Source organism: Candidatus Nitrospira bockiana, from assembly GCF_965152565.1.
Window position 1 is genome coordinate 661,165 of sequence record NZ_OZ224215.1, and the last position, 57,671, is coordinate 718,835.

Consider the following 57,671-nt stretch of genomic DNA (forward strand, 5'->3'; position numbering starts at 1 on the left):
CCGACGTCACGGCACGCCGGGTCGACGCGACGCGTTTCACGTTCGATCCGCTGGGCGGCAGTCACCCGCTCTTCAACGTGCCGGAGACCGAGACGGGCCTCACGCATTTGGCCGAGCCCGTCAACGTGCCGATGCCGATGTCGCGCCTCACGCTCCATCACGACCTCGCGCGCTACTACGGCTCTGGTGACGAAGTGAACAGCCTGCTGGTGAAGGTCGGGACAGTCCCGCAGGGCGCGGACCGCATCGTCGTGTGCGATCTTGGCGATGCGGGCGGCGGGAACTGGGCGCACGGTGCACCGGCGGGCATGATCGCGGTCGATCCCCAACTCGGCCGCATCGCCTTCGCCGATGCGCCAACGGGGGAGGTCTCGGTGAGCTTTGCTCATGGGGTCGGCGGGGATCTCGGCGGCGGGCCGTACGACCGGCGGGCGTCACTGACCGAGGTCCTCAAGGCCGGCACGACGTGGCAGGTGGGCGTCATGAGAAACCCGCCCCCGGCTCAGACGCCGATCAAGGCGACGTTGACCGACGCGGTGAAGGAGTGGAACCAGCAGGCGCCCGGATCGCGCGGCGTCATCGTGCTGATGGACAGCCGGACGTATGAGGAGGATCTCATTACGGCTCAGACCCGCATCACGATTCCCGCCGGCAGCCAACTGCTGATCGTGGCCGCGCAGTGGCCGGAGGAAGAGACGGATGATCCGTTGATTCCCAAGGCCCGGCTCACCGGCCGGTTGACGCCGAAAGGCGTGCGCCCGCATCTCAAAGGCGCGATCGAAGTCGTCGGGACGGCCCCTTCGACGAGCCCGACCCCCGGCCGGCTCATCCTGAACGGATTGCTCATCGAAGGCGAGCTGCGCGTGCTGGCCGGCCACCTCGGTGAGTTGCAGATCGCGCATTGTACGCTCCCGCCGCCCGCGGCCGGCTTCACGTGTCAGAGCAACCCCGATCTCGCGGTGACGTTCGCGCGCACGATCGTTGGGCATCTGAAGCCAGGCCAGGCGGCGCGTTCCGTCACGATCCGGGACAGCCTCGTGGACGGCGAGATCGAGGGGCGTGCCCTGACGGTCGACAGCAGCACGATCTTTGGCGAGACGCAGGCTCAGACCTTGGATGGCAGCAATGCGATGTTCGTCGGCCGCGTCCAGGTCGAACGCCGCCAGGTCGGGTGCGTGCGCTTCAGTTATCTCCCGTTGGAATCCGAGGCGCCGCGCCGCTTCCACTGCCAGCCGGTTGACGACCCAGGCGTGGCGATCGTCGCGCCGCAGTTCAGCTCGACGGCGTTCGGCGACCCGGGCTACGGCATGCTGGCCACGACCTGCCCGCCGGAGATCGCCATGGGTGCCGATGACGAAGGGGAGATGGGGGCCTGGCACTTTCTTCAAGCGCCGCAGCGCGTCCGCAACCTTCGCCTGGCGCTGAACGAATATCTGCGCTTCGGCCTCGAGGCCGGCATCTTCTTCGCGCCCCAGCGGCCACGATAGACGATCTTGGACAGGAGGAGACAGGAGCCACGATGAAAGCTGATCTCAGTCGTTCGACCTATCGGTCCTCGAACCATTACAGCAGCGTCCGTCTGCAGCAGGGGCGCGTTCTGCTCGACGCCGAGTGGAATGAACAGGTCGACATCGGCCTGCACGTGGATCGGACGGCGACCGGGGACGTCGTCGGCCCGTGTGGCGCGCCCAAGCACGCGCCGAACGAGTTCAAGCACTTCAAGGTCGCCGTCGAGCAGAACGGACAGGATTTGCGTATCGCCCCCGGGCGGATCTACGTGGACGGCCTCCTCTGCGAGAACGAGGTTCCCGATGGACTGCTTTTCACCCAGCAGAAGGATTGGCCCGGTGCTGCGCGGCCGACCGCGAGCGGCTCGTATGCCGTCTATCTGGACGTCTGGGAACGGCATCTCGGGCCCGTCGATCAGCATGGCGATGCCTTCCCGTCCCTGCGCGAGCCCGCGTTGAACGGTCCCGATACGGCGACGCGTACGCGGGTGGTCTGGCAGGTGAAGCTCGCGCCGGTCGATACCAAGAGCTGCGGAGCCTTCACCAAGCCGGCCGAGCCGACGGGCCGGTTGCGGGCGCAGGAGGTCAAGTCGGCTATTCCCGCCAACGACTGCCTGGTGCCGGCGGGGGGCGGCTACCGGCGGCTCGAGAACCAGCTCTATCGAGTCGAGATCCACGACGTCGTGCAAGGGACCGCGTCGTTCAAGTGGTCGCGGGATAACGCGAGCGTCGTCTCGAAAGTGAAGGCCATCGATTCGGCGGCGCTCACCATCGTGGTCGAGGATCCCGGACGCGACGAGGCGCTGGGCTTTGCCGGCGCCGAATGGGTCGAGCTCGTCGACGAAGAGCGCGTGCTCCGAGGAGAGCCGGGCGCCTTGTTCGAGGTCAAGACGGTGACCGGCGCCTCGGTGACGGTCTTGAATCCGAGCAACCTGAGCCTCGCCGTCGGGACCAACCCGACCCTGCGGCGTTGGGACGGCCGGGGGACGGTGGCCGCCAACACCCCGACCGAGTTGGAGGACGGCGTCCAGATCGAGTTCGATGGCGGCACCTTCGGCAGCGGCGATTATTGGCTGATCCCGGCTCGCACGCTCACGGGCAAGGTCGAGTGGCCGAGGGACGGCGGCACTCCGCCCGCTCCCGTCTTCGAGAAGCGGCATGGGACCGTGCACCACTATTGTGTGCTGGCGGTGGTGGACTTCACGGGAGAGACGTTCGACCAGCCGATCGATTGCCGGACGCTCTTTCCACCCCTGACGGCGCTGACCGCCTCCGACGTGGCGTACAATCCGGCCAAGTGTGCCAACTTGAGCAACGCCAAGACGGTCCAGGAGGCGATCGACATCCTCTGCACGGCTTCCGGCGGCCAGGAGCCTGGGATTCGCATCGAGAAGGTGACGCTGCTGAGCGGCAAGCCGCTGCAGAACGATACATTCGTCGATCCCAGGGAGCTGGCGAGAGGCATTCGTATTACGTGCGACAAGCCGCTCTTTCAGAACAGCGTGCGCAACCAGAAGGGGCTGCCCAATCCGGTCTGTTTCGTCACCCTGGATCTGCCCTGGCCGATCGACGCCCAGGACCGGCAGTTGTGGAAGGTCTCGAGCGCCGGGTTCGTGGGCTTTCAGCCCCTCACCCTCGCCGCGAACGTCAATGCCGACGATGCCGACATCTTCTGGACGCCGCTCACCCAAGCGCCCAACAACGTGCAGCTGTGGTTGGCCGAGACCCTCCTGAGCACCCTTGCCGCGCAGACGCACGGTCAGGTGCAACGCGTGCTCGCGCGGCTCAGCCTCAAGGGGAACTTCATCTGGGGGCCCAACGAGCCCAAGGAGTATCTGGATGGCGACGCGTTCGGCATTCCGACCGGGCAAGGACAAGCGACCGGGATCACACTGCCGAGCGGCAACGGTCGGCGCGGGGGCGATTTCGAGATGTGGTTCTGGCTCGCACAGACTCAGACGCCGACGGTCACAATGCCCACGTTGACGGCGACGGTGACCCAGCCGACGTTGACTGTCACCCTGCCGACGCTCACGTTGACGCCGCCGACCCTGACGTTTCCGACGATCGTGACTCCCCCCGCGGGCCCCGGCGTCGTCGGCCCCACCGAGATCGTCCGCCCGCGGCCACGGGGCGGCCAGGCCGCACCGCTGACGTCGGTGAGGGGCTTGACCAGGAGTCAGGTGAGGAAACTCAGGGAGGCGGGCATCGAGGATGCCGCGGCGCTGGCCCGCACGGACGCGGCGCGGATCGCCGAGGTCCTGGGCTTGGAGGACCGTGCACGGGTACAGGCATTGATCGAGGAGGCGAAGCGACTGTCAGGATCGCGATGAGGGTCGCCTTCCTGCATCCCTCCTATCCCAACCAGTTCACGCGCATTGCGCACCGCCTCGCGCAGCGCGAGGGGTGGGAACCGCTCGCCTTCGTCCATGACGCCTTCGCCGAATCCGTCCGGCGGGACGAGCCGCCGATCGCGTATTACGGCTTTCACGACCTGCCCGACCCGCCGTCGGGCAACTACTACACGCAAAGCATCGAGGACGGGCTCCGCTGCGGAAAGGCCGTCCTCGATGCCCTGGCCCACGTCCATGCCGCCGACAAGGTCGACGCGGTCGTCGGGCATGCCTCGTTCGGCACGACGGTCTACATTCGCGAGGTTCTCCGCATCCCGGTCGTCGCGTACGTCGAGTTGCCCGGCCATGTGCCGCTCTACTGTCGCGACGAGTTCCCCGCGCAATATCCGCAGGTCCTGATGGACGTGGCCGTGCGGGCCTTGATCCATGCCGCCGTGGTGGAGGCCGATTGCTGCCTCGTCCCGTCCCGGCATGCGAAGCGGCTGTTTCCCGAACCCCTGCAAGGGAAGGTTCGCGTTCAGCCCGAAGGCTTCGATCTCCCGGCGATGAGGACGGACAAGCACGGGCTCAGGAAGAAGCTCGGAGTGCCGGATGACGGGCCCGTGGTCGGGTTCGCGGGGCGAACGCTGGAAGCCGTGCGCGGGTTCGATGTCTTCGTCAAGGTGGCAAAGGCGATCTGCGGCGCACGCCGCGACGTCGCGTTCGTGGCGATCGGCGAGGAAACCACCCTCTATGGCAACGAAACCGCGTACCTCGGAGGCAAGTCCTTCAAACGACATGTGCTCGAGGCCGAGGGCATGGACGACCAGGCGATCCTGTTCAAGCCGTTCCTGCCCCATGACGAGTTCGTCGAGCACCTCCAAGCCCTGGACCTGCTGCTGTGCCCGCTCTTCGAAGGAGCCGGCAACTGGGGTCTGTTCGAGGCCATGGCGGCGGGCCTACCGATCGTCGCGTCGAACCGGTGCTTCATCCCGGAGGTGATCGAGCACGAGCAAGACGGGGTGCTCTGCGATCCGGAAGACATCCCGGCCTTTGCACGGGCCGCGTTGGACCTGCTCGCGGCCCCCGAACGAGCCCACGCGTTTGGGCTGCGGGCGAGACGGAAGATCGCCGAACAGTTCTCGATCGAGCGCGCCGCCGCAGGCTACGCCGCCGTCATCGAAGAAGCGGCCTCGATCGGGCGCACACCCGGGTTGGATGCCGCACGAAAGGGGTCGACCCTGTAAGGTGTCCAGAGGCAGTACTGTAGCGAGATCGATGCGCGCGCTTCCCGCCGTTCTCGGAACTCGTTGCGCCGCTCCGAAACCTTGCTCGGGCGGTTACAGCTTCAGCGTGAGCCAGGCCATGACGCGGCGTTGAATCAACTCGCCCAGCGGATGCTCTCGGTGCTCGTCGTTCAGGGCATTGAACACCGAGACGGCCACTTCTGCATTGTTCTGCCAAAAGCGGTAGCCGGCACGGAGTTGCAGCAGGTTGTAACTGCCGACGCGAGAATCGGGGGGAGTCACGCCGAAGGGGACAAAGCCTAAGAAGGCCTGGCTGATTCCGTACGTTGGAAGTCGGACCGCTTCCGTTGTCAGCGGGAAGGCTGAATAACTGTAGGAGTGTAAGAAATATTTACATTTATGTACGTATTTTCTGGGCGACGCCATGTGTGCTGCCAACCTCTGAATTTATTTGGCTGATCTCCCGAATATTTTGACCTCCCCCATGCGTCCTGCCGCTGGTGACTGTCGAAACTCTTTACAGGGCCCGCTCTCCAATTCCTTTCCTCACCAATAAAAACAAGGGTTACTACCTAGCACGATCGTTGCCTGCTACGACTCGGGGGGCGTCCGACGGGTCTGCCTCGAAAAGGCTTTGCCGATCTAACGAAAGGAGATCAGCGACAAAGGTGGATGGAGGCAGTCCTCCTGGAGAAGGGCATCTAAGTGAAAGCACCAGCGCACTGATCATGAAAGGAGCAAGAGATGAACGCCGAGATTCGTAAGATGGGACTAGAGAGACGTGAGCTGACGGCAAGAACCGCCACCGCGGCGTGGATCTTGGCATTGACCCTCGCTGTCATACCGACCACGGGGCGAGCCGCACTCGTCAACTTGGGACCCGGCTCCTTTTCTCCATTAGCATCGGTCATCGAGTTCGATGAAGTTGCGTTGGGCACGGTGAACCCGGTCTACAACTTCGTTGGGGTACCTGATCTGGGAAACGTGACCGTGTCATTTGGTGGGCACTTTATCGGTCAGGCGGCTGGCGGTGGATTCCCGAATACCTTGATTGACACCACCCCAACCGGGCCCCTTGCCCTCGACCCTCTGGCGCCTGTCACGCAAACGGTCAATGACGGTGCCCCGGGTGCAACCAGCCCCGTTTTGAGCGGCACGCCGACGTTCAACGGACCAATCTCGATTCTCTTCAGTCAGCCCGTCGCAGGCGTCGGATTGAAAGGCGGCTTTTTCGATGCGGTTGGTGCGACCACCATCGAAGCCTTCGACGCCAATGGGGTCAGTTTGGGCACGATCACCAATTCGCAGACGGGCTTTGAGTTTTACGGCTTGGCGATCTTGGGAGGGGGCAGCGCCATCAGCGGTGTCTCCTTTTACATTACCGGCAATGAACCGGCCGGCTTTCAGATCGATAACGTAACGTTCGGATCGGAGCGAGTGATCATCCCGTCCGTCCCTGAGCCGGCGTCGTTATTACTCATGGCTACAGGTCTGGCCGGCCTTGCGTTCTTTGCTTTGAAGCGGAAGGTGAACAGCTAAGCCATTGGCGGAGCCGCTCGGGGCTGAAGTGTCGCTGCCGGGCGGCTCGGCCGAGAAGGAACACTCCCGGTCCGGTGCAATCAACGCGCGCACCGAGTGTGACGTCCAGGATGCCGGGCTTGTTGGACGACGATTGCACACCTCAGTACACCAACCCTCTATTCTCCCTTTTCTTCCTTCGGGAGCACTGCTCTCGTCTACAGCTTGAGGGTCAGCCAGGCCATCACGCGGCGTTCGATCACCTCGCCCCGCAAGTCCGCATGACACGGCAAGAATAACTTGAAACGGGCAAGTCGGTTGAGACGACCTCCTTGTACGTTGGGGCCCTCAGGTTAGTTCGCGTAGCGCTGACCGTATCGTCTCTCCACGCCGCCTGCCTGCTTGCGGTCCGACCCGGTACACTGGAGGAGTCTTGGCTTTGGTGGGAGCGGCTAGGTCTGTGCCGTGGCGGTTCAATGGCCCGGTCCACTGCCGGGCCCCAGTGATCGGGCAAACTCCGTCTGAGGTGAGAGTGAAGAGCAGAAGAAGTCGAGGTCAGGATGCGCGACGCAACCTATAAGGGGTACCAAATCCGGCTCCTGTCGTATCACATTCAAAAGCCGAACAAGTGGCAGCCATGCGCCTCGATCAGCTGGGGACCGCGCGACAGCGATCACCATCGTCTGACCCGAGGGCCGATGTGTGCCACGCAGGAGCAGGCCGACGCCGTCGCCCGAGCCTACGCGGTGTCGTGGATCGAGGAGCACATCAAGGCAAGATGTTCCCACCCCGTGGAGGAGTGATTCGCGTCCTGCCAACCGGGTCCATGCCCTTTCTCCTTGCCGCCGATTCCTGACCTGTATCGTCGGCCTCGTCGGGCTCCCTCGGTGTCACGCTCTTCAGGGTGGTTTGGGACGAAGTCCGTCAACCGAGGTGTGTCGGCACGCCGCCCGTAGCGCGAAGACTCCATCCGAGTCATCCGTCGCTCAGAGGCGAAGGAGATCCAGGCAGGGACGAGGCCCCTGGGTCAAAAACCTCGGAGGCTGCTCGCCGAAATACGGCGAGGAGTGTTTCGTGCCGAGCACGAGGCAGATGCCTGCAGAGCATGTGCCGCAGTAGAATGGCAGACTCCTAGGACCGCCCATGCCCGACAAGCCCGTCCTGCCCGCCGATCGCCATCTGCCCTTGCTCACGCTTGGCGCCCTCGGCGTCGTGTACGGGGATATCGGCACCAGCCCGCTCTACGCGCTGCGCGAGTGCTTTCATCCGACTCATGGCGTGCCCGTCAGCGAGGCGAACGTCCTCGGCGTCCTCTCATTGATCGTGTGGGCGCTGGTCCTCGTCGTCACCGTGAAATACATTCTGTTCGTCATGCGGGCCGACAATGACGGGGAAGGGGGCATCCTGGCGCTCATGGCCCTCGCGCAACATCATAGGCCGACGGCGACCGTGGCCGCGCTCGGGGGCGTGGGGGTTCTCGGTCTCATCGGCGCCTCGTTTCTTTACGGCGACGGGATCATCACGCCGGCCATTTCAGTCCTGAGTGCCGTGGAAGGTTTGGAGATCTCGATCCCTGCGTTGCAGCCGTATGTCGTCCCGATCACGGTGCTGATCCTGGCCGGGCTGTTCCTGGTTCAGTATCGAGGGACCGGCCGCATCGGGAGCATCTTCGGCCCGGTGATGCTGCTCTGGTTCGGGACAATGGGTGTGCTCGGGCTTCTCAGCGTCGTCCGGAGCCCGCAGGTCTTGCAGGCCGGTAATCCCCTCCACGCCGTTCGCTTCCTCATCCACCATGCGAGCCAGGGATTCGTGGTGCTGAGCAGCATATTTTTGGCGTTGACCGGGGCCGAAGCGCTCTATGCCGACATGGGGCACTTCGGAAGACGACCGATCCAGGCGGGTTGGTTTGCGATCGCCTTGCCGGCCCTGCTGTTCCAATACTTCGGGCAGGGCGCCCTACTGCTCCGTGATCCCGCCACCGTCAGCAATCCCTTTTATCATCTCGCCGCCTCCTGGATGCAGTACCCCCTCGTGGCGCTCGCGACCGTGGCGACGATCATCGCGTCACAGGCCATGTTGACGGGCGTCTTTTCGTTGACGCTGCAGGCGGTGCAACTCGGGTATTTCCCGCCGGTCGATATCCGGCACACCTCCGAACGACAGATCGGCCAAATTTATGTCCCGGCGCTCAACTGGTTCATGGCGGTCGGCACGATCAGCTTGGTGGTCGCCTTCGGCTCGTCGAGCCGGCTTGCCTCGGCGTACGGCATCGCGGTCTCCGGCACGATGGTGATCACGACCCTGCTGATGTATGCCGTCGCCCGGCATGTCTGGAAGTGGCGGGTCTTCCTTGCTGGCGCCGTCGTGGCCGGGTTGGCGGTCGTCGACCTCTCGTTCTTCGGCGCCAACGCCGTGAAGATCCCGCACGGCGGCTGGTTTCCCTTGGTCCTCGGGGCCTTCATGTTCACCTTGATGACGACCTGGCACCGCGGCCGCGCCATCGTCATGCAGCACATCAACACGCAGTTTCCGCCGTTCGATCGCTTCGTGGAGCAGGCGCTGGCCACCTGTCCTGTCCGCGTGCCCGGGTGGGCGGTGTTCATGACCACGCGCTCGGACGCCACCCCGCCGGCCTTTCTCCAGAATGTGAAGCACAACAAAGCGCTCCACCAGCATCTCATCTTCCTGACGATCCTGACCGAGAGGGTGCCGCACGTGCCGTGCGAGAAGCAGTTGGAGGTGCGGCCGATCAAGGACTCGGTCTATCGAATCCTCGTGCGGTATGGGTTCATGGACCGGCCGAACGTGCCGCAGGCCTTGCGGGATTGCAGCGTGGAGGGGCTCCACGTGCCGCTGGAGGACACGACCTTCTTTCTGAGCCGCTTGACGTTCCTGGCGACGCCGAAACCTGGGATGGCCCTGTGGCGGGAGCACCTGTTCGTGTTCCTCACGCGGAACTCACAGCGATCGAGCTCGTACTTTCAGATTCATCCCGACCAGGTCGTCGAGATCGGGCTGGTGGTGGAAATCTGACAGGACCTCGCTCATCCCGCTCCACGCCGGATCCTCATGCGGATCTTCAACAGCTCGGCCTGGACCCTGGCGTAACACTCGCACGTCACCCGCTCCAGGCCCGCCCGATCACAGATACGGATTCGGGTCGTGTCAAACGTGATCAGCTTCTTGTGCTGAAAGTGAGCGAGTAACTCTCTCAAGCGGTGCGGGGAAATAGCGAGAATACCGGCGATGAGCTCTTCGGGCAGAGGAAACTCCGTGCTCTTCGTTTGGTCGTGCTTTCTCAGCAACCAACGTGCAAACCGCTGTGAGTCGTTGTGGACGATATTGCAGGCCGCAAACTGAAACACCTCGACCAAGAAGGCGTGAGCGTAATGATGGATGACATGGCGGACGGCCGGCTTCGTCTTCACAACGTGCCAGAAGGTCTCGGCATCGATCTTCACGAGATGGCCTGAGCCGAGACAGACGGCCCGGGCGAACGCTTCGTCGTCGTCATACAGGAGCCGGATGCCGATCATGCCTTCGTTGCCGATCGCAAGGACCTCCGCCATCTGGCCGTCGTTCATGACCGTGATCAGCGAGATGACCGCAGTCGTGGGGAAGTACACGTCCCGGAAGATGTCTCCGGGGTCAAACAGCGTCTGACCGACGGCCACCGTGATATCGGACAGATGGGGATGCAAGACGGCCAAGTCGGCCGAAGGGAGTGCGGCAAGAAGCTGGTTGGTGGTTTCCACCGGCGTGCTCATGAACGACCTCCTAGGGAGGGAGACAGGAGTCTAGGGAGCCAAGGAGCCGGGCCTTGCTCAAGGGGGATGTGCGGTCGTGCGCCTGAGAAGAAGAGGACACCCGCGCGGCAGGCAGGCCGGATGATTGCTGAGCAGACGACGAACTCACACGCCATCACCGGCCTCCAATGAGCTTGCCTGAAGTGGAGCAAGCTTGGGGTGACGTGCAAACCAAGCCAAAAAGAAAGGCGTCCCCCACGACTGGGGAGGACGCCATTGTCCATCTCCACTCGAACACCGCCCTCGCTCGAGACGCCGTTGTTTCGAGCCGCCCGTATCTACCACGAGGGGGCACTCGAAAGCAATTCAGCTCTGAACGATGGGATCGCACCCTGATCGGGCATTCTTGCCGTCGGAGCTCCAACCGCGACCAAGAGCTGCGAGATGGCCGAGTCTTCGCCCGTTACGATCCGACTCGCCTTGAGGGCGCCGGTTGGTGTACAACAGGGGCCCACAAAGGAGAGCATCATGACGATGGAAGCCAAGACGAAGGTGTCGGATTTGCTCTTCGGGCGGTGGCGCAGCCAGATTCTGTATGCAGGCGTCAAGCTCGGCGTCTTCGAGACGTTGAAGGACGGTGCAAAGACGGCCACTGAGATCACGGACGAGCTCGCATTGGACCGGGCCCTTGGCTATCGGTTGCTCAGAGCCTTGGCGAGCCTCGGCCTGCTCGTCGAGGAGCCAGGCCGCCGGTTCCAGTTGACCGACGCGGGGCGGTATCTGTTGGCCGACCACCCTGAGACCTTTCGCGGCATGGCGCTGCTGGAAGAAGGGCCGGAACATTATGCCCTCTGGAAGCATCTGCCGGACATGGTGCGCGACGGGAAGCAGAACGCCTTCGTGCGGGAATTTGGGCGGATGGCGTTCGAGCATGCGGAGGCGGACGCGACGTACGCCGCGGTCTTCAACGAGGCGATGAGCAGTTATTCCACGGTCCAGACGGCGGCGGCCATCAAGGCGTTGGCCGGGGTCGATTTCGGCTCGGTTCGCACGGTCTGTGATATCGGCGGAGGGCACGGCCATCTCTTGTGCGGGATCTTGGCCGCGCACGCCCACCTGGATGGGCTCGTCGTGGAGCGACCAAGCGTGATCCGGAACCCGGAACACCTGTGGGCGACCAAATTGGGGCTGGCGGATCGGTGCCGCTACGTTGCCGGGAACATGTTCGAGGCGGTTCCGCCCGCCGACGTTTACTTGATGAAATTGATCATCCATGACTGGAACGATGAAGAATCGGTCCGGATCCTCTCGAACGCCTATCGGGCCGCGCCGGTCCACGGACGCATGTTTCTGATCGAGCACGTCGTGCCGGAACCCGGGACGTCCCATTTTTCGAAGCTGTTCGACATCCACATGATGTGTTGGGGCACGGGACAAGAGCGGACGGCTGACGAATATGCCCGCTTGCTGGAACGGGCCGGTTGGCGGTACGAGGGAGTCCGCCCGATGCTCGACGGGCTGATGGGGATCGTCGGGGGTGTCAAAGCGGCCCAATCACGGTAGGCTCATCGACGGCATGCTGCTCATGGATTTCGGTCTGCGCATCGCGGTCGCCGTGCTGCTCGGGGGCGCCATCGGCTTGGAGCGGCAATGGCGCCAGCGGGGCGCGGGACTCCGCACGAACGCCCTGGTCGCGCTCGGCTCCGCGGCCTTCGTCGCCCTCTCGACCATGATCGTGGAAGATCAGGGAGCGGCGCGGGTCGTCGGCCAGGTGGTCACCGGAATCGGCTTTCTGGGGGGTGGCGTCATCCTTCGCGAAGGCCTGAACGTCCGGGGGCTCACGACCGCCGCCACCTTGTGGTGCACGGCCGCGGTCGGCACGCTGGCGGGGGCCGGCTTTCTCGGCGCCGCCGTCGTGTCCTCGTTCGTCGTGATCGGCACGAATGTCTTCTTGCGGCCGATCAGCGTGGTGATCAACCGGCGGCCACTGAAAGCCTCCGAGGTGCAATCATCGTATCGCTTTCAACTGACCTGTCTCAGTCAAGAGGAGCACCGCATCCGGGCGGTGATGCTGCAGGCGGTGGGGCGCAAGGGTCTGGTCCTGCAGGCCATGCGCAGCGAAGAGGTGAGTGAGTCGAACCAATCCCGCCTTCAAGCCGATCTCGTCATCAGCGGCGGTCAGGAGCAGGTGCTGGAAGAATTGACGACCCGCCTGAGCTTGGAGCCCGGGATTCGCGCCGTCAGTTGGGAGATCCTCGACCGGAACGGCAAGGACGAGCTGCAGGCGTGAGCCTTCCCTGACAGCCACCATCCGCTCGACCGAGAGCTGACGTGAGCCTGGACGTGACCGGGCCGCTGTGCTGGGCGTTTCTCGGGAGACCGCCCGCTTCCTTAGACCGGCCTTCGCAGGTGTTGCTCCGATAGACCGGCGCCGCCGCTTCTGATGTCGTCCTGGCCATGGGGCTGGGAAAAGAGGCACTACGGAGGTGGCCGATGGACTCCAAGATCGAGAACGGCAAGGAAGCGCGTGGGGCGGGGCCCAAAGGGCTACGGGTCCAAGAGCCGATCGAGCAGCGCAGCCCGCATACCCAGGCCAGTGGGGGGAAAGATTTCGAGGACTATCCGGGCTCCGGCCCGCTCCCGGTCGGGAATGCTCCCGTCCATTCCATGCAGGACTCGGAGAAAGAGGTCCAGATCGGCGTGGAAATGGAGAGCCCGGCCGGGGCCAATCCCGGTGCCGTCCCGAATACAGGGCCCTCGCGGGCCGACCTCGATCCTGAAGCGAGGGCGGCGACCACGAGACCCGGCGAGGGTCGAGCGCACCGGTAAGCCAGCCCCATTCCGGCGCTTTCCAAGGAGCCGAAGGTACGGGGCTGAGCCCGGAGCCAAGGCCGGGGCTCTGCGTACGCCGGCGCCCTATCCCGAAAACAGACTCGCCTCGACACGTCGTGGAGGGATCTGCCGGGCGCCGACATCCCGGCCGTCCAGGTAGTCTGTGTCTCAGAGCGTGACAGGGAGCCGATGCCGAAAGCACGGACTGCCGGGCAGTGCTACCTCTGCGAGACCGATGAACGGTACCGGACGACGTTTCTGACCTGCGTGCGGTGCGAACGATATTTCTGCACCGATCACGGCTCGCCGGAGTTCGATCGCTGCTTCACCTGCCTGGAGGCTGAGGAGGAGGTGGACTAGGACGCGCGTGTCGCGGGGTCGGGACCGGGCCGTCGAGCACGAGGGTCAGGAGCTGGTGACCGGCTTCCCGAAGTACTCCCGCCGGCTGACCGCGACGTCCGTGACGAACATGACGCCGGAGTGCTTGTTGAACAGGGGGCGCAGTCCGGCCAAGATCGGCTCGACCTTCTCTTCCGGCACCACCGTCATGATCATCACGAGGCTTTCCTGCTCATTGAACATGAAGTGGGCCTCACGGACGCCGTGGTGGCCTTTCCCCGACACGTTGCCGATGATGGTGTAGCCGGTCGCGTTCACTTTATCGAGCAAATCGGTCACGAAGGCCCGGTGCTCCCCCGCGACGATCACGCGAATTTCCTTCATTGGATGCAACGTCAGCCCGCTCATTTCGACCAACTCCTTTCCCTTTTCGGCGTTATGTCCGTGAGTCGGTTGCGTCCATTTCGGTCCCTTGAACCGAATTCACGGCACTAACGGAATCAACGGACCGAACGGAAGTCCACGTTCCCGCCGGCCGATACCGGTACAATCCCCCGTCCTCCGGGTCGAGCGCGACGAGGTGCACCCATTCGTTGTGATAGAAATGCTGCAACAGCTCGTGTCGCCCGATGAGCTCGCCGATTTTCGTGCGCGGCGCTTCGATCACGGTCAACAACCGCATCGGCTCGTGATACGGCACGTCGCCGTTCATCACGGTCTGCCGGGCCAACCCCAGTCTGAGGTCACTCCAGGGCCCCGAGATGATCCCGAGTCGCCCGACCACGTTATGATATACCTTGCTGCCGCTCCCATACACCTCATTGTCGACCGTGGAGAAATAGTGCTCCAGGTTGATCCACTCGGCGACGAGCTGTGGGCCCGTCATGATGACCTCGAGCGCGCGACCGGTCGGGTCTTCACGGTGATCATAGGAATGCAGGAAGACGCGCCCGCCCAAGTTGAGGCCTTTCGTCAGATCGCGCCGGCCGACGACAAAGGCGGCATTTCCGGCCAAGCCCCATTCCGGCCGTACCTGACTCCAGTCGGTACTGCGCGCCCGTAGATGGGCCCGGAGCGTGGGAACCGGCACGCCGGGCGTGACCTCCGGGAACCGGCCATAGCGCTCCTGGCTGGTGAGCTCGGATGCCTCACGGAGATTCTCCAGCAGTCGGGCGACATCCTTTCGATGCGTCGGCGGCACCTCTTCGAGGTCGAAGAGCTGCACCGCATCGGTGGTCGTATCGATCTGGCCGGCCAGAAAGTGAGTGTCGGGCGGAATCGTGATCCCGACTTTCGCCATGCGTTCCCGTACCTTGGCGTTGTTTGCCATCATGGCGAGCACGCGGGCGTTGGGTTGCCCCTGATTGCCGCCGCAGGCGCCGCAGTCCAGCGCGGATTCGAACGGATTGTTCTCCGAGGTGCTGCCGTGCGCACAGAACAAGACGAGTCGCGCAAAGTCCCGCGTCAGCCCCATCATGCGGAGCGCCGTCTCCACCGTCACCACCTGCTCGTCGAGGGTGAAGCCGGTGCGCGTGATCCGCTCCTTTTGGAGCGAAGCCGATCGCTGCTCGATCCGATACCGGCGGCGCAGGACGTCCACGAACGCCGCCACGACGTCTTTCGAGAGCGCCAGGTCGTCAGCCGCGTGGACCAGCGAAGGATCGAGGCTCTCTTCCCCGTTCATCGCCTGCAGGCGCAAGGCTTCCACGAATCCGGGAGAGATCCGTGAGCCACGGAGACCGAGCTCGCCGCGCAGGGCCTTCCAGATGACGGCCCGCTGCTCGCCCACCACCATCTCCTCGATCTCGGCGGGCGACAGTTTGTCGACCGTCAGGCTCGTGGCGATCGGAGGCACGACGAGGCGTTGGACCCAGGCAGTAAGGCGCTGATAGAGGGCGGGCAGCAACGTCTTCCCGATGAGCGGCAGGCCATAGAACCATCCCAGCGACTCCACCATGACGTACGGCGTGACGACGTTTTCCTTCAAGTCGTGGAGGAGCGTATGGCCGGCATGGAGGAGCTTCGATCGTGATTCGTGCTTGGAGACGATGTGCTCGAGATAACTGCGCGCAATCTCCCGCACCTCGTTGCGGGCCCGCATGACGATGGGGAACTGCTCGGTGTAGTGCTCCTTGCCCCACCCGCGATACCGAATGAAGACGGCGAAAAATCCCGCGAAGCCGTATGTCTCGTGGTCGCCGGTCGATTCCAGATGACGCCGAAAGGGTTCGGAGCGCACGTCAATGCAGAAGACCGATTGCGACTGCGGCCGCATGGGTGGAGTCGTCTCGGGACGTCTCACCGTGGCCGTGGACGCGGTCCGCTTCAGCATGCCGAACACGTGCTCGTGATATCCGGCTTCCAAGGCCTTCAACCAGACCGGGCCGTGAGCCGCTTCGGGAAAGGCATCCATCCAGGCCACCAGCGTCGCGAGGTCTTCGGGATCCCCGTCGAGCAAGACGGTCGGCGCAAGCTCCAGTGCGTGGGCCAGCGTGAGCAGGCGGCGCGCCGCCGCGCGCCGCAGGGATCGGTCTCGCTGGGGCCCCGTGTCGATCGCCAACCGATCGGCGAGCGCCTTCCAGCCGTTGCGTCGATTCCGTGAGAGTCGCTGCACCTCCTCCGCATGAGCGGCCGGCAGGCGTCCGGCGACCTGTTCCTTCCGGAGGAAGTATTCATGCGGATGGTCCCGCATGTACGCGGAGACGGCGGGGAAGTTTCCCTCGATCGCAAGCTCCTCGCGGCAGGCTGTCTGCACCAGCTCACGGACGTACCAGAGACGGACGGCGAGGAACTTCACCAAACTGACCGGGTAGACCTGTTGCCAGGCATAGTCCCGTTGCTCGGCGCGCCACTTGATGAATCCGGCCCAGCCGGGAAGAGCCGTCAATTGCAGCGAGAGATAGTCCTGGCGAAGGTCGTCGGGGATCCCGAGGACCGCCAAGCTTTCCAGGACGGCGTCTTCAGCGTGATCGGGCAACGCGGCGATTTTCCGTCGGCTGTCGGTGATCCCGCAAGGGAGCCACTCCTGAGCGGCAAGCGCTTTCCACGCCTGGTAGAACCCTTGCTCGCGTCCCGGCATCGACCAGGCGCTCTGGCCTTCGTCCAAGAACGCGCCACACCATTTGATCAGTTCGCCGTTCACGAGCGTGACGATCTGGGTGCCCAACGTGCGATCGCACCAGTTCGAGAGGGTCAGATAGCGCCCCAACGCCTCCCGGTCCTCCCGCACGGCGGCCGCAATCCGACCCTCCATCGCCGGCGCCCTCAGCACAGGGGCGAGATGGTCGGCCACGGCGTTGACCAATTGCTCGGCCGAGCCCTGATCCAGCAACGCATCGAACGGCTCGTGCACGGCCGCGTAGAGCCCGTGGGTGAGGCAGGCGCGAAGGGTCTCCCGATGTCCGATCCGGCACGGACCGACCGTGACGTACTCATCACGCACCAGGGGTTGCAAGGCCTCGTCGAGGTGACGGACGTGTAGTCGGCCCGTACGAAGGTACCCCCGGTACGTCTCGCCGGGCAGATAGCCGCGGGCCCCAAGAAATTTCCGGCCGAGCCCGACCGTCTCTTCGAACGGCAGATACTCGAGGCTGTGGAGAGGATTGTGGTGGATGAAGGTGCGCATGGGCCAGTATTGCCCAATGACCTCGCCGGCCAGGCGGACAATGCCGCGAAGCTCCATGCGGCGGGTTTCGAGATCGACCGTCGGGGTTAGTGGTCCCATACCGGAAACTCACTGGCGGCGGTGTGGCCGAGGGTGGCCGGCCCGAGGTGGAACAGGCGAGACGGCATGACGCCCAAGGCGATCAAGAGGACCAGGACGATGATCAGCGGGACCAGTTCGGGATTGTGGAGATCCTCACGACGGCGCTCCGGGCGGTGGCGACCGAACAGGAGCCCTTGCATGAGGTCGAACACGTACCAGGAGGCGCTGAGCCATGCGAGGATCACAACGATCAGCCCGGCGGACCACGTGGACGCGGGAGCCAGCAGCATGCCCATGAATCCGGAGAAGACGCCGAACGGCGGCAGACCCAGCGCGGCAAGCCCCAACAGCGAGAGCACGACGGCGAAGCGAGGCATGGATTGAGCCAGTCCGCTGAGCGCACGGACCCCGATCTCGCCGTAGCGGACCCGCAGCACATCCCACGCGAGGAGCAACCCGCTCGTAGCCAAGCCGACCGCATTCACGTACACGACCGTGGGGGGGGCGAGGGACCGAGTCGTAGCCAGCCACCACCACAGGATCGAGAAGAAGGCGACGCCGCCATAGGCCACCACGGAGGCCGCGCGCGACTGCGTCAATCCTTTCAAGGAGCCATAGATCATTCCCCCTAACGCCAGCACGGCGCCCGCCTCCGCTGCACCCGCCGGCACCTGGGCGAGCACGGCCAGCAGCCCGTGGAAGCCCATGAGGGGGAGGAGCAGGGCGAGGAAGGCGGGCAGGTTTCCCGGCAAGGCCGTCAATGCGGCGACATAGCCCGAGTGAAACGGCACGAGCGGGAGCGTGACCGCGCATGCGATCGTGAAGGCGACGGTGGACAGGGGAGGGGAGAGGGTCATCGCTGCGGTCACCGTGAGCATCCCGAGCCCGAGCATCCCGACGCCCCACCGAGCCTGAAGGTCGCCGTGACGTCGAGAGTGAACGAGCGTCATGCCGATGACGGCCAGTAGGAGAAGCAAGCAGAACAGCGACAAAGAAGCCGGGTAGGCCAAGACCCCGAGTCCGAATCCCAGGAGAAGCAGCGTCAGCAACCACGCCGCGCAGTTGGCGCGGTGCAAGGGCTGCCCGAGCAGGGACACGAACGCGGCAATGGGGAGAAGCGCGAGGAGCGGCAGTGCGGCGGCTTGCTCAGGGATGGTTCCGGCGATCCAGACGGTGCTGCCGAGACTGATCAAGGTGACGAGCAAGAGCCAGCCCTTCAGCGCCTCGAGGTTGCCCCGGAGCAGGAGCCCCACGGCCGTGCCCAGGAGCGGAATCGCCACGAGCAGGAGGGAGGCGGTCATGAAGCCCGTCATCACGGCCTCCCGACCGACCCTCGATCGAGGCGATAGGCCAGGCGCAAGACGATTCGTCCCAGCTTGGAATAGATCACGTCGAGGTAGAGATGGTTCAAGAACAGCACATAGAGCCGGACGTGCAGTTGGGTCACCCATCGGGGCACCCGCATGTGCTCACCCCGGGTTTTGGCATACAGGTAGAACCAGCTCAGGATGATGAGCAGCGTCGTCACGATCACGAGCCCGTCGAACAGCGGCCCGGGAAGGGCCGCAGCCTGGAAATACGAGGCGACCTCCTCTCGATCCGGGTAGAGAAACTCGGTGAAGCGTTCGGCGGCGAAGAGGTAGGTGAACACGACGACAAGCAGCGTCAGGAGCATGGCCGCCGACACCTTCCAAGACGCGACGGCGCGCAGACGCGTGAGCGTGAGAATCGCTTGCGAGGACGTGACCCAGATGAAGAAAAGGAAGATGACCGTGCCCTGGGAATCCAGGATCGGGATCCGCAGCGCGCCATGCGCCACGAGCAGAATCACGAGCGGCATCAGCAGGGTGGTAAAAAATCCCGTCGACCAGGTGAGGCGCGAGAACTCCGCGTCGTCGGTCGCGTGGGGTACGTGGGGAAAGGCAGGATCCTGGCGGGCCTTGTGAATGACGTTCCCGCAGTTCAAGAAGACCGTGGCCTTGAAGATCCCGTGCGCGATCAAATGGAAGACCGCCAAGGCGAAGGCGCCGAGCCCGCACTCCATGATCATGTAGCCCATCTGCCCGATGGTGGAATAGCCGAGCGTCTTCTTGATGTCGTTTTGGGCCAGCATCATGGAGGCGCCGAAGATGGCGGTCACGGTACCGACGACGAAGGCGACGTGCAGCGACATCGGGCTCAGTCCATATAACGGAGCCAGGCGGTTCATCAGGAACCCGCCGGCATTGATGATCCCGGCGTGGAGCAACGCATGGACCGGGGTCGGCGCGTAGAGCGAGCGCGGCAGCCAGATGTGAAGCGGGAACTGCGCCGACTTGCTCATGACGCCGATGAAGATCAGGAGGGCCACGGCGGTGGCCCCGCTCATCTCGAGGCCGGGGAGAGGCGAGAGCGTGACGGGCGTTTCAGCCGCCCTGGCAAAGAGCTCGTCCAACTCGATGGTCCCGTAGAGGGAATGGGCGAGCACGATTCCCGCGAGAAACCCCGCGTCCCCCACGCGCAGGAGCGTGAAGGTCCGAAACGCGCCCTCGAGCGTGGCGGCGTGCGTCAGGTTGTGGGCGAGCAAGGAGAGGAGGTAGCTCAGGAGCTGCCAGCACACGAACAGCATCACCAAATTGATGCTCGACACCATGGCGAGGAGCACGAACGTCGTGGCGCCGATCAGCGCCATGAACCTCGCATACCCCGGCTCCTGGTACATGTAATTCACCGAGTAGCGGTAGATGACGGTACACACCCCCGAGATCAAGACCATCATCATCGCGCTGAGCCGGTCGATGTGGAAGCCCAACGGGAGCGCCGCATTGGCGAGAGACGACGGATCGTAGAACCGGATGGTATACGGTCCGTGCGAAGCGACCACGACCAAGGTCACGAGGGAGCCGACGAATGCCGCTGCGAGAGGGAGGACGCCGAGCCTCGTCCGTCGGGGTTGCCCTTCCGGCTCACCGACCAGAACGATGATCGCCGCGAGAAGCGGGAGCAGCGGAACGAGTATCACAAGCGACATAGGTCGGTTCCAGGCCCGTTTGGACTCGCCCGGCTCATTCCGCAGCCCTCATCACGCGCCGGGAAACGGGAGAACCGGACGTTCACGGAATTCAAGATGAAGCGGTTGCTCACTCGTCGCGTGGCATCCCGACGGCTCTCGACAAGACGGCGGATACCACGAATGCACCATTTGGGGCATCTTCGTCAAGGCAATAGGCCTAATGCTCACTCAGTATGCTGGGTCTTTGGGCTCAAAAGGCCGACGAGAGACGAGGCGTCCCCCTGTGTCCCTGTGAAAGGGGCTCCTCAGTCGCCTCATGGTTCGTCTTCTGGTCCGATCGTTCCGAACGGCGGCCCCTGCACCACGGCTCGGGGCCTTGGCCGTCACGGTCGATCGGGCCCCTTTCTTGGGGGCCATGCTCTCGCCGTTTCCAACTCTCGCGGTCGCTCCCCCTGCTATTTGACACATTGCCGGCGACGCTCTACCGTTATCGATTGATATCGCTTGCGCTCTCCGCGTCTTGCCCGCGCGTCCATCCCGAGCACGACATGGATTCCAACAGGTATCTCGAGGCTGTCGGTCGAATCATCGAAGGCCTGAGCCGCTGCCGGGACGTCGATGAAGCGATCCGGTACACGTTGACCACGGCTGCGGACGTGGTCGAGGCGGATGCCGGCGCGCTCCTCCTGCCCGTCGAAGAGACCAAGGAACTGGTGTTCCGTTATGCCGTCGGCCGAGCCGGCAGCGCGCTGCTCGGACGGGCGATCCCCTGGCACGAGGGGGTCGCCGGGTCCGTCTTTGCGACCGGCCAAGCCGAGCTCGTTTCGAGCGTCGAACAGGATTCCCGGCATCACGTCCCGATCGATGAATTCACGGGGTACAAGACCCGTGAGATGATCGTGGCTCCGCTGAAACGGTGGGGAGGCCAGCCGATCGGCGTGTTGGAAATCATCAACAAAAAGCACGGAAGGCTGACCAAAGACGATTGCGACATCCTCGTCGTCGTGAGCGCGCTGGCCGCTGCAGTCATCGAGCAAATGCGGGCGAGTGAGGCCTTGCGGCAGCGCGACAATCAACTCAGAGACGTGCAGAAAATGGAAGCGGTCGGCCGATTGGCCGGCGGGGTCGCACACGACTTCAATAACTTGATCACGGTCATCCTCGGCTGCGCCGATTTGTGCATGGCCGTCAAGAGGGATGAAGGATCAAGGACCTATTTGCAGCAGATCCGGGAGGCCGCCCAACGCGGCGCGGGTCTGACCCGGCAATTGTTGACGTTTAGTCGGCGACAGTCGGCGCTCACCATGGCCGTCGACGTGAATGCCGTGATCGAATCGGTTGTTCCCATGTTGCGGCAACTCCTGGGAGAAGACATCGACCTGGTGACGTCGCTGGATGAGCACCCCTCGTCCGTCACGATCGACCGCGGCCAATTGGAACAGGTCGTCATGAATCTGGCGATCAATGCGCGGGATGCCATGCCGCGCGGCGGGCGACTGACCATCCAGACCGCCAGGCGTGAGCGGTCCACTGGCGTCTCCGCGGAGTGCCAAGCCTCGGAGGAAGTGGTCTTGACGATCAGCGATACGGGCGTGGGGATGGACGCTTCGGTCCAGGCCCACATCTTCGAGCCGTTCTATACGACCAAGCCCGCGGGCAAGGGGACGGGACTGGGGCTTTCGATCGTCTATGGCATCGTCCGTCAAAGCGGCGGCACGATCACCGTCCAAAGCACCGTGGGCCGCGGGACCACGTTTGCCGTTCACCTACCGATCTCGGACAGACCGGTCGCCTCGATCGAGGAGCAGCAGGCCACGCTGCATCGACGAGGTACCGAGACCGTGCTCCTCGTCGAGGACGAGTCTTCCGTTCGGAACCTCGCGGGCGAAATGTTGAGACAGTACGGATACCGGGTGCTCGCTGCGCGTCATGGAGCCGAAGCGCTGGAGATCTTAGAGGGGAGTGTCGCATTTCCCGATCTCATCGTCACGGACGTCGTCATGCCGCATTTGAGCGGACCCGAATTCGTACGACGGGTGCGGGAGCGGCATCCCGGCGCCAAGGTCCTGTACACGTCCGGCTATTCGGACCATCCCCTCCTGCGAGACGAGATCCTTGACGGAATCCGGTTCTTGCAAAAACCCTTCACGGCGGATCTTCTCGCGGCCGCGGTTCGCGAGGTCCTCGATCGTCCGCCCCAGCCTCCTGCCTGAGCCCGCCCTCGCCTGTTCACGGCGGTCCGCCGTTCGATGGATGGCCCCTCCGACCAATCGCCGATCACGGCTCGATCTCGTCGGACCCCATGCTTCAATAGTCGTACGACCGGGGTCTGTAAGAAACGCCTTGTCCGGGAACGCAAGGAGATCCGCAGAGAGCGGGATCCCCCTTTCGTCTTATTGCCCCCTCCTTAAAGCCTGCTAGCCTTGTCTGAGCAGCTTTTATGGAGGCCAACATGACACTGCTCATCCTGAGACTCGCTGCGCTCGTCGCCATGCTCGCTCCCGCGGTAACCAGCCACGCGGGCACGAAGTCGATCGGGATTTTCGCCACCGTCGAAGGTGCCGTTACGGTCAGCCGCGAGACGACGCCGGCGCCGCGGCCCGTAAAGTACCAGGATGAGATCATCCTCCGTGACGTCATCGAGACCCAGCGTCGCGCCTATGCCAAGGTCCTGTTCGAAGACGACACGCTGCTCTCGGTGCCTGAGCACAGCCGGATTCAGATCTCCGAGCACGTGTATGACCCCGCCCGCGGGGTTCGCAGTGCGATCGTTCAATTGACCCAGGGGGCGGTCCGCGCGCTCGTCGGGCGGGTCTTCACGGGAGCCGGCTCACGGTTCGAGGTGCACACGGCCACCGCCGTGGCCGCCGCCCGGGGGACGTACTTCGTGGTCTGGGTGGAGCCGCATCAGACGACCGGGTTGGCCAACATCGGAGACAAGGGTGACGTGGCGTTTACAGCGGGTGGAGAGACGATTATCGTAAAGCCCGGCTACTATTCCGTGGCCCATCCCGGCGCGGTCCCGACCCCGCCCGTTCCCCTCGACCACTCCGTTCACGAGGTCAAGCAGGTGATTGCCGCCACCGATTGTCCGGACTCGGTCATTGAAGAGTCACCCAAGACGGCGTTGCGCCACCATCCGCTCGATCCCCTCCTCCCTGCGCCTACAAATGCCGTCCTTGTGTATGCCGACGGCGTAAGCCTCACCAATGAGCCGGGGACGCTCTCGGCATTAACCGGGGCTCTCACAGGAAGTGGAGCGATGACGACGCTGAGCGGCAGCGTGACGACCGTCGGCGGAGGGACGGTGTCGGCGACGACCGGCGTCCTTTCTCCGGTCATGGGCTCGACGTTGACAACGGTAGGGTCGACCGTGACCGCGGTGGGGGCCGTCGCGCCGGTAGTGAGCACTGCAGGCGCCGGGGTGACGACGGCGGTGACCTCCGTGGCCCCAACCGTCAGCCCGCTCACGACGCCGATCACGCAGACTCTCGGGACCCTACGGCCATGAAAAGACGAGGGACGACGAAGGCGCAGTCCGAACAGCCCATTCTCGATAGTCCTCTTAGCCCCCACTAATTCCACCCCCTGCTAGACTAGTCTCATCACTGATGCCCCACGCGGCCTTTCTGCCTCTGTCAGTCATGCTGACGAAGGTTCTGCGAGCAATAAGATCGATGACCACGAACAGTGGACGGCCGTCGTCTCGGCATCGGCATCTTGCCGCCGGGATGGGGGCTGCCGTCGTCACCCTGATGCTGCTGCTCATGTGGCTCGACCCTCAGCCTCTGACACGGCTCGAGAACTTCGTGACGGATCTTCAGTTCAAGTGGAGAGGCCAGCGGGCACCCGGCCAGGACATCATCCTCGTCAGTATTGATGAAAAAAGCTTGGCCGAAGTGGGCCGTTGGCCGTGGCCCCGCGACCGGCAGGCGCAGCTTCTCGACGTGCTGGCGGCAGGGGAACCAAAGTTGATCGGCCTCGATATCCTGTATCCGGAGCCCGAGGTCGCGCAGCTCCCCTCACCAGTGGCCTTGTTCCTCGAAAAGCTGAAACAGGTGAAGGTCCCCCGCGCTTTACTTGATGAGGTAGAGGCCGACCTTACCGCGACTCCGGACTTTGTCCTCGCGGAGAGTCTGCAAAGGGCCGGCACCGTGGTGCTGCCTTATGCGTTTCTGTCCGATCAAACGGAATCAGCGTCCCGACGCACTGATCTCTCGACGCTCACGCAACACGAATTTCGGGTCGTCAGGCATGCCCGGAGCATGGATGAGCTGCAGCCGTATCGTGCCGTGGAGGTCATGCTCCCTGTCGAGCCGCTGGCCGGCGCGTGTGTCGGCCTCGGTCATGTCTATAGCTTGCCCGACGTGGACGGCGTCACGCGGTACGACTATCCGGCCCTGAGATACGCGGATGGATATTACCCCTCGTTCGGATTGGAAATCGCGCGTCTCTATCTAGGCGTCCCACGAGAACAAATGTCGTTGGCCGTCGGGGACGGTATCCAGGTGGGAAGCCTGTTCGTCCCCACCGACCAACGCGCTCGGCTGGTCATCAACTACCTTGGCCCCGAAGGGACGTTTCCCACCTTCTCCGCGACGGATGTGCTCCACCGCCGCGTCCCGGCCGAGGTATTTGCCAATAAACTGGTTCTCGTCGGGACCTCCGCCTTGGCAACGTACAGCGACCACGTCACCCCCTTTTCAGCCAACGTCTCTTCGGTCGAAATCCATGCCACGGTCGTCGAGAACATGCTGCGCGGTCAGTTCCTGCAGACGCCCCTGTGGCGGAGGCCTCTCGAGATCATCGTCATCGTCGTGTTCGGCGTCGTGTTGACGTCCCAGTTGCCACGGCGATCACCCCTTCACGGGATTCTGCTGGCGACCCTCTTGCTGGCTGGGTGGACGGCCGGCGCCCAGATGCTCTTTCAGCACGGCGGGCTGCTTCTGCCGGTCCTGACCCCCGTGGCGACCATTGCCGGGATCTTTGTCGTCTTGACCGTGCTCAATTTCTTGACCAAGGACAAACAGGCCCGAGAAATACGGGCGATGTTCGCCCGCTATGTCAGCCCGAAGATCGTGGCCGAGTTGATCAAGTCTCCAGCCAAGATGAAGCTCGGCGGCGAGCGCAAGGAGGTCACGGTCCTCTTCGCCGACATCGTGGGCTTCTCCGGGTTCAGCGAGAAACGAGCGGCGGAAGAGGTCGTCGAGCAACTGAACGAGTATCTGACCGCCATGACGGAGGTGGTGTTTCGTTGGGACGGCACCCTGGACAAGTTCATGGGTGACGGGCTGATGGTGTTTTGGGGGGCTCCCTTGGAGCAACCGAATCACGCCGAGTTGGCGATCAAGTGCGCCCTGCACATGAGACGCCGGCTCCGTGAGCTGCATGAAAAGTGGCGGTCCGAAGGCAAGCCGTTCTTGGACAACGGCATCGGCATCAATACCGGCCTCGCGGTGGTCGGCAACATCGGCGCGGAGTCGAAGAAGATGGACTATACGATCATCGGGGATCTGGTCAATGTCGCCGCTCGCATCGAAGGCCTCAGTCGTACCTACGCTGCGCCGATCATCATCTCGGAGGGCACGGCCGATCGAGTCAAGCAACTGATCCATGCCGAGGATACCGGCGCCAACAGCGGGCATCTGGGACACGTGAAGTTGGTCTGTCTGGGGCCGCTGGCGGTCAAGGGCAAGAGCGTCCCGGTGCTGGCCTATAGTCTGGAGAGCCTCGAGCGGAACGAGGGCTCGGTGGTCGTGGAGACGTGACGCTCAACCAGCAAGATCCCATGAACCTGCTTCTGGCGTGGGCCGGCCGTCTGGCCTTGCGACTCGTGCTGGCGCTGCCCGCCGCAGTGCTGGCTCAGACGGCAGAGGCCGAGCTCGCCAATCCTCAGCAATACGACCTGGCCTTCTCGAAGGGAATGTTGAAGTTCAATCAAGGACGGTACGATGAGGCCAGGGCCCTGTTCACCCAGGCGCTGGATGCCAAGCCGGGCGACCCCGAGGCCGGGTACTACCTTGGGCAAGCGCTCATCCGGACCCACAGTTATCTCCATGCGGAGCAGATCCTGGAACGGCTCATCGAGGCCGATCCCTCCTCGGGACGGGTGCGATTGAGCCTTGCCATGGCTCAGTACTATCAAGAAAAGTACCGCGAGGCCCTCACGAATCTGACCGTCGCCGAAGCCGCCTTGCCCAACGATCCGCTCGTCCATTACTTTCAAGGCCTCGCGCACATCCGTCTCGGTCAATTCGAGCAGGCGCAGGCACCATTGACGAAAGCCATGCGGTTGAGCCCTGAGCTCTCGCCGGAGTCACACTACCAGCTCGGCGTGGCCGAGTACGGCCGGGGCCGGTACGAACAGGCCGCCGTCGAGTTCGAAACCGCCATTGCGGCGGAACCGACTTCGGACATCGCCCAATCGGCGCGCCAGTATCTCGTCCAGATTCGAGAAGGGGGCGGCGCCACCGAGCGGCGGCGGTTGGATCCGACGGTGCCGCGGGGAAGCGTCACCCCCGGACGACCCAAGCGATGGGATCTCACGTTCAGCACGAGCGTCCAGTACGATACCAACGTCGTCTTGCTCCCCCTGGGCGTGCAGCCACCCGGTGGCGCCTCTGGGATTTCGCGCAAGGATGATTATCGGACGGTCCTCACGGCTCGGGGCGAATACCGCGCCCTGCAGACCGAGACGTGGATCGTCGGCACCGGCTATAGCTTCTATCAAAGCTTTCACCGCACCCTGAGCGCGTTCGACGTTCAAGACCATACCCCGAACCTATACCTCCAGCATCGGTGGGGGCGGGTTGAGTCCCGGGTCGACTATCTCTTCGATTACGTCTCGGTCGGACGGGACCCGTTCCTGATCTCTCATGCGGTGCGACCCGTCTTCTCCGTGCGAGAGGGCACGAGTTGGTTCACGCAGGTCCAGCTCGGGTATCAGCACAAGGACTTCAAAGACGATCGCTTCGCGTTGAATTCGACGCGGGACGGCAAGAACTGGCTGATCGGGGTCAGTCAGTTCTATCACTTCGCGGACCATGCCGGTGCCGTGCGCGTCGGGTACATCTACGACACGGACCGGACCGGCGGCGGCTCGCCGGCCATTGCCCTTGCCCCAAGTCATGCGGACTGGGCGTACACCGGGCATCGTCTCTCGTCGGGGGTCCGCTTCCCGCCCGTCTGGACGCTCACCGGTGATCTGACCTTCGATTACTATCGGCAAAACTACGACAATCCGAATTCGTTTTCACCGGGCGGGCGCACCGTGCGGCGGGACAACATCTACATAGTCACCGCGGGCGTCTCCCGGCCGCTGGCCGGCAATCTCCTGGCCGGGATTCAGTACAGCTACACCCGCGACAGCTCCAATGTCGCGCTCTTCAATTACGAGCGAAGCGTGCTCGCGCTCACGCTCAGCGGCAGCTTCTAGGAGTCTGTCCGAGTCAGCTTTCGGCGAGGCGAAGGAAGTGCGGGCAGGGCCGCGCCTTGAACAACCGGGGTATTCCTCGGGAGGAACGATACCAGACGCGCGATGCCGTTAAGGCAGGACAACTTTCTCTTAAGCGCTTCCGGCGCAGGGAGCGGGCGTCGACCCTTACGCGGCCTTCCGCCGCCGTCGTGCGGTCCGCCGGGCCTGCTGCGACAGCGCCTTGCGGGATGCGGCGCCGCGTCCCTCACGCTTCAGGGCAGTGGACGTCGCGCGGGATCTGCGGTAAGACACCTTCGACGACCGCCGCTGGCCCTTTCGCAATGCGCGCTTAGCATTCCGGCGCGTTTTCTCCGACGCGGTACCTTTCTTGGGCGGGGCCAATTTCACGCCCGCCCGCCGCGCCTTCGACAGGCCGATCGCGATCGCCTGCTTGGTGGACCGAGCGCCATGCTTACCCTTCCGGACGTGGTGGATCTCCTCGCGGACGAATTCGCCCGCTTGAGTCGTGGGCTTTTTGCCCTTCCGTTTCTTGCTCCGTGCACGTCGAAGCGTGTTCTTTTCCGGCATAGTCACCTCTCCGCGTGTGGTTCCATCTCGTCCAAGCGGGCTCTCCTCCGCTACCAGCTCAAGGTAACGGCTGTTTCAGCTCCGGCGCCGGGACATCCATGACTTTGATCGCTCGGCCTTGATCGTCCAGTTGAATGGTGACCCGCTCGCCCACGGTCAGCCCCTTGAAGAGCTCCGGCTTTGCGACTTCAAAGAAAATCGGTTTGCCCAAATCCGTTCTGATGGTGCCTTTCGAACTCGTCAGGTCGAGCTGCTCCAAGATACCCGTCACGACGTCCGGCTGATTCCCGCCGGGCGGCGGGCCCGCGCCCAGAACAGGGACCAGCAGGAGCGCCAGCAGAAGCAAGCTGACTCGCATCCGTCGCAACACGTCCACACCCTGCCTCATAGACTCACACTATCCCACCTCGAGGCAAACGAGTATCGGGCATTGCACGAGAGAGCTGTCGGCCTCGTGAGGACAGCGGCCGCGCTGGTCAAGCAACCGAGGCGCTCCGATGATGGGCTGGGGCACGACAATTTGGAGCCGCTTCGACCATAATTCGACCATTAATAGGTTCTTCTGAAGCAATCCCTTGGAAACGCCGCCGTACGCGTCTGCGCCGAGCCACGCTAAGTCACGGCATCAGCGACACTCTTCACCCGCTCGACTCCGTCCGTCCTCTTGAGCCCAAAGGCACGCGGTTTGCCAATCACGCGTCCTTTAGGCCTTCTCATCCATTCGCGAGAACCAAAGGGGGACCTATGCCAAGGATTATGGCCGCCATCATGATCAGCTGCTTTCTGACCGGATGCGTTGCCGTCCAAGAACGACCCGCAGGTGGGCCGGCCATCAAAACTGGAGGAGGACCTCCGCCGTGGGCGCCAGCTCACGGACGACGAGCCAAGGAAGCCGGCACCCGCTACTACTACTATTACTATCCTGCCGCCGGTGTGTACATGAACGTCAGCACCGGAACCTATTTCTATTTAAATGGAGGGCAATGGCAGGTGGGTATGTCGCTCCCGCCGACGATCGTCCTGGCTTCAGCCGAGTACGTGATGCTGGATCTTGATACGGACAAACCGTACCTCTACTACGACGAGCACAAGGCGAAGTACAAAGGGAAGGGCAACAGAGGGAAAGGCCGCGGCAACAAACATTGGAACGACTGAGGCCGCCCGGGTCGTTTCAAGCAAGCCTCAAGCAAGTCTCCAGCTCCTTGCGGCTCCGTGCGCCAAGCCCTGATGGCGTCTTGGCGGTTCCGCCAGGAACCGCCGAGCATCATGCGGGTTAAAACTCCCGTATCAGCCGAAAGCCGATCTCGGGGAGCGTGAAATCCCGGGTGACCCGCACACCGATACCGGCTTGGATCATCCAGTGGGGATCCACTTCATAATGGATCTGCGGCATGACGAGCACCGCTGAGCTGCCGTTGATCACCCTTCCGACGTTGGTTTCGACTCCCAGGACCATTCGGTCGCTCACGTCTGCGAACAGCGTCACATTCGTGAGCGCTTCCGTCCGTTGAGCCCCGACGTCCCCGCCGATTTCGCGACGTCCACCCACCATCGCCATCACGCTCCAGACGGGGTCCATCCGGACGGCCAGCAGATACAAGAGCGAAGTCGTCCACACCTTTGGTCCGATGTCATACTGCACGATGGTTTGCAGGCCATGGATCATCCGGTCCTCGAAGGCCGTCCCGAACGTGAGCTGGCCGGCGGCCTTGTAGGCCTCGAGCCGCGCATTTTCCAACGGGAGCTCCAATTCGACGGCCACCCCATCGCGGACGACAAACTCGACCTCCGGCGCCCATTCGAAGCCCTGGACGTCCGGACTGGGCCGGACCAGGCCAAGCGGATCCGGGGCTTCGTCCACGGTCCCGGCGGTCCGAGCCAGGGGCACGATTCCCAGCGTGTTGGCTTCCGCCTCGCCGCGTCGGGCGCCGAGCGGCCGGACCAGGTCGAAGACCATGGGCTCCGGCACCCGAGGCCCCTTGTCTTCACCGGAGACGCGCTCGATGGTTGGTCCCTCCTCTTCGTCGCTTAGCCCGGGCCGTGGCTTTGGGGCTGCGGCTTGCCAATTGGTCGGGGAAAAACGAGCGGCGGCCGGTGGGGAACGGAGGTCGGGTGGGCCATGGATCTCCGCCTTCACGGGTCTGATCGGTCCCTCGAACATGCCCAGTATGATCGCGCAGACGCCGAACGCCGAGACGATCCGCCGGGTCAGGTCTTGGAGCTGACTCCGCCCTATGCGTCCATGCTTCGGGAAGGGGTGTGGCCGAACGCCCCCGCCGCTCATCTCGTCACGCTCCATAGACGTCAGACGTCGGGACTGGTTCGCGGCACAGTCACAAGCCGAGTGAAGGTCAACCTCCTCCAGACGATCTTCGAGCACAGCCGACAACGGGCCCCAGCAGACTGCTGTTCGTCCCGTCCGGCCGGAATCGCGAACATACCTGCCTCCTGATCTCATGTCGAGACGAGGCCCGCGCCGCCGCAGGATGGTTGTCAGAGCCCTTGCCGACGTCACGTCGGCGTGCGGCGGGAAACCGCGTACAAAAGCGCTCGACAGAAAATCCATAGCTTGCTCGATTGGATTCTCTCCTGCGGGAGCTATGCTCCTCCCGCCAGGCTGGGTGGGGTCCGGGGACCGATCGGTCACGGCGTAGAGGCGGGGGAACCGGGCCTCCCTACTCTTGCTACGAGGGGGCTGAGTTCTCACCGCGTGCCGGCGATGAGGAGATGTGAGGATGCGAAACAGGGAGAACACAGATGATGCGGTGAAGTGGTTCGCGATTTCTACTGAGCGGCGGTACGAGAAAATCGTCAGGGATGCCCTCGCGAGCCGCGGTATCGACCAGGTCCTGCCGATCATACGGCGGACCTGCTTCTGGAAAGGTCGCGAAAAAGACCTTGAGGTCCCCTTATTCCCGGGCTTCTGCTTTGCGCGCCTGCGTCAGGATGAGAAAACGCAGGTGCTCCAGCTTCCGGGGGTCGTGGGGCTCGTGACCGCCGATGAGGGCGAGGATTCCACGGTCGATGAGGAGCTGGAGGCACTCAAGCGGATCAACCACCAGTGTGGGCGATATGAACTCTTCGTGCCCGGGGCAGGCGGCCTCCTCGTGGAAGCCGTGCGGGGGCCGCTTCAAGGTATACGAGGCAGGCTTGTCAGACAGGCACAGGAGCACCTTCTCGTCCTGGCTCTGACCTTGATAGGAAAGGCGATCGCCGCCAGGATCGACCCGGCGCATGTCAAACCAGTAGCCATGGTGAAAGAGTCGGCGTAGGCTTCCATCCGGGTCGTGCATTCTCTGGGGCCGACAGCTCCAGGTTTGGGCGGGTTTCGTCCCAAAAACTCCAGCGAATACCCCTCCGTGTTTTGAATCGAGTGAGACGCTTGTCCTGCTGCTAGCCAAGTGTGGCGAGATTAGAAATAATAGAGGAGGAGGGTCTGCCGAATGGCTCGGCCGCCGTTGTTTCCCTCTAAGGGGTGTGCACGAAGGGACGGACCGGTCGGACATCGTCGGCATCGATGGCGACGGACGCGGCCTGACGGATCAGATTGATGGAGATCACGATGCGGCATCCTGCGCTCTTTCTCACGAGCTTCCCTTGAACGCCGGCGAGCGGACCTCGTATCACTTCCACTGCCATGCCCTCTTCGAGATGAGGATGGGATTCGTACTCTCGACGGGACTGCATCACTCGTTGAATCGCGACGATTTCAGCCTCAGGAATCGGCTCCGGCCGACCCGACGCGCTGCCGATGATTTCCACCACACCGGGTGACTGAAGCACGCCGAGCTTCTGATCCGAGCCGAATTTGGCAAAACAGTACCCCGGAAACAGAGGCCATTCGATCCGCTTCCTGCGATCTTTCCACTGGCTGATTCTCGTGACCAGCGGGAGCAGCGCTTCAATCCCTCGATTGGTCAACTGCTCACGCACGATCTTCTCGGCGCGTGAGCGTGTTCGGACCGCATACCACGCCGGACGTTGCCCGGACTCCATGTTGGCCTCTGTTCAGTCGAAGAAGGGTTGGTACAAGAGGAACAGGCCACGGAGCGTACCCCGCAGGCCAACCGTGAGGAGTCAGCGAAGCCATGAACTTTCTGTAGGAGTACGGCCCTCGTGTCTTGGCCTAAAGATTTTCCACTGATCATCGGGCATGACTGCCTTCCGGGCCTTCAGAAGCGCAGCGTTTGGCGCTTCCAGATTCCTCAGGCGAGACTTCCAACGAGGTTACAGGAGTGGGATGTGAAATACTGGTATTTCGGGTGGGGGCACCGGCGCGCTCCTGTTCCGTCCGAGACGATCCGATGATCACGGCCGAACGGCCCTATCCTGGGTGTAGACCCGCCCTCTTCCGATGGAGCCGCCCCATGGCTTCTTTCTCCTATTGCCCGATACGTGAATTCACGTGTGCGTTCGCATCGCGGATTCTCCGGCGTCTCACTCGTCCAGCACGGCCCGGTCGCCGGCATTCTGTGAGCCGAGGGGCAGATGGATGGGTGAGTGAACGATGCCGCGGTGGACGCTTCCGGGCCAGGTGCTACACTTCTCCCGAAGGGATTCCGGCGCGAGCAATCTTTTCCTCCGAGGAGCGAATGCATCGGCGCGACATCGGACCTTCGGTCAACATGGACGAATACGATGCGTTGACCGGGTTGCCGACGGAAGGCTACTTGCACGGACTGCTGGACGAGACGTGGTGCTCTTTGGACGGCACGGTCTTTTCCATCGTGAGCTTGATGGTGCCGGGCCTGGCGGACTTCGTGAAGCAGTATGGTCAACAGACCGGAGATGAGTGCGTGAAACGGATGGCGGCGGCGGCACAGCGCGTCCCTCTCCCGCCCGGCTCTCGGCTCGCCCGCTATGGCCCGGACCGTTTCGTCATCATGCTGCCGGGCGCCACCCAGGGGGAAGCCGCGGCCGTGGCTGCAGCCGTGGATCAGGAGATCAACGCGCTCGAGCTCACGCTGACGGTGTCGGCCCGCATCGCGACCGGCACAACAGATAGGTATCGGTCCTCGCGGTCGCTCCTCATGCAGGCGATCGGGCTCGGGGCCGGCGGCGACGCCGGTCCTGGAGACGGGTGCCCCACTTAGTCGCATCGTTGTAATGTCCTCGCGGACGCCAAAACGAGACACATCCTGATAGTCCCTCCGTGAGCCATCGCGTATAAAGCCGCCCCGGACCTCGTTCTTCCTGCGTGACTCTGTGAGTCAAAGGGCGAAGCTGTAGCCGAAGCCCTGGTCGTCCTCGTCCTCCCCCGAAGTGCTTCAAGACGAATGTTCTCGTGATGGTCTCCTGTCGAGCTCGCGATCGATGGCGTAATTGAGCGCGACGGGCCGGCACATCCTCGGCACTGATCCTTTGGTGAATCCCAGAGCAATGGAGGTGCGTGATGGGAGCGCCTACGAGTTCTCCGCAATGGTTTGCAATTCGCACCTACTCCCGTGCTGAAAAGGTAGTCAGGGATGGACTGGTACAGCGTGGCGTACGGCCGCTGCTTCCAACCGTCTGCACCGTCCAACACTGGAAGGACCGCCACAAGGCCATCGAGTGGCCGCTCTTCCCGGGATACTGTTTCGCGCGTGTGTCCTCTGAGCAATATCGGATGGTTCTCCTCACCCCCGGCGTCATGGACATCGTCGGCGGAAGGGGAGCTCCCGAGCCGGTGCCGCCGGACCAGCTCGTGAGTCTCGAACGGCTGGCGACCAGCGACGGGCACCGCCACCACGTCCCCTATCGCGAGACCGACAAGGGGGTGAGCGTGATCCGGGGGCCGTTCCGGGGGCTCCGCGGCACGCTCATGGAAACGCCCGACGGGTATCAGCTCGTCGTCTGCATTCCATTGATCCGGCAGGCCGCGGCCGTGGAGATCGATCCAGCGGATGTCAGGCCCGCATACGAGATGAGCGCGACGGGGAGCGGCGCCTCCAAGTCGGGCTCACTCTCCTACCTGCACGCTCCAGGATGAACGCGAGCCCTCGAACCGACAGGGCCATGTGAGTCGACGGCGAGAGCCTGACACACGGAGCGCTCGCACGCTCCGCGTGAAGGAAGGAGAAGGCCATGGACGTCGAGCCCTGGATTGCGAAAAAGCCGACAGGAGAAGAATGGGGCTACGTCAACCGACTGCTCGTGAACCCGAGGTCGCGCCGCGTGACTGTGGAGTTGATCAGCAAGGCGGGATCTGTGATCCGCGTCCCATGGACCAAGTGTCGAATCGGTGAGCACTACCTCGTCATCCCACAGCGGGGATCAGTTCCGTACAACGGAGGATGAATCCTAAGGTGATCTCTGTGGGATGACAGGCCGACAGCAAAATCAGATTTTTTTACCTTGCCTGACTGGTGGGACCTTTTTATAGTCACGCTCACGCCCCGAGCCGACGGCTCAGGGATGTGATTCACACGGCGAAGCTGTATCCTCGTCACTCTCGTTCACTTCTCCATCCCATCGTCGCCCCGCTCGCGTGTGGAGTCCGTTCTCGGCACTCCGCGTGAGTCTCTCTGACTGGGTACCGGGTCACTCATCACGAAGCCGCGCATGGAGATGATCCAGCGCGGAGGGATGTGGCGCCTCCAGCCTCAACGACGGTCGAGTGGTGTCCATCTCTGGAGTCGTGCGTTCTGAAATCGCTCATGCAGTTTTCAGGGCCCCAGGACCTGAAAACGGGAGGTCGCCCATCGCCATGAAATACTCTGTGGGGATGATTACGGTAGGAGGCTCCGTTGTCCTTGGAGCGTTGACCGCCTTTTCCGAGCCCGGCCCCAAGCCCGCGGGGCCGCTCGTCTCGTCGAATACGACGGCTCCGTACGTCAACCGCGTCGAAGCCGGCCGTGATGGGACCGCGAAGGAGGGCTTGACCACCGCCATGCTGCCCGGCCCGAGCCAGGCGCAGGTCATGGAGAAGCTCGCGAACACGGTGACCAAGGAGTACATCATCGGCGCCGAGGACATCCTCGAGATCACGGTCTGGCGCAACCAGGATCTCTCGAAAACCGTGCAGGTGCGGCCGGACGGAAAGATTTCGCTCCCGATCATCGGGGACGTCATCGCGGTGGGGAGGACGCCCGGGCAGCTCGCCGACGAGCTCACGATGAAGCTGAAGGGGTACGTTCAGAACCCGGCCATTGCGATCATGGTGCGCGAAGTGAACAGTTACAGCATCTTCTTGTTGGGCGAGGTCGCCAGGCCGGGAAAGTACCCGCTCAAGAGCAAGACGACGCTCCTGCAGGGCATCACGATCGCCGGCGGCTTCACTCCGATCGCGGCGCGTAACCAGGTCGTCGTCTTCCGGCAAGGAGAGAATGGGAACGCCGAGCAGATGCTGAAAGCCAGCTATGACGACATCGTCCTGCGTGGAGGCGTGACGCAGAATATCGAGTTGCGCGCCGGCGATACGGTCGTCGTTCCGAGCGAGGCCATGGTGGTATTCCCAGGCCGGTAGCGTCCGGAGCGAGAGGTCCAAGGTATGCCACGCCAGCTCCCGCACCTGCGTCTGGTCTTCCTCGCGGTCATCGTCACCGTTACATTCTCGAGCGGGGCGGGTTGCCTGCAACAGGTCACCTACGAGCAGAGCTACGACGATCCGGGTGAGTTCCTGCTGGGCCCCGAGGACCTTCTGGAGATCACGATCTGGAAGAACCAGGAGCTCTCCCGAACGACGGTGATCCGTCCGGACGGCCTCATTTCGATGCCGATCATCGGCGACGTCCAGGCGGCCGGGTTGACGGCGAACGCGTTGGCGAAACGAATCGCGGAGAGCCTTGCCCCGTTCGTCGCGAATCCCGCCGTGTCTGTAAGCGTCAAGGAGATCAACAGTTACTCGATCTTCGTCTTGGGCGAGGTCTCGAAGCCTGGCAAGTATCACCTCAAATCCTATACGACGCTGCTGCAGGCCATCTCCATGGCAGGGGGCTTCACCGAATTTGCCAAGAAGAACCGGCTCCAGGTCGTGCGCAACAGCCCGAACGGGGACGGCCGACTCCATGAAATTCGGATTCCGGTCCGGTATGACGATCTGCTGGCGGGCCAGGGTCAGCCGGGCAATTTCGTGCTGAAGTCCGGTGACACGGTTGTCGTGCCATGACGGGGTTCGATGGTCAGATCGCTACCGGCTCTGCGTGCTCGCGCTCCTGCTGCTCGAGGGCCTCTCACATCATCCGGATTTCCAGGTTCCGGACGCCGGTGCAGAAACCCAGATCATCCCGTCGGTGACCTTCTCGGAACGGTACGACACCAACGTGTTTCGTGTACCTGAAGCGCGGCTGCCGGGCCGGCGCCTCTGGGATTTCACGACCTCCGTCACCCCTGAAGTGCAAATCTTGAACAAGTTCCACCAGGCGGACACGACGATCAAGGCCCAGGTAAGCGGGAACCATTTCGTCAACAACCCGGAGCTCAATTTCGTCTCGACGAACGTGCGCCTCTATTCGAATCTGGACGGGTGGGTGCAACAGTACGTTCGAGGGGCTTCGCTCCAGATCTCGGACTCCTTCCGTTTTACGCCCGAGCCGCCGGCGTTCTTGACCGGAACACAACCCGAGCCCACCGCGCAGCGTTCTGATTTGTTGGTGCGTGGTATCCAGGCAGCCCGGGCCAATACTTACACGAACGCGGCATCCGCGCGGGGGTCGCTGCCCGTGACCCGACGACTCAGTCTCCGCGGCGATTATTCGTTTTCGCTCTTTCGGGTCGGGTCGACGCTCGCCGATCCCGGCGGCTCATTGGCCTTTTTCAGCACCAACCTGCACGATTGGTCCGTGGGGTCTGCATATCGATTGACCCGCGCCGACCACGTCAGCTTGAACTACAGGACTACCGAAATGTCCCTGTCCGGAGCTGGTCTCAGCGCTGGATTCACCGCGCGCGGCGTCGCGGCGGAGTACGCGCGATTGGCGCGCGACTGGACCGCCACGCTGACCGGAGGGGCCACACACTTGGAAGAGGGCGACCGCGTCTATTTTACCGGCAGCGTGGCCGTCACCGCCGAATATGATGCATCCACTCACCTGCGGGCCGCGGTGTCCAGAGAAATCGCACCGGCGTTCTTCGGGACGGGCATCAGTACGGGCGGGGCCTTGGTCAGTACGTCGGGCGGCGTGTCCGTTGACAGGAAGCTCTCGAAGCTCCTGATCTTTACCGGAAGCGCAAACTACGCCGTCAATCAAACAGCCCCCGTCGATTTGAGAACGTATACCTCCTATCGCGTGTCGCTGCTCTTCACGTACCAAGCCACAAAGAATATCGTCACCTCCCTCTCCTACGCCTATACCAGCTTTGCGATCAGTGGGCTCGGCGATACCTATCAGGTCGACCGTAACGTCGTGATGCTGTCCGTGACCGGGGTGTGGCGATAGCACCATCGGACCGTTCGCTCCTCTCGGCTCGAGCGTGACGTTCCGGCAGATATTTCCGAGAAGCACGAACAACGATACCCGATCGGGTCTTGCCTATGCCTAGCATTGCCATCCGGGCCCAACAGTTGAGCAAACGTTACCAAATCGGTGCTCGCCAGCAGGGCTATTACACGTTGCGAGACGCAGTAGCGGAATGGGGCCGCCGAATTGTCAACAAGGTGAGAGAGCAATCGAGTTTAACCCCGGGAGGCCGGAACTCGGGTTACGAGACGATCTGGGCGCTGGAGAACGTTTCCTTCGAAATCAAATGGGGGGAAGTGGTCGGCATTATCGGTCGCAACGGGGCCGGCAAGAGTACGCTGCTCAAGATCCTGTCGCGGATCACGGAGCCGACCGAAGGTGAAGCCAAGATTTACGGTCGAGTGGGGTCGCTGTTGGAGGTTGGTACAGGATTTCACCCTGAACTGACCGGGCGGGAGAACGTGTTCCTCAACGGTGCCATCCTGGGAATGCGGAGGATGGAAATCGAGAGGAAGCTGGACGAGATTGTGGCATTTGCCGAAATCGACAAATTCGTCGACACGCCGGTCAAGCGTTACTCCAGCGGAATGTACCTGCGGCTCGCTTTCGCCGTTGCCGCACATCTCGAGCCGGAGATTTTGATCGTTGATGAAGTGCTCTCCGTGGGCGATCTCACGTTTCAGGAGAAGTGTCTCGGCAAGATGAGGGACGTTGCACAAGAAGGAAGGACCGTCCTGCTCGTGAGCCATAATTTGGAGGCGGTGTCGGTCCTCACGAAAAGAGCATTGGTGGTTGATCAAGGACGGATCATGTTCAATGGCGACACGACCGAGGCCTTGGCGCAGTACAGGGCCATGGTGAGCAGCCCAGAACGCACTGACTATGTGGCCAGAGATGCGAAAACGGGAGTGAAGAAGGCGCGCGTGGTTACCTCTGAGCCCAATCAGATACACCGCTGGGGGGAGCCGCTCAGTTTCGAGTTCGAGCTCTATTTTGAAGAAAAGCCCAAATCGGCGGGGTTTTCATTTCAGATTGTAGATTCTCAGATGAAGCCAATCATGCATCCCTGGATATTTGGTACAGGGCAGCCATGGTCGAGGGCCGGAGCAGTCTCGCTACGATGCGTGGTCCCCAAGGCGAGAATTTACAAAGGGAGTTATACGTTGACCACCTTTCTTGGCGATGCGGGCTCGAGAGTGCACTGGCAAACGCTCACGGGGATATGCCCATTTGAGGTCGTCATGGATGGGTTCCATCGGGAAATATATCCATGGGAGCCAGGCGAATGTACCTTTATAGAGGACGTTGAGTGGCAAGACAAATGAGCAATCAAGGAGGGAGTTCTTTGTTGACGGGAGTGGACAAGCCGGTTCGGGTAGGAGAGGCATGCGACATTGGAATCAGCCAGGCATGGGTTGGTGACTCATCGGGTGAGATCCCGGTCATCACGATCGCTCCATCACGAGGCTGGGTGGCGTTGAAGTTGAGGGAGCTCTGGGAATATCGCGAGCTGCTGTACTTCCTGTGCTGGCGGGACATAAAAGTAAGGTACAAGCAGACCGCGCTGGGCGCGGCGTGGGCCGTATTGCAGCCGCTCCTGACGATGGCGGTGTTCACGGTGTTTTTCGGGAGACTCGCGGGGATGCCGTCCGACGGGGTTCCCTATCCCATATTTGCGTTGGCCGCGCTGCTGCCCTGGCAACTGTTTGCCTTTGCACTCACGGAATCGGGCAACAGCCTGATCACCAATAAGCAACTCATTACAAAGGTCTATTTCCCGCGGTTGATCGTTCCGGTATCAGCGGTGCTGGCCGGGTTGGTGGATTTTGGCATCGCGCTGCTCCTTCTTCTCGGGATGATGGCGTACTATGGAATCACACCCACGCCAGCCGTTTGGGCCTTGCCATGCTTGGTCTTGCTTGCCATTGCCACCGCTCTCAGCGTCGGCTTGTGGCTGTCCGCCCTGAATGTGCAGTATCGGGACGTTCGCTATACCCTGCCGTTCCTGACGCAGTTCTGGCTTTTTGCTACCCCTATCGCCTATCCCAGCAGCCTGATCCCGGAGGCATGGCGCGCCTGGTATGGGCTTAACCCGATGGCCGGCGTCGTGGAAGGCTTTCGCTGGGCCTTGGTCGGCACAGACACGCAGCCCGGCCCCATCATCATCGTCTCCACTCTCGCCGCGGTAGGGCTTCTCGTGACAGGCGCCCTGTACTTCCGTCGAGTGGAAAAGACGTTTGCCGATGTGATCTAGGCGAACATGGAGTCCCGCCGGGCTTAGCTTCCCATGTGGCCGTCGCAATCGTTCCATGACAGAGAAAGCCCCTGGTGCCAAGTTGACGGGAGCGAGATTCAGGCGGATCGTACGACGGTGTCTTTCTAGAATAAGACACCCATGGCTTCCTACAGACCCGGGAGGCCTGGATGAATGGGCCATCGGTGTGTACTCCGGCCCTTCACCTCATCAGCTTGACGCATTTGAGCACGTCAGCAACCCCATCCTAACGCATCGGGATGTGTCTGACGTGCCCGCTGCCTATGTCGCCGACCCCTTCATGTTGGAGGTGGATCACGCCTGGTATCTGTTCTTCGAAGTCATGGATCAGGACCGGCGCGGGGGGAGGGGAAGAATAGGCTTCGCGCACAGCGCGAACGCAGTTCAGTGGGCGTATCAACACATTGTCCTCGATGAACCGTTTCACTTGAGTTACCCCTACGTGTTCGAATGGGCGGGGGAATATTACATGACGCCGGAGTGCCACCAGACGCGGTCCGTCCGGCTGTACAAGGCGGCTCCATTTCCTTCTCGCTGGGTCTACGTTGCGACCTTGGTGGATGGAGGGGAGTTTGCGGATCCGTCCATCGTCCGTTTCAACGACAGGTGGTGGCTCTTTGCCAGCCTGGGCGCTGCACCCCGCCGAGCCGAGAGGCTCCACCTCTTCTCTGCCGACCACTTGCTCGGGCCCTGGAACGAGCATCCGTCTAGCCCCGTGATCAATGGTGATCCTCACATCGCGAGACCGGCCGGAAGGTTGATCGTCACGAACGGCTCCGTGGTCCGGTACGCTCAGGATTGCCATCCGATCTACGGGAGGCAGGTCCGTGCCTTTGAGATCACTATGCTGACCGCCCGAGACTACAGAGAACGACCTCTGTCCCGAAAGCCCGTGCTGAGACCGACGGGGGTGGGATGGAACGCCATCGGGATGCATCACGTCGACGCACATGCACTCCCGGGTGGCAAGTGGATCGCCTGCGTGGATGGCTGGAGGCGAGTCCCCAAGCCCGTATAACGGTTCCTCGTTTTCAGCAGACTGGCCTTGCCGCCCGATCGCGCGGACGTCAAGACTCTCCTTCAGATCTCCCGTCCCCTTCAACAAGACGGTCGCCACCCGCTGGTGGGCTGGCGATCCGTCTCTTTGCCGGCACAGGCCCATGGGGCGCGTCGGCGGTGTCGAGCGGCGGTCTTTTTCGGCAGGTTCACCCTCACCTTTCGCGCGGAGGCGTGGCTCATGAAAGCAGTCATCCTTGCCGGCGGCTTTGGCACGCGGCTCTCCGAAGAGACAACCCTACGCCCAAAACCGATGGTCGAGATCGGGGGGAGGCCGATTCTCTGGCACATCATGAACATCTATGCCGCGCACGGCATCGAGGAGTTCATCATTGCCGTTGGGTACAAGGGCGAAGTGATCAAGCAATACTTCCTGAACTATTTTGCGATCAACAACGATATCTCGGTGGATTTGGGATCAGGCGAGACGCGAATCCACAACGGAAACCACCCGAGGTGGAAGGTCCACCTGGTCGATACGGGTCTTCAGACGCAAACCGGCGGTCGCCTGAAGCGGCTCGAGCCGTGGCTGCAGCACGATGAGACGTTTTGCTTTACCTACGGAGATGGGGTCGCGGATGTGGATGTCTCGGCGCTCCTGCGGTTCCATCGCGCGCATGGGAAGCTGGCGACCGTGACCACGGTCAGATCCCCGGCCCGATTCGGCCGCATCGGCTTCTGCGGCGACCTCATCACGGAATTTTACGAAAAGCCTCAAGCGGCTGAAGGGTGGATCAACGGCGGATTTTTCGTCCTCAATGCCGCCGCGATCCGGTACGTACGGAACGACGAGACGATTTGGGAACGGGAACCCGTGGAACGCTTGGCTCAGGACGGCCAGCTCGTCGGATATCGGCACTCCGGATTCTGGTCGTGCATGGACACGCTGAAGGAAAAACAGTACCTCGAGGAGCTCTGGAATTCAGAAAAGGCTCCGTGGAAGCAATGGTGCCCCGCGGCGTCGGGTGGACAATCGAATCGCGTACAGGGGGCTGCCATATGAGGATCCTCATCACCGGCAACATGGGATACATCGGGCCGTCGGTTGTGCGTCGTTTGCGCCGCTCCTATCCGGGCGCGACTCTCATCGGCCTCGACATGGGCTATTTCGCACACTGCTTGACAGCGTCCGCCATACTGCCCGAGTGCCAGGTGGACCTGCAGTACTTCTGCGACGTCCGGAGCGTCTCCCCGGAGATCATCCGTGGAGTCGACGTCGTCGTGTATCTTGCGGCCATCTCCAATGATCCGATGGGGGCGGTGTTCGAGGCGGTCACGCATCACATCAATCACTACGCCGCGGTGCGGTTGGCCGTCGAGGCGAAGGAGGCGGGGGCCAAAGGATTCGTGTTTGCGTCGAGCTGCAGCGTGTACGGCTGCGCCGAAGAAGGCCCGCGAACGGAGAGGTCGCCGGTCAACCCGTTGACGGCCTACTCACGATCGAAAGTCAGTGCAGAGCACGACCTGGCGGAGCTCGGCGACGGGCGGTTCACCGTCACGTGTTTGCGTTTTGCCACCGCGTGCGGCATGAGCGATCGACTTCGCCTCGACCTCGTCCTGAACGATTTTGTGGCGAATGCGGTGGCAACCGGGCGCATTGAAGTGTTGAGTGATGGGACGCCGTGGCGCCCCCTCATCCATATCGACGACATGGCGCGGGCAATCGATTGGGCGGTGCAGCGGGAGCCGAACGCCGGGGGGGCGAGCTTGACGGTCAACGCCGGCAGCGACGGCTGGAACTACCAAGTCAAGGAATTAGCGGACGCGGTTTCCAAAGCCATCCCGGGCGTTGAAACGTCCGTCAACCGAAGCGCGCCGTCGGATAAGCGGTCCTATCGCGTCAGTTTTCAGAAGTTTACGACGTTGGCAGACGGCTTTCTCCCAGAGCGGGATCTGTTGACGGTCATCACCGAGCTGAGGGACGGGTTGGAGGCGATGGGCTTCCGAGATGCGCGATTCCGCAGCTCATCGTACATGCGGCTGAATGCGCTGCGGGAATTGAAAGCGGCGGGGCATCTGACCGACACCCTCGAGTGGGCGACGCCTCGTCCCAGCCGGACGGCTTCCGCCTTGAAGCCGGCTGGGGTGCAATGGGCAGCTCCGGTGGAGGCGTAGCATGAAGAACGGTACTGTCCCCGGTGTGCACACCTGCCGATTCTGCGACGCCGAGCTCGTGCATACGTTCATTGATCTCGGCGCCTCGCCCTTGGCGAATGCGTATCTCAAGCCCGATCAACTGGACCAACCGGAGCGGTTCTATCCGCTCCATGCGTACGTCTGCAGTCGGTGCCTGCTCGTGCAGCTCCCCGCCTGTTCGGCTCCCGAGGCCATCTTCAGCGACTATGCCTACTTCTCGTCGTACTCCGATACGTGGCTCCAGCACGCGGAACGCTATGCCGAGATGGCCGTGAAGCGGTTCGGCCTGAACCCAGGCACTCAGGTCGTCGAGGTCGCGAGCAACGATGGGTATCTCCTCCAATACTTTCTACGGCATGGGCTCAGCATACTGGGGGTGGAGCCGGCAGCCAACGTCGCCGCGGCCGCCGTGAAAAAAGGGGTGCCGACCATCGTGAAGTTCTTCGGCGAGAAAACCGCCTGCGAGCTGAGGGCTGATGGGATCCGGGCCGACCTGCTCATCGGCAACAACGTCCTGGCGCACGTCCCCGACCTGAACGACTTCGTCCGCGGACTAGCGGTCCTCCTCGCACCTCGCGGGACCATCACGATGGAGTTCCCTCATCTCATGCGCCTGATGGCCGACAATCAGTTCGACACGATCTATCACGAGCATTTCTCGTATTTTTCCTTTCTGACGGTTGAGCGCGTATTCGAGCGGCATGGTTTGCGCGTCGTCGACGTCGAGGAGCTGCCCACGCACGGCGGCTCTTTGCGCATCTACGCCTGTCATGCCGGAGACGAGAGGCCCCGGGTCGGGGGCCGGGTCGGCGAACTGCGCGCTCGGGAGCAGGCGGCGGGCTTCGCGCGTCTGGAGCATTATCTGTCCTTTGCCGAAAACGTGGCCAAGGTCAAGCGGAAGTTACTCATGTTCCTCTCGTCGGCGAAAGAGCAGGGGAAAACGATCGTCGGGTACGGGGCGCCGGCCAAAGGGAACACCCTGTTGAATTATTGCGGGGTACGGACGGACTTCCTCGACTATACGGTCGACCGCAGTCCTCACAAACAGCGGCTCCTCCTCCCCGGCACGCGTATACCGATTCATGATCCGGAGAGGATCAGGGCGACGAAGCCGGATTTCGTTCTGATCCTGCCGTGGAACCTCAAGGACGAAATCATCGAGCAACTGGCTTTTATCCGCCGATGGGGTGGGCGGTTCGTCGTGCCGATCCCGCAGGTCACCGTCCTCGCATGATCTTCACCCGCACTGAAATCCCGGGCGCCTACCTGATCGATGTCGAGCCGCGCGAGGACGAGCGTGGGATGTTCGCACGAACGTGGTGCGCCGGGGAGTATGAAGCGCACGGCTTGAACCCCCGCATCGTGCAATGCAGCGTCTCCTATACCAAGGCGCGCGGCACCCTCCGGGGCATGCACTACCAGGTGCCGCCTCGTGCGGAAGCGAAGCTGGTCCGTTGCACCCGGGGCGCCATTTTCGACGTCATCATCGATCTGCGGGCCGGGTCCCCGGCTTTTAGCAAGCATCTCGCCGTGATCCTGACCGCCGAAAACAGGCGCATGCTGTACGTGCCGGAAGGCTGCGCCCACGGGTTTCAAACCCTCGAAGACCACACCGAGGTCTTCTATCAAATGTCCGAGGTCTACGCGCCTGCATGCGCCCGCGGGGTACGATGGGACGACCCGGCGTTCGGCATTCGGTGGCCAGCCGGTGATCCGATTCTCTCCGAACGGGATCGAACCTTTCCCGATTTCCCCGATCCCTCGAGTGCGTCCCGTCGCGTTGGATGAGGACACGAACCGTGCAGGCATTGGCTGGCCAGAGGGTGTTCCTGACAGGGGGAAGCGGCTTCATCGGCGCCCATCTCTTGCGCCGTCTGACCGACGTGGGTGCGGAGGTTCATGTCCCCTCCCGGCGGGTCGGACCGCAGAATCACCCTGGTGTGTCTTGGTATCGAGCCGACGTGTCGGACCTTCATGCCGTCCGCCGAGTGATGGAGCGAATCAAGCCGGACCTGATCTTCCATCTCGCCAGCCACGTGGTCGGAGCTCGGAGCATCGATGCCGTCATGCCCACGTTTCAGAGCAACCTCATGACCACAGTCAATCTGCTGACGGTGGCGAGTCAGTTGGGGTGCCGCCGGTTCATCCTCGTCGGTTCCCAAGAGGAGCCGGCTGGCATGTCGGCTGACGCGATTCCCTCCTCTCCATATGCCGCTGCGAAATGGGCGAGCGCCGCCTATGCAAGGATGTTTCACCAACTGTATCGCTTGCCCATCGTGACACTGCGCCTGTTCATGGTCTACGGCCCCGGCCAGGCCGACACGCAGAAGCTCATCCCGTACGTCATCCGCTCGCTCCTCACCGGCGACGCCCCGAAGCTTATGAGCGGCGGCCGATTGATCGACTGGGTCTACGTGGACGACGTCGTGGAGGCCCTCTACCGTGCCGCAGGGGCCCCACAGGTCGAAGGCCAGACCTTCGACATCGGATCCGGCGAGTTGGTCGCGGTGCGGAACATCGTCGAACGAGTCGTCCATCTCATGAACGGCGATACGGCGCCGGTGTTCGGGGCGATCGCCGACCGCCCCTTCGAGCAAGTACGAGCGGCCGAGCGAGGTCCTGCGGAGGAGAGGCTTGGTTGGCGCCCGCTCGTGGGCTTGGAAGAAGGCTTGAAGCGAACCATCGATTGGTACCGCCAACGGTCCGTCCGTGAGCGCGTTTGAACCGGAGTGACGATGACATGAACGATCCCGGCAAAGAGATGTACGGCTTGATCGCGGAGCTCTATCCGCTGTGCCGGAGCATCACCGGCAACGGGGTGCGAGAAACGCTCCGCCGTATTCGGAACGACGTGCCGTTGGAGATTCATGAAGTCCCAACCGGGACGCCCGTGTTCGATTGGGTGGTTCCGAAGGAATGGAACATCCGGGACGCGTACGTGAAGAATGCTCGCGGTGAGCGTGTGATCGATTTTCGACGCTCCAATCTCCACGCGCTGGGCTACAGCGTTCCCGTCAGGGCGCGTCTGTCGCTCAACGAGTTGCGCGGACATCTCTTCAGCCTGCCGGAGTTTCCTGACTGGGTGCCCTACCGGACGTCATACTATAAAGAAAACTGGGGCTTCTGCCTGTCACATCGCCAGTTACTGGCGATGGAAGAGGGTGAATACGAGGTCTGCATCGATGCGACGTTGGAAGACGGGTCACTCACGTACGGGGAGTATTACCTCCAAGGTGACACCGAAGACGAGGTCTTGCTCTCATGCCACATTTGCCATCCATCCCTGTGCAACGATAACTTGTCGGGCCTCGCGCTCGCAGCGATGTTGGCCAAGTCTCTCTCGACCGCCCCGCGTCGATACTCCTACCGCTTTCTCTTTGTCCCGGGCACCATCGGCTCCATCACCTGGCTGGCACGAAATGAGCCGCAGGTCTCAAAGATTCGGCACGGCCTCGTGGTCGCCTGTGTCGGCGATGCGGGGAAGTTCACGTACAAGAAGAGCCGCCGCGGCGACGCGGAGATCGATCGCGTCGTGCAGCACGTGCTCAAGCATTCAGGCCATGACTACGAGGTGGTCGATTTCTATCCATTCGGGTATGACGAGCGCCAATACTGTTCACCCGGCTTCAACCTGCCCGTCGGGGCCCTGAGCCGCTCGACGCACGGTCGCTATCCGCAGTATCACACCTCGGCGGACGATCTGGATCTCGTTGAGCCCCGGTGTTTGGCGGAATCATTGACGGTGTATCGGTCGGTCGTCGAGCTGCTGGAACGAAACCGAACGTACGTGAATCGTTTCGCGAAGTGCGAGCCGCAATTGGGAAGGCGCGGACTCTATCGCTCCGTGGCCGGGCAGGCTGACGGTCGGAGCGTGGAAATGGCGTTGCTTTGGGCCCTGAACTTATCCGACGGTGCGCATTCGCTGCTCGCGATGGCGGAACGGTCCGGGCTGGACTTTCGCACCGTGGACCACGCCGTGCAGATGCTCGTGCGGCACGAGTTGCTGAAAGCCCATGACTTCGAATTGATCCCGGGATGATGACGTGCGGGGTAGAACGAACCTCCAGGGATCACCAGGCGGCTGAGATGGTCATGCTCGTGTACTTGAAGCGGGACGGGTTCGCGGGATAACCCTTTCGCCCGCCGCAGCGGCTCGGTGGATATGAGTATGATGACTGCAATTGCAAGGAAATTGGCCCGAGCGGTGGGCATCTTTGGAGCGGGGAAGGTGCCGATCCTCGTCAGCGAGATCAGGAAGGTTCTCGATCACATCGCTTCCTATGACAACAGGTGCATCTCGCTCACGCCGGGTTCGCCGTCGAAGGGCGATGTCCTCCTCTCGTACATCAATGACCCGTTCTACGTGGAGCCCGGGGGGGCCATCCCCACCACACACACGCACTACTGGGAGTCTTTGCAGATAGCCAAGACGTTCTTGGACCTCGGGTATTCCGTCGATGTCATCCGCTACAGCCATCGCCATTTTAGACCGACGAAAGACTATGCGTGCGTCATCGATGCCCGCACGAACCTGGAACGGCTTGCCCCGCTGTTGCCTCCTGACTGTGTGAAGATCATGCACCTCGATACCGCGCATTGGCTCTTTCATAACACCGCTCAGTCCCGCCGTCTCTTGGAGCTCCAGCAGAGACGGGGCATCACACTCCCTTCATCAAAGATTGTGACGCCGAATTGGGGAATCGAGCATGCAGACTGTGCCACCATTCTCGGAAACGGGTTTACGAGCGGTACGTACGCCTACGCGGGGAAGCCCCTGTATCGTATCCGCTTGTCGACCCCAGTCGTCTACCCTTGGCCGCAACAAAAAGAGTTCAACGCCTGCCGCAAACGGTTCCTGTGGTTTGGAAGCGCAGGATTGGTGCACAAGGGGCTGGATTTGGTCTTGGAAGCCTTCGCGGAAATGCCGGAGTACCACTTGACGGTGTGCGGCCCCATTGATGCCGAAAAGCCGTTCCAGGAAGCCTATCGCAAAGAGCTGTATCACACTCCGAATATCACGACGGTCGGTTGGGTGGACATCAGCAGCCGGAGGTTCACTGAGATCGCCGACAGCTGTCTTGCCCTCGTCTATCCGTCCTGTTCCGAGGGCGGCGGAGGAAGCGTCATCACGTGCATGCACGCGGGACTGATACCTCTCGTCAGCTATGAATCGAGCGTCGATCTCGACAAAGACTACGGCGTCCTGTTTTCGGACTGCTCGATCCAAGACATCCAACACAACATCCGCATGATCAGTTCCCTTCCCGCCAATGAGTTGAAGAGGATGTCCCAACGTGCATGGGAGTTCGTGAGGACCAACCACACGAGGGAGCAGTTTGCGGAAGACTTCCGCCATACCATGGGCTCCATCCTTGCCAGGTTTCGCCGAGAACAGCCCGTCGTCAGCTCATGCTCTTAGAACAAGGCCTCGATGCCCGCACGGCGATGCGGGACATCTGAGAACGAGCTCCCCGCAGGACTCATGGTCTTTCGATTGTCCGCTCATTCTCATTTCTGTATCCCTACTCTTGTGTTTCACATGGTAGCCGCTGGAGCCTGTTGGGTGTCGCTTGACGCCGCCGTCCAAGCAGCCGAACAAGGACAAATGGCCGAGCTGACGCTTGCTTCGAGCGCTCCTGCAGCCGATACGTTCGAGACCACGCTTCACGCGACGTTCCGGCGAGGGTCGGAGGCGTATACGTTTTGGGGGTTTTATGCGGGGGGGCGCACGTGGAAGATTCGCTATAACCTCCCGTCGGCCGGGGCGTGGACCTACTCGACTCATTCTTCCGACGGCCAACTGAATGGTCGGACAGGAACCGTGGAGGTCGAGCCGCCGAGCTCCCGTAATCAGGGTAGGCTGGTCCGAAATGGTCGGGCACTGAGGTGGGAGAATACCGGAGAGCAATTCCTTGTCATGGGGCAAACGGCGTACGCCATCGCTCACCGCAATATTCCCTGGCAGTCGGTCTTGAGTTGGATTGAAGCCAACGGGTTCACGTTGGTGCGAATGGACCTTGTCTGCACAGGTTTCAAAGATCCGGACGGAATGACGGACACATGGCTCTGGGGTGGTACCCCCGGCAACCCTGACTTTTCCCGATTTAATTTGGCCCAATGGGACAAGCTCGATGCGATCTTCTTGGATGGGCTGGCAAGGGGCCTGGTATTCGAAGTCGGTGCGAAGATCGCGCAACACCTGCCTACGCCCGGGCCGAACCGAACCAGATATTTGCGCTATCTTGCGGCGCGGGTCGGGGCGTATCCACATATTATTTTTCTCGAAGATTTCGAAATCTCCGGTCCCATGCGGGGCGGAATTGTTCCTCACCATGAGGACCTGCAATCTCTAGGAGCGGACTTCTCAGCGGCATTCCAGGGATACCCGTACAAGCCGCTCTTGGGCGTCCATCCCCACCGGAACGCGACGTATTACGACGACCGGTCGGCGGGAAGTCGGCTGGTGAATCACCTGCTTCACCTCTTAGGCATGGCGAGCGATCGCCTTTTCTTCGGGGAGCTGCACTATCACCGGGTATCAAGGGAAACGTCCGGAGATTTCCGCGGGCAAAAATGGCTGACGATCGGGATCTTCCATGAACGCTGGAAGATGGAGGGGTACGGGATTCTTCAGCACCGGCCTCATTTCGATGTTCCGATGTATGTCGGGGAGGCCGTGTACGAGAACACGGATCACACGGTCGGTCACAGTGTCACGGCAGAGCTTGATGAGGCGGGTCTACGCCATGAGGTCATCAGTAATCCCCGCTTCTACTATCGCCGCTATGTGGTCAGCGTCATCCTCAGCGGCGGCCTCGGCATGACGTATGGCCTGCAAGGCCTCAGTGCATACAGGGATGATCAGAACACCGTCTTGAAACGGTATGCGACGGGACATCCCGCAAGCCAGGACGGCAAGCATGGTGCCGAAGGATACAAAGATATGAGGAAGGTCCTGGCCTATTTCCGCGCGAAGCGCCTCGATCTGAATACTCTGGATCCGGACGACACGCGAATCAACAACGGCTTTTCGTCCGCGAGCTCAAATGTGCTGTCGAGGAGAATCGGCTTGAAGCGTGCCAAGTTCGCGCGGGTCCATGGATGTGAGGAGTACTACGCCTATAATCCATACCATACGGATCTCACGATAACGGGAATTCCCGCCGGGCTCTCTATAGAAGTGTTCAACCCTCAAACGGGTGCCGTGTACCCTGGCGGCCAGACCAACGGCAGCACACGTTTCAGTAGGCCGTCCGAATTTGCCGGGGATTATGTGTTGCACCTAAGCTGACACGGGCATCCCAGCGCCGACAGACCGTCTCCGTAGCATGTGCTCGAGCCGTGCTCGGGCAACCGCACCTGTGCTCATCAGCTCATCCCGAGGCGTGTGCTGGCTCGATCGTAAGCCAACGTAGCCGGACCGCGACCGTCTTGCAGCGTGGACCCAAGTCCTCAATGAATGGCCTCTGTCCGTATGCCTCCCCTGGGACTCAGAGCATTGAATCGGTTGGCGACACGGATGCGCGTGGCCTGGCGAACGTCCGGCTTATCGGGGATGATGAATGTCGGCAGAGAGATCTTTGCATTCCTTTGGGCGAGCTTTTGGATGAGATATGCGGGATTGGGTTGCGTCGGGCGCCTCTCGACACGGCTTGCCACGCTGTTCGTTGGCCCGTACAAGGCACGTGCTTTTCTCGCCGGACTGAATCCCAGAGGATACATCGCCCCGACCGCAACCCTTCATCATGCCGATCTCAGACTCGGGCCGCATGTCTTCATCTCGGATCGTGTCTTGGTTTATCAGCACCCGCACGGCGGCCCGGTTGAATTAGGCGAACGAGTCCATCTCCATAGTGAGATCCAGATAGAGATCGGACCGGGAGGCAGTCTCACCGTCGGCGCAGGCACGGCCATCCAACCGCGTTGTCGGTTCACCGCCTTCAAGGAGGGGATTCGAATCGGTCGCGGGGTGCAGATCGCACCGAACTGCTCGGTGTATAGCTACAATCACGGATTCAAGGCAGGAGACCTGATCAGCAAACAAGCTCTTGAGGCAAAGGGACCGGTCGTCATCGAGGATGATGCCTGGCTCGGCGTCGGGGTCATCGTCTTGTCGGGGGTCCGAATAGGCAAGGGGGCTGTGATCGGAGCCGGCGCGGTGGTCACCCGTGATATCCCGGCGGGCGCCATAGCGGCTGGTACACCGGCCAGGGCTCTTCGCTTCCGCGATGACGTCGATCAGGTCCTGGAGCATTATCGAGACCTGCGTGAGCAGGTTGAACGGTGAAGTCGATGGGTCAGATTTCCGAGGGACAACAGCATATGAAGGCGAGCGTCCAACCGCTTGTGAGCGTCGTCACACCGGTGTTCAACGGAGAAAGGCATTTGGCCGAGTGCATCGAAAGCGTGCGATGCCAAACCTATGAGAACTGGGAATACGTCATTGTGAACAACTGCAGCACGGATCGATCGCTCGAGATTGCACAGCAATATGCGCAGAGGGATGAGCGAATCCGGGTTCACAGCAACGCCCATCACTTGAACGTGATGCAAAACGGGAATCATGCGCTGCGGTTGATCTCCAAGGACAGCCGATATTGCAAGGTCCTCCACGGAGACGACTGGCTGTTCCCCGAGTGCCTGGAGAAGATGGTGGCATTGGCCGAAGCGCATCCGACGGTCGGTATTGTGTCTTCCTACCGGCTTGATGAGGTCAAAGTCGGCTTGGACGGGCTGCCTTACACCCAGAAGGTCATACGAGGCGCTGATCTCTGCCGATCGTTGCTACTCGGCGCACCGTACGTCTTTGGGTCGCCCACCTCGTTGTTGATCCGCTCGGACGCCATCCGCGAACGAGGCACGTTCTACGACGAGCGATATACGTTCGGTGATGTCTTGGCCTGTTTCGAGGTGCTGGAGAAGTGGGACTTTGGTTTCGTCCACCAAGTGTTAACCTTCACGCGAAGACACAAAGGCACTGTCACGCACCGCGCCGCGAGCCGCCATCCACCGGGGTTGACCGGTCTTTATGTCATCAAGAAATTCGGCCCGAAATATCTGAGCAAGGAAGAATATGCGAAGCGTCTAGGGGAAAAGCTCGACAATTATTATAAGAACGTGGTCATGAGCGCCATTCAAGGCACGGTCAGTGAATTTTGGCCGTACCAGCGTCAGGCCCTGAGCGAACTGGGCCATCGGTTCAGCTTGGCGCGCTTGCTGAAAGTTTGCGCTGTGGCCGCAGTTCGTCCGATCCGGATGATCCGGCTGAATCCAAGGACGGTTGGCATTGGGCCACAATGAGTCTCTGGCCGAGGTCGGCAATGTCGAGAGATGGGCGAGACGATTGCGCTGAAAAGCGACCTGGTTGCTCCGCGGTCACAGCATCAGTCCTGCCAACAACGCTGCAAGACAAGAGAGCTTACCATGAACCCTAGTCCAATGAGAGACCTCGCTTCTCAAACGCCGAACATTGCTGTCGTTATCCCTTGTTATAACGAGGAAAAGACGGTCGGGGCCGTGGTCGCAGGATTCAAGGCGGCGCTGCCGGACGCACATATCTACGTCATTGATAACAACTCGACCGACTGGACAGTTCAGGAAGCGCTAGGAGCCGGAGCCCACGTCATACAGGAACGACGACAAGGTAAGGGCAATGTCGTGCGAAGCATTATCAGGCGTATTGAGGCTGATGGGTACGTGATGGTGGATGGCGACTTGACGTATCCTGCTGAAGCCGCCCCGGCCATGTTAAAGCCCGTGCTCTCCGGCGACGCGGACATGGTGGTAGGGGATAGAATGTCCAATTCCTCATACGATTCGACCAATACAAGGCGGTTGCATGGTTTCGGCAATCGCCTCGTGTGTTTTCTCGTGAATCACCTCTTTGGAACGGGTTTGCATGACATCATGAGCGGATACCGGGTCATGTCTCATTCATTTTTGACGAGTTTGCCCGTCCTTTCAGAAGGATTTGAAATCGAGACAGAGATGACCCTGCACGCCTTGGATAAGCGATTCAGGATACTAGAAGTCCCGATCGACTATAGGAATAGGCCTGAGGGCAGTGTGTCTAAACTGAGAACATTCACTGATGGCCTGCTGGTCCTGAGAACGATTGCAAGCTTGTTTAAGAATTACAAGCCACTGGAATTTTTTTGTGGCTTATCCCTCATCGCATTCCTCGCGGGATTGGCGATCGGCATTCCCCCTGTCATGGAGTTTCTCGAACTAGGCCTGGTTTACAAGGTCCCTTCGGCTGTCCTTGCGGCCTCGTTAATGGTTCTTTCGATGCTGTTCATGTGCTGTGGATTGATTCTTGACACTGTGGTGAGGCATCAACGTGAAAATTACGAGCTCATGCTGAACCGAAACCTCACATTCTTTCCCTAAGCACGCTACACCAAAACCGTGGCAGTCTCGCTCTCCGGATTGTCTGGCATGACCGCAGCATCGAGAAGGGTATATGAGCCGGTCACCCTTGGGGGCCAGGCGTGTCCTGTGTGTGTGAGTCGGGTCCTTATTGCGATGGACACCGGCGCTTTCACACTGTTCAGATGCAAGGAGTGCGGCTGCTTGTCGAGTGATGCATTGGTGAGGCATGCAGCAACAACTTTCGTTCCACAGCGATACTTCGGACGAGAGGATCGTGACAAGGCAAAATGGAAGCGATTGCTCCCGCGCATCACCAAAGATTGGAGGCGGCCCCGGTCCGTTCTAGACGTGGGTTGCGGGGGAGGGGCCTTTCTTGGATTCTTGGAGCATCAAGGCAGTGAGATGATGCTTGCCGGAATTGAGGTCGACAAGGGCCGTGCCGAGCAGGCACGGGCACGTGTGCCAACCGCCCGAATTTACACTGGAGCCGTCGAGGCAGTCCTCAATCAAATCGACGGAACATTTGACTTGATCACGCTTTGGGACGTGTTTGAGCACCTTGCGCAACCGTGCTCTGTGCTGCAAGCGTTGGCCGGCAAGGTCAATAAGAATGGCTGCATTTTCATTCAAACCATCCACGAAAGCAGTCTTGTTCCGCTGCTGGGGCGGGCTAGCTACCATCTCACCGGCGGTCGGCTCCGATCTCTCATCAGACGCACCCACGAAGCGCATCATTTGGTCTTCTTCACCCGTAAAGGGCTCGGCATTTTAGCTCGGGAGGCCAACTTAGAGATAGAGGACCTGTGGTTCGATCGTCTGTGCATGTCGCGAATGGACGGAAATCCACTGGTCGTTGCTGCTACGTCGATGCTCCTCACGTTCGAAAATATGCTCGGAAACGGGCTGTTCGTGGACCTCATTCTCAAACCGCTCCCGCACCGGCAAGCCTTGTGAGGCGTGATCGGATTTGAAGGCAGAGTGGCTTCATGCAATGGCGTCTCGATGACACCGCACGACACCTCAAAACCATTACGATCGTTTCACTGGCATGCTCCTGACCGGGCGAGTTGGCACTGTTTTTTGCTCATCCTTGCCGGGTATGTCTTCATTCGCGTTGTTTTCTATCAAGGCATCATCCCCTCAGACCCGCTCGGCTATATCGAATATGCCAGGCAAATGGTGGAAGGAGGATTCAAGCTCGAGTACCACCATTACAACACTCGCTTTGCCATCACGATTCCGGTCGCAGCCAGTTTCGCACTATTTGGAATTCATGAGGCATCGACTGTACTGTGGCCGCTACTCTGCTCAATCACGAGCTTGTATATCCTCTTCCGCATGGGTGCCGCATTGTTCGGGTCCCGTGCGGCATTGCTCGCATGCGGCCTTCTAACCGCTCTCCCGCTCGACATCGCGCTCTCCTTGCAGATCTTGCCGGAGCCAGTACTGACGGCGATGCTTTCCATTTCAGTGTGGTGCTTCATGAAGGGCTATGGCGAAAACGACAGCGTGAGATCGTCTCTATGGCTATTCGTTGCCGGTCTTGCCGTGTGGGGTGCCTATTCGGCCAAAATCCTTGGCATCCTTATGGCCCCAATTCTCCTGACGTACGTGCTGATCGAACGTCTCCCCATAGGGAGGATGGTGTGGCTTTTGGCAGGGCTCTTTGCCTTGCTCATCCCCGAATACGGGTTCTACTATCTCAAAGCGGGAGATCTCTTATTTCCGTTTCATGCTGTCGATACCGTGCACAACATGCAGGCGATCTTGGTCGGTCAGGATTTTGTCACGCGCATTGTTAAAACTTACCCAAGCATGACGATGCTGCCTTCGATCCACTTTGGCATCACGTTCTTATGCGTGTACGCGGCCGTGGCATACGGGCTTTCGGATTGGCGAAGAACCGGCCTCTTATTACTGTGGTTCGGAGCCCTGTTTGTATTTAATGTAGTTGGGTCCACAAGTGTCAGCCGCTACGTCTTCCTTCCCGCAGAGGCAAGGTATTTACATCCAGTCATGATCCCGGGATTATTGCTTGTAGGGAAAGGCTTGTCGGATATTCGAGATCCGCTGGCACACGGCAGGCTGAAAAGAATGACTGTGGCGGCCTCTCTGTCGACGGGTGTGTACGTCGTGATCATCGGGGTGTCTTTGATCTTTGCCGGGTTTGGGTTGCGGCGCTCTGCACATGAAATGTCAGCCATAGAAGTGGGCAAACTCGGGGACGTATTGCGTGACATGCAGCCTGGCATTCTCTATGCCGACAAGCGCGATGTCACGCTACTCCAAGTTCTGACGAGTGGAAGAACCTTACGGCTGCAGGAGTTTCCGGAACCGGGCGATGCCGAGAGCACGTGCCACTATCTGAAACGATTCCAGCCCGCCGCGTGGCTGTTGTACAACTGGAGGCTGATCCTTGGATCAAAGTCTTCAGTCCTGTCTCCCGAGCAACGTGAGATCTTGAGACGAGCTTACGAAGAGGGAGCCTTGAAGCCCGTGTGGAAGCATTGGGAAAAGCCGGGCCCATGGTTCTATAGGCTCGCGGATGTGGGCGTCTTCAAGCGAGTGCTGGGTGAGCAACACAGGTTGGAGTTCTTGCAAGGCCGAGAGGATCTGAGAGGGACCGTCGTATTCACGGTCAATCCGGACACATGTCGACACATCTGACTCTGCCCATGGCCTGGTGACCGCTAGCCGATCCGTGCGTGCGGCGCATGGTGGTCTTCCAAGATCGTCTTCGAGGTTCCCCCCGCAACGATTCCTGAAGAAGTGTCTCGCGATTTCAGCGCCGCGTGGGCCCGTCGCTTAGGGCGCCTACTCCCTGTATTTCAACGTTGTGGGCCGCTCATCTTGGATGCTCGTCATCATCTTTGTCGTTGGACGGCGAGCGCGGGTTTCGATGTAGCGGCGAAAGAACACCCGACGGTTCGTCAGCATGCGCCAACACTCCATGACGACCGGAGGCGCGAGGGCCGCCCGTTGTCTCACGCCTGCCGAGGGGCGAAAGCCCACGCTGCTGTTCCTGGCGCGACCGTTTCCGCCGCTACGGGCGACTGCCTGTGCGCGAACCTGGAACATCACCAAGCATCTCGCGCAACTCGGGTGGGACGTGACGGTGGTGACCCCGCATCCTTCGGTCTGGAGACGCGTGGACGATGTGGCCGCGGTCGAGGCGGTGCTACGGAACGAGGGCATCGAGCGGATCCTCACCGAGCATCACTATCGCTGGATGCAGCCCGACCACCTGCATACCGGTGACAAGGGGCTGAGCCGGTGGGTCGGCGGCCTGTGCCGCCGCATCGCGTGGCGCATCGGTTTCGACGGGGGGATCGGATGGGCCCGCGCCGCAAGGCGGATGTGCGCGGCTCGTGACTTGAGCGGCGTCGACATCATCCTGGCCACGGGCTCGCCGTTCGCCTCGTTTCGGCTCGCCAGGGATTTGGCTCGCAAGCTGCGTTGCCCGTATGTCTTGGACTATCGGGATCCGTGGACGGGGAATCCGCATGCCCCTCGGCCGAGTCGTCCATCGCATCTCCGCCAGGAGGCCGCTCTCCTGGACGGGTGCGGCGCGGCGACGATCGTCTCCCCGTCATGGGCCCGTGAGCTCGGTCGCCGCTTCGGCATCGGCTCGAAGCTGCACGTCGTGACCAACGGCTATGATCCGGATGAGTTGAAGGACATCCGGCCCTATGACTTCGGGCACGCGGCCATCATCTATGCCGGAAAATTCTATCCTCCCAAGCGCGTCATCACGCCGGTCATGGCGGCGCTCAAGCGGCTCGAGGCTGCCCGACCCCGCTCTCGGTGGTATTTCCATTACTATGGCAATGAGGAACATCACGTCCGTCATGAAGCCGTGCGATGCGGCGTGCTTGATCGGGTCATTCTGCACGGAAACGTATCACGCCGGGAGGTGCTCGCGGCGTTGCGAGGCGCGTGCGCCTCGGTCGTGATCACCTCCGTCGAGGACGACGGAGGACCGGAGGACGACGGCATCGTACCCGGGAAGGTGTTCGAGGCGATGGGGGCTGGGACCCCGGTTCTTCTCGTCTCTCCCCCGCGGGGCGACGTCCAGAGGATGGCGGCGGAGACGGGTCTTATCTACGGTTTCCGAGGGGACCTGCTCGATGACATGACCGCGTTTCTTGGCCGAGCCGTCGATCGGGGACTGCCCGCGGCCCCGCCTCCCGATCACTATGCCTGGCCCTCCATCGCGCGCAAGCTCGACCTGAT

General features: G+C 61.8%; 49 protein-coding genes and 1 pseudogene (2 of these 50 only partly in view). 40 read left to right on the forward strand and 10 right to left on the reverse strand.

Going from position 1 to position 57,671, the window contains the following annotated elements; genetic code table 11:
- The 3 genes in view from ACWHYV_RS03515 to ACWHYV_RS03525 are tightly spaced (at most 32 nt apart) and all read left to right on the forward strand, a layout consistent with a single transcriptional unit that may run on beyond the window.
- A protein-coding gene (locus ACWHYV_RS03515) for a hypothetical protein (protein WP_447979273.1) crosses the window boundary here: on the forward strand, positions 1 to 1,487 show its 3' portion. Its footprint begins 568 nt before the window's first position; only the last 1,487 of its 2,055 coding nucleotides appear in the window; the start codon falls outside the window, past its left edge; the stop codon is at positions 1,485 to 1,487.
- Between the two features lie 32 nt (positions 1,488 to 1,519).
- Positions 1,520 to 3,841 carry a DUF6519 domain-containing protein gene (locus ACWHYV_RS03520; protein WP_447979274.1) on the forward strand — a complete coding sequence of 774 codons (2,322 nt, stop codon included), beginning with the start codon at positions 1,520 to 1,522 and terminating at the stop codon, positions 3,839 to 3,841.
- A complete protein-coding gene (locus ACWHYV_RS03525; RefSeq protein WP_447979275.1) occupies positions 3,838 to 5,088 on the forward strand; it encodes a glycosyltransferase in 1,251 nt (416 codons plus the stop codon). Before ACWHYV_RS03520 ends, ACWHYV_RS03525 begins: the two co-directional genes overlap by 4 nt.
- Before the next feature lie 93 nt (positions 5,089 to 5,181).
- Here the strand turns inward: ACWHYV_RS03525 and ACWHYV_RS03530 are convergent, their stop codons facing one another.
- A complete protein-coding gene (locus ACWHYV_RS03530) occupies positions 5,182 to 5,370 on the reverse strand; it encodes a hypothetical protein (RefSeq protein ID WP_447979276.1) in 189 nt (62 codons plus the stop codon).
- A gap of 462 nt (positions 5,371 to 5,832) precedes the next feature.
- Between ACWHYV_RS03530 and ACWHYV_RS03535 the strand changes: the two genes are divergently transcribed.
- From ACWHYV_RS03535 to ACWHYV_RS03545, 3 genes are all read left to right on the forward strand, one after another.
- Positions 5,833 to 6,627, forward strand: coding sequence for a PEP-CTERM sorting domain-containing protein (locus tag ACWHYV_RS03535; RefSeq protein WP_447979277.1), 795 nt, complete (start codon positions 5,833 to 5,835; stop codon positions 6,625 to 6,627).
- Between the two features lie 539 nt (positions 6,628 to 7,166).
- Entirely contained in the window at positions 7,167 to 7,409 is a 243-nt protein-coding gene (locus ACWHYV_RS03540; protein WP_447979278.1) for a hypothetical protein, read from the forward strand.
- 340 nt (positions 7,410 to 7,749) lie between these two features.
- Positions 7,750 to 9,639, forward strand: coding sequence for a potassium transporter Kup (locus ACWHYV_RS03545; RefSeq protein WP_447979279.1), 1,890 nt, complete (start codon positions 7,750 to 7,752; stop codon positions 9,637 to 9,639).
- An 11-nt stretch (positions 9,640 to 9,650) separates the two neighbouring features.
- Here the strand turns inward: ACWHYV_RS03545 and ACWHYV_RS03550 are convergent, their stop codons facing one another.
- Positions 9,651 to 10,373, reverse strand: coding sequence for a Crp/Fnr family transcriptional regulator (locus tag ACWHYV_RS03550; protein ID WP_447979280.1), 723 nt, complete (start codon positions 10,371 to 10,373; stop codon positions 9,651 to 9,653).
- A 507-nt stretch (positions 10,374 to 10,880) separates the two neighbouring features.
- Here ACWHYV_RS03550 and ACWHYV_RS03555 point away from each other — a divergent pair.
- From ACWHYV_RS03555 to ACWHYV_RS03570, 4 genes are all read left to right on the forward strand, one after another.
- Positions 10,881 to 11,915 (forward strand): methyltransferase, encoded by a 1,035-nt coding sequence (locus tag ACWHYV_RS03555; RefSeq protein WP_447979281.1) that lies wholly within the window; start codon positions 10,881 to 10,883, stop codon positions 11,913 to 11,915.
- A 13-nt stretch (positions 11,916 to 11,928) separates the two neighbouring features.
- A complete protein-coding gene (locus tag ACWHYV_RS03560; RefSeq protein WP_447979282.1) occupies positions 11,929 to 12,642 on the forward strand; it encodes an MgtC/SapB family protein in 714 nt (237 codons plus the stop codon).
- Positions 12,643 to 12,845: 203 nt separating this feature from the next.
- Positions 12,846 to 13,181 carry a hypothetical protein gene (locus ACWHYV_RS03565; RefSeq protein WP_447979283.1) on the forward strand — a complete coding sequence of 112 codons (336 nt, stop codon included), beginning with the start codon at positions 12,846 to 12,848 and terminating at the stop codon, positions 13,179 to 13,181.
- Positions 13,182 to 13,373: 192 nt separating this feature from the next.
- On the forward strand, positions 13,374 to 13,544 hold the full coding sequence (locus ACWHYV_RS03570; protein ID WP_447979284.1) for a hypothetical protein: 171 nt from the start codon (positions 13,374 to 13,376) through the stop codon (positions 13,542 to 13,544).
- A 45-nt stretch (positions 13,545 to 13,589) separates the two neighbouring features.
- On the opposite strand, the gene ACWHYV_RS03575 is transcribed toward ACWHYV_RS03570, so the two are convergent.
- Genes ACWHYV_RS03575 through ACWHYV_RS03590 form a run of 4 tightly spaced genes read right to left on the reverse strand, consistent with a single transcriptional unit; the run spans position 13,590 to position 20,239 of the window.
- The gene (locus tag ACWHYV_RS03575) at positions 13,590 to 13,931 is read right to left on the reverse strand and encodes a P-II family nitrogen regulator (RefSeq protein ID WP_447979285.1); all 342 of its coding nucleotides are present in this window, start codon (positions 13,929 to 13,931) and stop codon (positions 13,590 to 13,592) included.
- A 28-nt stretch (positions 13,932 to 13,959) separates the two neighbouring features.
- Positions 13,960 to 17,247, reverse strand: a complete 3,288-nt coding sequence (locus ACWHYV_RS03580) for a DUF2309 domain-containing protein (protein ID WP_447979286.1) — start codon at positions 17,245 to 17,247, stop codon at positions 13,960 to 13,962.
- Positions 17,235 to 18,542: a proton-conducting transporter transmembrane domain-containing protein gene (locus ACWHYV_RS03585; protein WP_447979287.1), complete on the reverse strand. Its 1,308-nt coding sequence runs from the start codon at positions 18,540 to 18,542 to the stop codon at positions 17,235 to 17,237. Before ACWHYV_RS03585 ends, ACWHYV_RS03580 begins: the two co-directional genes overlap by 13 nt.
- Positions 18,542 to 20,239 (reverse strand): NADH-quinone oxidoreductase subunit 5 family protein, encoded by a 1,698-nt coding sequence (locus ACWHYV_RS03590; RefSeq protein ID WP_447979288.1) that lies wholly within the window; start codon positions 20,237 to 20,239, stop codon positions 18,542 to 18,544. Before ACWHYV_RS03590 ends, ACWHYV_RS03585 begins: the two co-directional genes overlap by 1 nt.
- Before the next feature lie 530 nt (positions 20,240 to 20,769).
- Between ACWHYV_RS03590 and ACWHYV_RS03595 the strand changes: the two genes are divergently transcribed.
- The 4 genes from ACWHYV_RS03595 to ACWHYV_RS03610 all read left to right on the forward strand — a co-directional run bounded on the left by ACWHYV_RS03595 (position 20,770) and on the right by ACWHYV_RS03610 (position 27,656).
- Positions 20,770 to 22,434 carry an ATP-binding protein gene (locus ACWHYV_RS03595; RefSeq protein WP_447979289.1) on the forward strand — a complete coding sequence of 555 codons (1,665 nt, stop codon included), beginning with the start codon at positions 20,770 to 20,772 and terminating at the stop codon, positions 22,432 to 22,434.
- Between the two features lie 239 nt (positions 22,435 to 22,673).
- Complete coding sequence (locus ACWHYV_RS03600) at positions 22,674 to 23,732, forward strand: FecR domain-containing protein (RefSeq protein WP_447979290.1); 1,059 nt, start codon at positions 22,674 to 22,676, stop codon at positions 23,730 to 23,732.
- 166 nt (positions 23,733 to 23,898) lie between these two features.
- Positions 23,899 to 25,989 (forward strand): CHASE2 domain-containing protein, encoded by a 2,091-nt coding sequence (locus ACWHYV_RS03605; protein WP_447979291.1) that lies wholly within the window; start codon positions 23,899 to 23,901, stop codon positions 25,987 to 25,989.
- 20 nt (positions 25,990 to 26,009) lie between these two features.
- The gene (locus tag ACWHYV_RS03610; RefSeq protein WP_447979292.1) at positions 26,010 to 27,656 is read left to right on the forward strand and encodes a tetratricopeptide repeat protein; all 1,647 of its coding nucleotides are present in this window, start codon (positions 26,010 to 26,012) and stop codon (positions 27,654 to 27,656) included.
- A 165-nt stretch (positions 27,657 to 27,821) separates the two neighbouring features.
- Here the strand turns inward: ACWHYV_RS03610 and ACWHYV_RS03615 are convergent, their stop codons facing one another.
- Together ACWHYV_RS03615 and ACWHYV_RS03620 are read right to left on the reverse strand one after the other, a co-directional pair.
- On the reverse strand, positions 27,822 to 28,223 hold the full coding sequence (locus tag ACWHYV_RS03615) for a DUF6496 domain-containing protein (RefSeq protein WP_447979293.1): 402 nt from the start codon (positions 28,221 to 28,223) through the stop codon (positions 27,822 to 27,824).
- Between the two features lie 58 nt (positions 28,224 to 28,281).
- Positions 28,282 to 28,599: a hypothetical protein gene (locus ACWHYV_RS03620; RefSeq protein ID WP_447979294.1), complete on the reverse strand. Its 318-nt coding sequence runs from the start codon at positions 28,597 to 28,599 to the stop codon at positions 28,282 to 28,284.
- A 368-nt stretch (positions 28,600 to 28,967) separates the two neighbouring features.
- Here ACWHYV_RS03620 and ACWHYV_RS03625 point away from each other — a divergent pair, with 368 nt between their 5' ends.
- Positions 28,968 to 29,378 (forward strand): hypothetical protein, encoded by a 411-nt coding sequence (locus ACWHYV_RS03625; RefSeq protein WP_447979295.1) that lies wholly within the window; start codon positions 28,968 to 28,970, stop codon positions 29,376 to 29,378.
- Between the two features lie 118 nt (positions 29,379 to 29,496).
- On the opposite strand, the gene ACWHYV_RS03630 is transcribed toward ACWHYV_RS03625, so the two are convergent.
- Positions 29,497 to 30,507, reverse strand: a complete 1,011-nt coding sequence (locus ACWHYV_RS03630) for a hypothetical protein (protein ID WP_447979296.1) — start codon at positions 30,505 to 30,507, stop codon at positions 29,497 to 29,499.
- Between the two features lie 451 nt (positions 30,508 to 30,958).
- Here ACWHYV_RS03630 and ACWHYV_RS03635 point away from each other — a divergent pair, with 451 nt between their 5' ends.
- On the forward strand, positions 30,959 to 31,495 hold the full coding sequence (locus tag ACWHYV_RS03635; protein ID WP_447980682.1) for a transcription termination/antitermination NusG family protein: 537 nt from the start codon (positions 30,959 to 30,961) through the stop codon (positions 31,493 to 31,495).
- A 196-nt stretch (positions 31,496 to 31,691) separates the two neighbouring features.
- On the opposite strand, the gene ACWHYV_RS03640 is transcribed toward ACWHYV_RS03635, so the two are convergent.
- On the reverse strand, positions 31,692 to 32,219 hold the full coding sequence (locus ACWHYV_RS03640) for a UpxY family transcription antiterminator (RefSeq protein WP_447979297.1): 528 nt from the start codon (positions 32,217 to 32,219) through the stop codon (positions 31,692 to 31,694).
- Between the two features lie 596 nt (positions 32,220 to 32,815).
- Here ACWHYV_RS03640 and ACWHYV_RS03645 point away from each other — a divergent pair.
- The 24 genes and pseudogenes from ACWHYV_RS03645 to ACWHYV_RS03760 all read left to right on the forward strand — a co-directional run.
- On the forward strand, positions 32,816 to 33,316 hold the full coding sequence (locus ACWHYV_RS03645) for a diguanylate cyclase domain-containing protein (protein WP_447979298.1): 501 nt from the start codon (positions 32,816 to 32,818) through the stop codon (positions 33,314 to 33,316).
- 299 nt (positions 33,317 to 33,615) lie between these two features.
- Positions 33,616 to 34,191: a transcription termination/antitermination protein NusG gene (gene nusG / locus ACWHYV_RS03650; protein WP_447979299.1), complete on the forward strand. Its 576-nt coding sequence runs from the start codon at positions 33,616 to 33,618 to the stop codon at positions 34,189 to 34,191.
- Positions 34,192 to 34,286: 95 nt separating this feature from the next.
- On the forward strand, positions 34,287 to 34,499 hold the full coding sequence (locus tag ACWHYV_RS03655) for a hypothetical protein (protein ID WP_447979300.1): 213 nt from the start codon (positions 34,287 to 34,289) through the stop codon (positions 34,497 to 34,499).
- A gap of 409 nt (positions 34,500 to 34,908) precedes the next feature.
- Positions 34,909 to 35,667, forward strand: coding sequence for a polysaccharide biosynthesis/export family protein (locus ACWHYV_RS03660; RefSeq protein ID WP_447979301.1), 759 nt, complete (start codon positions 34,909 to 34,911; stop codon positions 35,665 to 35,667).
- Between the two features lie 24 nt (positions 35,668 to 35,691).
- A complete protein-coding gene (locus ACWHYV_RS03665) occupies positions 35,692 to 36,309 on the forward strand; it encodes a polysaccharide biosynthesis/export family protein (RefSeq protein WP_447979302.1) in 618 nt (205 codons plus the stop codon).
- On the forward strand, positions 36,287 to 37,579 hold the full coding sequence (locus ACWHYV_RS03670; RefSeq protein WP_447979303.1) for a hypothetical protein: 1,293 nt from the start codon (positions 36,287 to 36,289) through the stop codon (positions 37,577 to 37,579). Before ACWHYV_RS03665 ends, ACWHYV_RS03670 begins: the two co-directional genes overlap by 23 nt.
- A gap of 95 nt (positions 37,580 to 37,674) precedes the next feature.
- A complete protein-coding gene (locus tag ACWHYV_RS03675; RefSeq protein ID WP_447979304.1) occupies positions 37,675 to 38,925 on the forward strand; it encodes an ABC transporter ATP-binding protein in 1,251 nt (416 codons plus the stop codon).
- A 146-nt stretch (positions 38,926 to 39,071) separates the two neighbouring features.
- The gene (locus ACWHYV_RS03680) at positions 39,072 to 39,854 is read left to right on the forward strand and encodes an ABC transporter permease (protein WP_447979305.1); all 783 of its coding nucleotides are present in this window, start codon (positions 39,072 to 39,074) and stop codon (positions 39,852 to 39,854) included.
- 187 nt (positions 39,855 to 40,041) lie between these two features.
- Positions 40,042 to 40,893 carry a glucosamine inositolphosphorylceramide transferase family protein gene (locus ACWHYV_RS03685; RefSeq protein WP_447979306.1) on the forward strand — a complete coding sequence of 284 codons (852 nt, stop codon included), beginning with the start codon at positions 40,042 to 40,044 and terminating at the stop codon, positions 40,891 to 40,893.
- Between the two features lie 219 nt (positions 40,894 to 41,112).
- On the forward strand, positions 41,113 to 41,934 hold the full coding sequence (gene rfbF / locus ACWHYV_RS03690; protein WP_447979307.1) for a glucose-1-phosphate cytidylyltransferase: 822 nt from the start codon (positions 41,113 to 41,115) through the stop codon (positions 41,932 to 41,934).
- Positions 41,931 to 43,046: an NAD-dependent epimerase/dehydratase family protein gene (locus tag ACWHYV_RS03695; protein ID WP_447979308.1), complete on the forward strand. Its 1,116-nt coding sequence runs from the start codon at positions 41,931 to 41,933 to the stop codon at positions 43,044 to 43,046. Before rfbF ends, ACWHYV_RS03695 begins: the two co-directional genes overlap by 4 nt.
- A gap of 1 nt (position 43,047) precedes the next feature.
- Positions 43,048 to 44,301, forward strand: coding sequence for a methyltransferase domain-containing protein (locus ACWHYV_RS03700; RefSeq protein WP_447979309.1), 1,254 nt, complete (start codon positions 43,048 to 43,050; stop codon positions 44,299 to 44,301).
- Positions 44,298 to 44,855 (forward strand): dTDP-4-dehydrorhamnose 3,5-epimerase, encoded by a 558-nt coding sequence (gene rfbC, locus ACWHYV_RS03705; RefSeq protein WP_447979310.1) that lies wholly within the window; start codon positions 44,298 to 44,300, stop codon positions 44,853 to 44,855. Before ACWHYV_RS03700 ends, rfbC begins: the two co-directional genes overlap by 4 nt.
- A gap of 11 nt (positions 44,856 to 44,866) precedes the next feature.
- Positions 44,867 to 45,790, forward strand: coding sequence for an NAD-dependent epimerase/dehydratase family protein (locus ACWHYV_RS03710; RefSeq protein ID WP_447979311.1), 924 nt, complete (start codon positions 44,867 to 44,869; stop codon positions 45,788 to 45,790).
- A 17-nt stretch (positions 45,791 to 45,807) separates the two neighbouring features.
- The gene (locus ACWHYV_RS03715; protein ID WP_447979312.1) at positions 45,808 to 47,106 is read left to right on the forward strand and encodes a DUF4910 domain-containing protein; all 1,299 of its coding nucleotides are present in this window, start codon (positions 45,808 to 45,810) and stop codon (positions 47,104 to 47,106) included.
- Positions 47,107 to 47,235: 129 nt separating this feature from the next.
- Positions 47,236 to 48,486: a glycosyltransferase gene (locus tag ACWHYV_RS03720; protein WP_447979313.1), complete on the forward strand. Its 1,251-nt coding sequence runs from the start codon at positions 47,236 to 47,238 to the stop codon at positions 48,484 to 48,486.
- Positions 48,487 to 48,672: 186 nt separating this feature from the next.
- A pseudogene (locus ACWHYV_RS03725) lies at positions 48,673 to 48,795 on the forward strand (hypothetical protein); the annotation flags it as partial.
- A gap of 93 nt (positions 48,796 to 48,888) precedes the next feature.
- Positions 48,889 to 50,358, forward strand: coding sequence for an apiosidase-like domain-containing protein (locus ACWHYV_RS03730; RefSeq protein WP_447980683.1), 1,470 nt, complete (start codon positions 48,889 to 48,891; stop codon positions 50,356 to 50,358).
- A gap of 315 nt (positions 50,359 to 50,673) precedes the next feature.
- Positions 50,674 to 51,354 carry an acyltransferase gene (locus tag ACWHYV_RS03735; RefSeq protein ID WP_447979314.1) on the forward strand — a complete coding sequence of 227 codons (681 nt, stop codon included), beginning with the start codon at positions 50,674 to 50,676 and terminating at the stop codon, positions 51,352 to 51,354.
- A gap of 59 nt (positions 51,355 to 51,413) precedes the next feature.
- On the forward strand, positions 51,414 to 52,367 hold the full coding sequence (locus ACWHYV_RS03740) for a glycosyltransferase family 2 protein (protein WP_447979315.1): 954 nt from the start codon (positions 51,414 to 51,416) through the stop codon (positions 52,365 to 52,367).
- 138 nt (positions 52,368 to 52,505) lie between these two features.
- Positions 52,506 to 53,456: a glycosyltransferase family 2 protein gene (locus ACWHYV_RS03745; RefSeq protein ID WP_447980684.1), complete on the forward strand. Its 951-nt coding sequence runs from the start codon at positions 52,506 to 52,508 to the stop codon at positions 53,454 to 53,456.
- Between the two features lie 135 nt (positions 53,457 to 53,591).
- The gene (locus tag ACWHYV_RS03750; RefSeq protein WP_447979316.1) at positions 53,592 to 54,392 is read left to right on the forward strand and encodes a class I SAM-dependent methyltransferase; all 801 of its coding nucleotides are present in this window, start codon (positions 53,592 to 53,594) and stop codon (positions 54,390 to 54,392) included.
- Positions 54,393 to 54,440: 48 nt separating this feature from the next.
- Positions 54,441 to 56,105 carry an ArnT family glycosyltransferase gene (locus tag ACWHYV_RS03755; RefSeq protein ID WP_447979317.1) on the forward strand — a complete coding sequence of 555 codons (1,665 nt, stop codon included), beginning with the start codon at positions 54,441 to 54,443 and terminating at the stop codon, positions 56,103 to 56,105.
- A gap of 283 nt (positions 56,106 to 56,388) precedes the next feature.
- Positions 56,389 to 57,671, forward strand: the 5' portion of a protein-coding gene (locus ACWHYV_RS03760; RefSeq protein WP_447979318.1) for a glycosyltransferase. The gene runs 73 nt beyond the window's last position; only the first 1,283 of its 1,356 coding nucleotides appear in the window; the start codon lies at positions 56,389 to 56,391; its stop codon lies beyond the right edge, outside the window.

Coding starts and splice junctions, on each gene's coding strand:
- ACWHYV_RS03695 (WP_447979308.1), top strand. CDS start 41,931: ATGAGGATCCTCATCACCGGCAACATGGGATACATCGGGCCGTCGGTT.
- ACWHYV_RS03645 (WP_447979298.1), top strand. CDS start 32,816: ATGCATCGGCGCGACATCGGACCTTCGGTCAACATGGACGAATACGAT.
- ACWHYV_RS03715 (WP_447979312.1), top strand. CDS start 45,808: ATGAACGATCCCGGCAAAGAGATGTACGGCTTGATCGCGGAGCTCTAT.
- ACWHYV_RS03525 (WP_447979275.1), top strand. CDS start 3,838: ATGAGGGTCGCCTTCCTGCATCCCTCCTATCCCAACCAGTTCACGCGC.
- rfbF (WP_447979307.1), top strand. CDS start 41,113: ATGAAAGCAGTCATCCTTGCCGGCGGCTTTGGCACGCGGCTCTCCGAA.
- ACWHYV_RS03665 (WP_447979302.1), top strand. CDS start 35,692: ATGCCACGCCAGCTCCCGCACCTGCGTCTGGTCTTCCTCGCGGTCATC.
- ACWHYV_RS03675 (WP_447979304.1), top strand. CDS start 37,675: ATGCCTAGCATTGCCATCCGGGCCCAACAGTTGAGCAAACGTTACCAA.
- ACWHYV_RS03625 (WP_447979295.1), top strand. CDS start 28,968: ATGCCAAGGATTATGGCCGCCATCATGATCAGCTGCTTTCTGACCGGA.
- ACWHYV_RS03630 (WP_447979296.1), bottom strand. CDS start 30,507: ATGAGCGGCGGGGGCGTTCGGCCACACCCCTTCCCGAAGCATGGACGC.
- ACWHYV_RS03575 (WP_447979285.1), bottom strand. CDS start 13,931: ATGAGCGGGCTGACGTTGCATCCAATGAAGGAAATTCGCGTGATCGTC.
- rfbC (WP_447979310.1), top strand. CDS start 44,298: ATGATCTTCACCCGCACTGAAATCCCGGGCGCCTACCTGATCGATGTC.
- ACWHYV_RS03700 (WP_447979309.1), top strand. CDS start 43,048: ATGAAGAACGGTACTGTCCCCGGTGTGCACACCTGCCGATTCTGCGAC.
- ACWHYV_RS03660 (WP_447979301.1), top strand. CDS start 34,909: ATGAAATACTCTGTGGGGATGATTACGGTAGGAGGCTCCGTTGTCCTT.
- nusG (WP_447979299.1), top strand. CDS start 33,616: ATGGGAGCGCCTACGAGTTCTCCGCAATGGTTTGCAATTCGCACCTAC.
- ACWHYV_RS03585 (WP_447979287.1), bottom strand. CDS start 18,542: ATGACGGGCTTCATGACCGCCTCCCTCCTGCTCGTGGCGATTCCGCTC.
- ACWHYV_RS03535 (WP_447979277.1), top strand. CDS start 5,833: ATGAACGCCGAGATTCGTAAGATGGGACTAGAGAGACGTGAGCTGACG.
- ACWHYV_RS03655 (WP_447979300.1), top strand. CDS start 34,287: ATGGACGTCGAGCCCTGGATTGCGAAAAAGCCGACAGGAGAAGAATGG.
- ACWHYV_RS03615 (WP_447979293.1), bottom strand. CDS start 28,223: ATGCCGGAAAAGAACACGCTTCGACGTGCACGGAGCAAGAAACGGAAG.
- ACWHYV_RS03720 (WP_447979313.1), top strand. CDS start 47,236: ATGATGACTGCAATTGCAAGGAAATTGGCCCGAGCGGTGGGCATCTTT.
- ACWHYV_RS03745 (WP_447980684.1), top strand. CDS start 52,506: ATGAGAGACCTCGCTTCTCAAACGCCGAACATTGCTGTCGTTATCCCT.
- ACWHYV_RS03555 (WP_447979281.1), top strand. CDS start 10,881: ATGACGATGGAAGCCAAGACGAAGGTGTCGGATTTGCTCTTCGGGCGG.
- ACWHYV_RS03735 (WP_447979314.1), top strand. CDS start 50,674: ATGAGATATGCGGGATTGGGTTGCGTCGGGCGCCTCTCGACACGGCTT.
- ACWHYV_RS03580 (WP_447979286.1), bottom strand. CDS start 17,247: ATGGGACCACTAACCCCGACGGTCGATCTCGAAACCCGCCGCATGGAG.
- ACWHYV_RS03540 (WP_447979278.1), top strand. CDS start 7,167: ATGCGCGACGCAACCTATAAGGGGTACCAAATCCGGCTCCTGTCGTAT.
- ACWHYV_RS03610 (WP_447979292.1), top strand. CDS start 26,010: ATGAACCTGCTTCTGGCGTGGGCCGGCCGTCTGGCCTTGCGACTCGTG.
- ACWHYV_RS03600 (WP_447979290.1), top strand. CDS start 22,674: ATGACACTGCTCATCCTGAGACTCGCTGCGCTCGTCGCCATGCTCGCT.
- ACWHYV_RS03595 (WP_447979289.1), top strand. CDS start 20,770: ATGGATTCCAACAGGTATCTCGAGGCTGTCGGTCGAATCATCGAAGGC.
- ACWHYV_RS03570 (WP_447979284.1), top strand. CDS start 13,374: ATGCCGAAAGCACGGACTGCCGGGCAGTGCTACCTCTGCGAGACCGAT.
- ACWHYV_RS03750 (WP_447979316.1), top strand. CDS start 53,592: ATGGACACCGGCGCTTTCACACTGTTCAGATGCAAGGAGTGCGGCTGC.
- ACWHYV_RS03520 (WP_447979274.1), top strand. CDS start 1,520: ATGAAAGCTGATCTCAGTCGTTCGACCTATCGGTCCTCGAACCATTAC.
- ACWHYV_RS03605 (WP_447979291.1), top strand. CDS start 23,899: ATGACCACGAACAGTGGACGGCCGTCGTCTCGGCATCGGCATCTTGCC.
- ACWHYV_RS03755 (WP_447979317.1), top strand. CDS start 54,441: ATGACACCGCACGACACCTCAAAACCATTACGATCGTTTCACTGGCAT.
- ACWHYV_RS03635 (WP_447980682.1), top strand. CDS start 30,959: ATGCGAAACAGGGAGAACACAGATGATGCGGTGAAGTGGTTCGCGATT.
- ACWHYV_RS03565 (WP_447979283.1), top strand. CDS start 12,846: ATGGACTCCAAGATCGAGAACGGCAAGGAAGCGCGTGGGGCGGGGCCC.
- ACWHYV_RS03550 (WP_447979280.1), bottom strand. CDS start 10,373: ATGAGCACGCCGGTGGAAACCACCAACCAGCTTCTTGCCGCACTCCCT.
- ACWHYV_RS03560 (WP_447979282.1), top strand. CDS start 11,929: ATGCTGCTCATGGATTTCGGTCTGCGCATCGCGGTCGCCGTGCTGCTC.
- ACWHYV_RS03640 (WP_447979297.1), bottom strand. CDS start 32,219: ATGGAGTCCGGGCAACGTCCGGCGTGGTATGCGGTCCGAACACGCTCA.
- ACWHYV_RS03590 (WP_447979288.1), bottom strand. CDS start 20,239: ATGTCGCTTGTGATACTCGTTCCGCTGCTCCCGCTTCTCGCGGCGATC.
- ACWHYV_RS03545 (WP_447979279.1), top strand. CDS start 7,750: ATGCCCGACAAGCCCGTCCTGCCCGCCGATCGCCATCTGCCCTTGCTC.